General features: G+C 41.7%; 57 protein-coding genes and 1 pseudogene (1 of these 58 running past the window's edge). 14 read left to right on the top strand and 44 right to left on the bottom strand.

All coding sequences use genetic code 11. The features are described from left to right. Positions 1-279, top strand: partial view of a C69 family dipeptidase gene (locus GVJ38_RS07605; RefSeq protein ID WP_159722593.1) — the 3' end only. 1,131 nt of this gene lie to the left of the window's left edge; 279 of the gene's 1,410 nt are visible here — the last part of the coding sequence; the start codon falls outside the window, past its left edge; the stop codon is at positions 277-279. 83 nt (positions 280-362) lie between these two features. Here GVJ38_RS07605 and GVJ38_RS07600 read toward each other — a convergent pair whose 3' ends face one another. The 6 genes from GVJ38_RS07600 to dhaK form a co-directional block, all read right to left on the bottom strand. Next, positions 363-1,094, bottom strand: a complete 732-nt coding sequence (locus GVJ38_RS07600; protein WP_159722579.1) for a hypothetical protein — start codon at positions 1,092-1,094, stop codon at positions 363-365. A 1-nt stretch (position 1,095) separates the two neighbouring features. Beyond that, positions 1,096-1,956, bottom strand: coding sequence for an ATP-binding cassette domain-containing protein (locus GVJ38_RS07595; RefSeq protein ID WP_159722578.1), 861 nt, complete (start codon positions 1,954-1,956; stop codon positions 1,096-1,098). Then, complete coding sequence (locus GVJ38_RS07590; RefSeq protein WP_159722577.1) at positions 1,953-2,321, bottom strand: GntR family transcriptional regulator; 369 nt, start codon at positions 2,319-2,321, stop codon at positions 1,953-1,955. Before GVJ38_RS07590 ends, GVJ38_RS07595 begins: the two co-directional genes overlap by 4 nt. Positions 2,322-2,472: 151 nt before the next feature. Continuing rightward, entirely contained in the window at positions 2,473-2,841 is a 369-nt protein-coding gene (gene dhaM, locus GVJ38_RS07585; RefSeq protein ID WP_159722576.1) for a dihydroxyacetone kinase phosphoryl donor subunit DhaM, read from the bottom strand. Then, a complete protein-coding gene (dhaL, locus tag GVJ38_RS07580) occupies positions 2,834-3,412 on the bottom strand; it encodes a dihydroxyacetone kinase subunit DhaL (RefSeq protein WP_159722575.1) in 579 nt (192 codons plus the stop codon). Before dhaL ends, dhaM begins: the two co-directional genes overlap by 8 nt. A gap of 14 nt (positions 3,413-3,426) precedes the next feature. Next, complete coding sequence (gene dhaK / locus GVJ38_RS07575; protein ID WP_159722574.1) at positions 3,427-4,410, bottom strand: dihydroxyacetone kinase subunit DhaK; 984 nt, start codon at positions 4,408-4,410, stop codon at positions 3,427-3,429. Positions 4,411-4,634: 224 nt separating this feature from the next. On the opposite strand from dhaK, the gene GVJ38_RS07570 reads away from it, so the two are divergent. From GVJ38_RS07570 to GVJ38_RS07560, 3 genes are read left to right on the top strand one after another with little or no spacing between them, the layout of a single operon-like run. Then, a complete protein-coding gene (locus GVJ38_RS07570) occupies positions 4,635-5,543 on the top strand; it encodes an ABC transporter ATP-binding protein (RefSeq protein WP_159722573.1) in 909 nt (302 codons plus the stop codon). Then, positions 5,533-7,140, top strand: a complete 1,608-nt coding sequence (locus GVJ38_RS07565; protein WP_159722572.1) for an ABC transporter permease — start codon at positions 5,533-5,535, stop codon at positions 7,138-7,140. Before GVJ38_RS07570 ends, GVJ38_RS07565 begins: the two co-directional genes overlap by 11 nt. 4 nt (positions 7,141-7,144) lie before the next feature. Beyond that, positions 7,145-7,777 (top strand): TetR/AcrR family transcriptional regulator, encoded by a 633-nt coding sequence (locus GVJ38_RS07560; RefSeq protein ID WP_159722571.1) that lies wholly within the window; start codon positions 7,145-7,147, stop codon positions 7,775-7,777. A gap of 56 nt (positions 7,778-7,833) precedes the next feature. On the opposite strand, the gene GVJ38_RS07555 is transcribed toward GVJ38_RS07560, so the two are convergent. The 16 genes from GVJ38_RS07555 to GVJ38_RS07480 all read right to left on the bottom strand — a co-directional run bounded on the left by GVJ38_RS07555 (position 7,834) and on the right by GVJ38_RS07480 (position 21,308). Further along, positions 7,834-8,505 carry a TVP38/TMEM64 family protein gene (locus GVJ38_RS07555; RefSeq protein WP_159722570.1) on the bottom strand — a complete coding sequence of 224 codons (672 nt, stop codon included), beginning with the start codon at positions 8,503-8,505 and terminating at the stop codon, positions 7,834-7,836. Then, positions 8,502-9,386, bottom strand: coding sequence for a nucleoside hydrolase (locus GVJ38_RS07550; RefSeq protein ID WP_159722569.1), 885 nt, complete (start codon positions 9,384-9,386; stop codon positions 8,502-8,504). The genes GVJ38_RS07555 and GVJ38_RS07550 overlap by 4 nt, the downstream gene beginning before the upstream one ends. Next, positions 9,367-10,047: a TIGR04282 family arsenosugar biosynthesis glycosyltransferase gene (locus GVJ38_RS07545; RefSeq protein ID WP_159722568.1), complete on the bottom strand. Its 681-nt coding sequence runs from the start codon at positions 10,045-10,047 to the stop codon at positions 9,367-9,369. The genes GVJ38_RS07550 and GVJ38_RS07545 overlap by 20 nt, the downstream gene beginning before the upstream one ends. After that, on the bottom strand, positions 10,040-11,041 hold the full coding sequence (locus GVJ38_RS07540) for a phosphotransferase family protein (protein ID WP_159722567.1): 1,002 nt from the start codon (positions 11,039-11,041) through the stop codon (positions 10,040-10,042). Before GVJ38_RS07540 ends, GVJ38_RS07545 begins: the two co-directional genes overlap by 8 nt. Next, complete coding sequence (locus GVJ38_RS07535) at positions 11,038-11,733, bottom strand: TIGR04283 family arsenosugar biosynthesis glycosyltransferase (protein WP_159722566.1); 696 nt, start codon at positions 11,731-11,733, stop codon at positions 11,038-11,040. The genes GVJ38_RS07540 and GVJ38_RS07535 overlap by 4 nt, the downstream gene beginning before the upstream one ends. After that, complete coding sequence (locus tag GVJ38_RS07530; RefSeq protein ID WP_159722565.1) at positions 11,730-12,722, bottom strand: ABC transporter ATP-binding protein; 993 nt, start codon at positions 12,720-12,722, stop codon at positions 11,730-11,732. The genes GVJ38_RS07535 and GVJ38_RS07530 overlap by 4 nt, the downstream gene beginning before the upstream one ends. Beyond that, positions 12,703-13,485 carry an ABC transporter permease gene (locus GVJ38_RS07525; RefSeq protein WP_159722564.1) on the bottom strand — a complete coding sequence of 261 codons (783 nt, stop codon included), beginning with the start codon at positions 13,483-13,485 and terminating at the stop codon, positions 12,703-12,705. The genes GVJ38_RS07530 and GVJ38_RS07525 overlap by 20 nt, the downstream gene beginning before the upstream one ends. Next, positions 13,482-14,336: an ABC transporter permease gene (locus tag GVJ38_RS07520; protein WP_159722563.1), complete on the bottom strand. Its 855-nt coding sequence runs from the start codon at positions 14,334-14,336 to the stop codon at positions 13,482-13,484. The genes GVJ38_RS07525 and GVJ38_RS07520 overlap by 4 nt, the downstream gene beginning before the upstream one ends. Continuing rightward, the gene (locus GVJ38_RS07515; protein ID WP_159722562.1) at positions 14,329-15,579 is read right to left on the bottom strand and encodes an ABC transporter substrate-binding protein; all 1,251 of its coding nucleotides are present in this window, start codon (positions 15,577-15,579) and stop codon (positions 14,329-14,331) included. The genes GVJ38_RS07520 and GVJ38_RS07515 overlap by 8 nt, the downstream gene beginning before the upstream one ends. Positions 15,580-15,588: 9 nt before the next feature. After that, entirely contained in the window at positions 15,589-16,344 is a 756-nt protein-coding gene (locus GVJ38_RS07510) for a (Fe-S)-binding protein (protein ID WP_159722561.1), read from the bottom strand. After that, on the bottom strand, positions 16,341-16,706 hold the full coding sequence (locus tag GVJ38_RS07505) for a 4Fe-4S dicluster domain-containing protein (RefSeq protein ID WP_159722560.1): 366 nt from the start codon (positions 16,704-16,706) through the stop codon (positions 16,341-16,343). Before GVJ38_RS07505 ends, GVJ38_RS07510 begins: the two co-directional genes overlap by 4 nt. Beyond that, positions 16,703-17,092, bottom strand: a complete 390-nt coding sequence (locus GVJ38_RS07500) for a hypothetical protein (RefSeq protein ID WP_159722559.1) — start codon at positions 17,090-17,092, stop codon at positions 16,703-16,705. The genes GVJ38_RS07505 and GVJ38_RS07500 overlap by 4 nt, the downstream gene beginning before the upstream one ends. Further along, positions 17,092-18,108: a sulfurtransferase gene (locus tag GVJ38_RS07495; RefSeq protein WP_159722558.1), complete on the bottom strand. Its 1,017-nt coding sequence runs from the start codon at positions 18,106-18,108 to the stop codon at positions 17,092-17,094. The genes GVJ38_RS07500 and GVJ38_RS07495 overlap by 1 nt, the downstream gene beginning before the upstream one ends. Positions 18,109-18,710: 602 nt before the next feature. Beyond that, positions 18,711-19,187, bottom strand: a complete 477-nt coding sequence (locus GVJ38_RS07490; protein ID WP_159722557.1) for a rhodanese-like domain-containing protein — start codon at positions 19,185-19,187, stop codon at positions 18,711-18,713. Between the two features lie 262 nt (positions 19,188-19,449). After that, entirely contained in the window at positions 19,450-20,553 is a 1,104-nt protein-coding gene (locus GVJ38_RS07485) for an NADH-dependent flavin oxidoreductase (protein ID WP_159722556.1), read from the bottom strand. 20 nt (positions 20,554-20,573) lie between these two features. Continuing rightward, complete coding sequence (locus GVJ38_RS07480) at positions 20,574-21,308, bottom strand: acyl-ACP thioesterase domain-containing protein (RefSeq protein ID WP_159722555.1); 735 nt, start codon at positions 21,306-21,308, stop codon at positions 20,574-20,576. 192 nt (positions 21,309-21,500) lie between these two features. Here GVJ38_RS07480 and GVJ38_RS07475 point away from each other — a divergent pair, with 192 nt between their 5' ends. Both GVJ38_RS07475 and GVJ38_RS07470 read left to right on the top strand, forming a co-directional pair. Beyond that, on the top strand, positions 21,501-21,776 hold the full coding sequence (locus tag GVJ38_RS07475) for a hypothetical protein (RefSeq protein ID WP_159722554.1): 276 nt from the start codon (positions 21,501-21,503) through the stop codon (positions 21,774-21,776). A 10-nt stretch (positions 21,777-21,786) separates the two neighbouring features. Further along, positions 21,787-22,704 (top strand): annotated as a pseudogene (locus tag GVJ38_RS07470) (LacI family DNA-binding transcriptional regulator). A 171-nt stretch (positions 22,705-22,875) separates the two neighbouring features. Here GVJ38_RS07470 and GVJ38_RS07465 read toward each other — a convergent pair. From GVJ38_RS07465 to GVJ38_RS07420, 10 genes are all read right to left on the bottom strand, one after another. Continuing rightward, positions 22,876-23,922 (bottom strand): galactitol-1-phosphate 5-dehydrogenase, encoded by a 1,047-nt coding sequence (locus GVJ38_RS07465; RefSeq protein ID WP_159722552.1) that lies wholly within the window; start codon positions 23,920-23,922, stop codon positions 22,876-22,878. A gap of 58 nt (positions 23,923-23,980) precedes the next feature. After that, the gene (locus tag GVJ38_RS07460) at positions 23,981-25,252 is read right to left on the bottom strand and encodes a PTS galactitol transporter subunit IIC (protein WP_159722551.1); all 1,272 of its coding nucleotides are present in this window, start codon (positions 25,250-25,252) and stop codon (positions 23,981-23,983) included. A 21-nt stretch (positions 25,253-25,273) separates the two neighbouring features. Next, positions 25,274-25,573, bottom strand: coding sequence for a PTS sugar transporter subunit IIB (locus GVJ38_RS07455; RefSeq protein ID WP_159722550.1), 300 nt, complete (start codon positions 25,571-25,573; stop codon positions 25,274-25,276). Positions 25,574-25,600: 27 nt separating this feature from the next. Continuing rightward, entirely contained in the window at positions 25,601-26,095 is a 495-nt protein-coding gene (locus tag GVJ38_RS07450; RefSeq protein WP_235032847.1) for a PTS sugar transporter subunit IIA, read from the bottom strand. Positions 26,096-26,688: 593 nt separating this feature from the next. Beyond that, positions 26,689-29,166: a hypothetical protein gene (locus GVJ38_RS07445; RefSeq protein WP_159722549.1), complete on the bottom strand. Its 2,478-nt coding sequence runs from the start codon at positions 29,164-29,166 to the stop codon at positions 26,689-26,691. Beyond that, positions 29,150-29,608 (bottom strand): LPXTG cell wall anchor domain-containing protein, encoded by a 459-nt coding sequence (locus tag GVJ38_RS07440; RefSeq protein ID WP_159722548.1) that lies wholly within the window; start codon positions 29,606-29,608, stop codon positions 29,150-29,152. The genes GVJ38_RS07445 and GVJ38_RS07440 overlap by 17 nt, the downstream gene beginning before the upstream one ends. A gap of 3 nt (positions 29,609-29,611) precedes the next feature. Further along, positions 29,612-30,649, bottom strand: a complete 1,038-nt coding sequence (locus GVJ38_RS07435) for a DUF916 and DUF3324 domain-containing protein (RefSeq protein WP_159722547.1) — start codon at positions 30,647-30,649, stop codon at positions 29,612-29,614. Between the two features lie 66 nt (positions 30,650-30,715). After that, positions 30,716-31,438 (bottom strand): WxL domain-containing protein, encoded by a 723-nt coding sequence (locus tag GVJ38_RS07430; RefSeq protein ID WP_159722546.1) that lies wholly within the window; start codon positions 31,436-31,438, stop codon positions 30,716-30,718. A gap of 164 nt (positions 31,439-31,602) precedes the next feature. Continuing rightward, entirely contained in the window at positions 31,603-32,943 is a 1,341-nt protein-coding gene (locus GVJ38_RS07425) for an FAD-dependent oxidoreductase (protein ID WP_159722545.1), read from the bottom strand. Between the two features lies 1 nt (position 32,944). Further along, on the bottom strand, positions 32,945-34,453 hold the full coding sequence (locus GVJ38_RS07420) for a helix-turn-helix domain-containing protein (protein WP_159722544.1): 1,509 nt from the start codon (positions 34,451-34,453) through the stop codon (positions 32,945-32,947). 177 nt (positions 34,454-34,630) lie between these two features. Here GVJ38_RS07420 and GVJ38_RS07415 point away from each other — a divergent pair, with 177 nt between their 5' ends. Next, positions 34,631-36,451, top strand: a complete 1,821-nt coding sequence (locus tag GVJ38_RS07415) for a cation:proton antiporter family protein (RefSeq protein ID WP_159722543.1) — start codon at positions 34,631-34,633, stop codon at positions 36,449-36,451. A gap of 59 nt (positions 36,452-36,510) precedes the next feature. Here GVJ38_RS07415 and GVJ38_RS07410 read toward each other — a convergent pair whose 3' ends face one another. The 5 genes from GVJ38_RS07410 to GVJ38_RS07390 all read right to left on the bottom strand — a co-directional run bounded on the left by GVJ38_RS07410 (position 36,511) and on the right by GVJ38_RS07390 (position 41,105). Next, complete coding sequence (locus tag GVJ38_RS07410) at positions 36,511-37,824, bottom strand: NCS2 family permease (protein ID WP_159722542.1); 1,314 nt, start codon at positions 37,822-37,824, stop codon at positions 36,511-36,513. Between the two features lie 213 nt (positions 37,825-38,037). After that, positions 38,038-38,421, bottom strand: a complete 384-nt coding sequence (locus GVJ38_RS07405) for a hypothetical protein (RefSeq protein WP_159722541.1) — start codon at positions 38,419-38,421, stop codon at positions 38,038-38,040. Between the two features lie 12 nt (positions 38,422-38,433). Next, a complete protein-coding gene (locus GVJ38_RS07400; protein WP_235032846.1) occupies positions 38,434-39,084 on the bottom strand; it encodes a YdjY domain-containing protein in 651 nt (216 codons plus the stop codon). Between the two features lie 39 nt (positions 39,085-39,123). After that, entirely contained in the window at positions 39,124-39,819 is a 696-nt protein-coding gene (locus GVJ38_RS07395; protein ID WP_159722540.1) for a TVP38/TMEM64 family protein, read from the bottom strand. A gap of 320 nt (positions 39,820-40,139) precedes the next feature. Continuing rightward, a complete protein-coding gene (locus tag GVJ38_RS07390; RefSeq protein WP_159722539.1) occupies positions 40,140-41,105 on the bottom strand; it encodes a DUF4767 domain-containing protein in 966 nt (321 codons plus the stop codon). Between the two features lie 198 nt (positions 41,106-41,303). Here GVJ38_RS07390 and GVJ38_RS07385 point away from each other — a divergent pair, with 198 nt between their 5' ends. Further along, complete coding sequence (locus GVJ38_RS07385; protein WP_159722538.1) at positions 41,304-41,795, top strand: hypothetical protein; 492 nt, start codon at positions 41,304-41,306, stop codon at positions 41,793-41,795. A 105-nt stretch (positions 41,796-41,900) separates the two neighbouring features. On the opposite strand, the gene GVJ38_RS07380 is transcribed toward GVJ38_RS07385, so the two are convergent. The 4 genes from GVJ38_RS07380 to GVJ38_RS07365 form a co-directional block, all read right to left on the bottom strand. Then, a complete protein-coding gene (locus GVJ38_RS07380; protein ID WP_159722537.1) occupies positions 41,901-43,202 on the bottom strand; it encodes an NADPH-dependent oxidoreductase in 1,302 nt (433 codons plus the stop codon). Between the two features lie 33 nt (positions 43,203-43,235). Further along, positions 43,236-43,844: an NADPH-dependent FMN reductase gene (locus tag GVJ38_RS07375; protein WP_159722536.1), complete on the bottom strand. Its 609-nt coding sequence runs from the start codon at positions 43,842-43,844 to the stop codon at positions 43,236-43,238. Positions 43,845-44,179: 335 nt separating this feature from the next. Beyond that, positions 44,180-45,115: an FAD:protein FMN transferase gene (locus GVJ38_RS07370; protein WP_159722535.1), complete on the bottom strand. Its 936-nt coding sequence runs from the start codon at positions 45,113-45,115 to the stop codon at positions 44,180-44,182. A gap of 91 nt (positions 45,116-45,206) precedes the next feature. Beyond that, positions 45,207-45,419: a TOBE domain-containing protein gene (locus GVJ38_RS07365; RefSeq protein WP_159722534.1), complete on the bottom strand. Its 213-nt coding sequence runs from the start codon at positions 45,417-45,419 to the stop codon at positions 45,207-45,209. A gap of 186 nt (positions 45,420-45,605) precedes the next feature. On the opposite strand from GVJ38_RS07365, the gene uvrC reads away from it, so the two are divergent. From uvrC to scrK, 5 genes are all read left to right on the top strand, one after another. Continuing rightward, complete coding sequence (uvrC, locus tag GVJ38_RS07360) at positions 45,606-47,390, top strand: excinuclease ABC subunit UvrC (protein WP_159722533.1); 1,785 nt, start codon at positions 45,606-45,608, stop codon at positions 47,388-47,390. 106 nt (positions 47,391-47,496) lie between these two features. Continuing rightward, positions 47,497-47,907 carry a YopX family protein gene (locus GVJ38_RS07355; protein ID WP_159722532.1) on the top strand — a complete coding sequence of 137 codons (411 nt, stop codon included), beginning with the start codon at positions 47,497-47,499 and terminating at the stop codon, positions 47,905-47,907. A 90-nt stretch (positions 47,908-47,997) separates the two neighbouring features. Continuing rightward, positions 47,998-48,774, top strand: coding sequence for an ElyC/SanA/YdcF family protein (locus GVJ38_RS07350; protein WP_159722531.1), 777 nt, complete (start codon positions 47,998-48,000; stop codon positions 48,772-48,774). Positions 48,775-48,989: 215 nt separating this feature from the next. Then, complete coding sequence (locus GVJ38_RS07345) at positions 48,990-51,119, top strand: ATP-dependent helicase (RefSeq protein ID WP_159722530.1); 2,130 nt, start codon at positions 48,990-48,992, stop codon at positions 51,117-51,119. 60 nt (positions 51,120-51,179) lie between these two features. Beyond that, the gene (gene scrK / locus GVJ38_RS07340) at positions 51,180-52,052 is read left to right on the top strand and encodes a fructokinase ScrK (RefSeq protein WP_159722529.1); all 873 of its coding nucleotides are present in this window, start codon (positions 51,180-51,182) and stop codon (positions 52,050-52,052) included. A 344-nt stretch (positions 52,053-52,396) separates the two neighbouring features. Here the strand turns inward: scrK and adhE are convergent, their stop codons facing one another. Further along, positions 52,397-55,093: a bifunctional acetaldehyde-CoA/alcohol dehydrogenase gene (gene adhE, locus GVJ38_RS07335; protein WP_159722528.1), complete on the bottom strand. Its 2,697-nt coding sequence runs from the start codon at positions 55,091-55,093 to the stop codon at positions 52,397-52,399. 298 nt (positions 55,094-55,391) lie between these two features. Here adhE and GVJ38_RS07330 point away from each other — a divergent pair, with 298 nt between their 5' ends. Continuing rightward, a complete protein-coding gene (locus GVJ38_RS07330) occupies positions 55,392-56,021 on the top strand; it encodes an SDR family oxidoreductase (protein ID WP_159722527.1) in 630 nt (209 codons plus the stop codon). 384 nt (positions 56,022-56,405) lie between these two features. Here the strand turns inward: GVJ38_RS07330 and GVJ38_RS07325 are convergent, their stop codons facing one another. Together GVJ38_RS07325 and GVJ38_RS07320 are read right to left on the bottom strand one after the other, a co-directional pair. After that, positions 56,406-57,395 (bottom strand): CdaR family transcriptional regulator, encoded by a 990-nt coding sequence (locus GVJ38_RS07325; protein WP_235032845.1) that lies wholly within the window; start codon positions 57,393-57,395, stop codon positions 56,406-56,408. 119 nt (positions 57,396-57,514) lie between these two features. Continuing rightward, positions 57,515-57,671 (bottom strand): transposase (locus GVJ38_RS07320; protein WP_200849435.1); only part of this gene is annotated, 157 nt, incomplete at its 5' end.

Here is a 57,671-nt window from a genome sequence, read left to right as displayed (position 1 = left end):
TACTGGTTGAGTTGTACCGTGGCACTTCTAGGCGATACGGATTATGATTTCTACGCTGATTTCCGTAATACGTATGAACTTCAAGCAGTGGCAGCTTACCGCCATATTCAAATCGAAACCGATGAAAATTTAGCCGGCCAATCTGATGTAGAAAGTTATTTAACCGCAGCTAACCAAAAATTAGCTGACGAATCACTGACCCGTACGACGAAATTATTAGGAGACATGGTGACTTCTGGTTCTGAACACATGAAATTGCGTTATAATTTGAATGACTAATCACTAAAAAACAGTAGCAACTAGCATTAGTGCTGATACGAAATAAGGGAGTAAGACTTGATTTAAGTCTCACTCCCTTATTTTTATGCATTGATTCGTTTGATCTCACGGTGACGATTCATCAAGTACACGAGCACTAGTAAAATAAGCGTGATCGTTAGAACAGTTAAAACCAGCGGCAATAATTGCAATCCTTGACTAGTCACCCCGACTAATTTTCCTAAACGCGTGATGATCTGAGCTTTTTGACTAACACTTAATAGTTGGACTAAAATCACCAACAATAGCGGGATCGCAAAAGCACCAAGTCCGATCAACACTCGAATCGCACCATCGAAACGTTGGAGTACCATCCCAGCCACAAACCCTAGACCATTGGCTAAAAATAAAATCACCGTCAATAGTAACCACGTCGCCCAAAACTTTCCGTCGGTATACGCGCTGACTCCAACAAACCCCAATTTAAAGTTACTGATACTCAGCAGGTGAAATAATTTTTCTAATCCAATCAAGACTAAGCTAAAACCTAAAATGGATAAAAAGTTAGCGAAGACACTGGCAAGAAAAATATTTTTACGGGAAAGTCCGCATTGGATAAAAAGTTTAAAATCTAGTCCGATCCCGATCGTCGCGGCAATGATCATAAAGATAACACTCGGAAGTAGTAGTTCTGATTGGACCGTGACTTTCGTGTGGCTAATGAAGACCCCCATTAATGGAAAAGCCGTGCCAAACAATAAAAAGAAAGCGAGAAAAATCAGATCCGAACGTAAGTTGAAGCGCAATTTATAAAGTAATGCGGCTTTTAATTTCATCTTAAGCCACCTCCTGATTCGTCAATTGAACAAAATAAGTTTGCAGATCTAACGGCCCAACATGGATCGTTGCAGGAACCTCGCCGTTAACATCCCCTTTGACATAGACATTCAGCAAACCACCTAGCTCATCTTTTCCCAACACAGTCAACTGGTTTTGCGCGATGAAGGCTTCTACTTCAGCTTTAGGCCCCGTGATCACTTTTCCTTCTTGTTGGATCTCTTCGGTCGTTGCTTGACGAATCAATCTCCCATTGCGAATAATCACGACTTCTTCTAATAGATTAGCAACTTCTTCGATCAAATGCGTCGAGATGACAAATGTTCGCGGCCGCGTTTCATAAGTTTCTAAAATAAATTGATAAAATAATTCTCGGTGATTGGCATCTAACCCTAAGACTGGTTCATCTAAAAAGATATAATCGCACGGCACACACAATGCCATGATCAATTTTGCGATCGTCCGATAACCCGTCGACAACTTTCGCAAATCTTGTTTAGTATCTAATCCAAAAGCTGCTACCATCTTTTTTGCTAGTGCCTCATCAAAATCCCCGTAAAAAGCTTCCGTTAGTTGAAAACAACTTTTTACTTTCAGTGACCCTGGATATAAATTATCTTCTGACATCATGTACAACCGATTTAAACTTTGCTCATTGTCATGGACCGGCTGACCATCTAACAACAATGTTCCCGCCGTTTGAAAACTTCGATTGTTGATGATATTGAGCAACGTACTTTTACCTGCGCCGTTCCGACCTAACAAACCATAGATCTTACCGGCTTCGATTTGCCAATCGATCGTTTGTAAAACTGGTTTGTTGTGATATGCTTTACTGATGTGTTTTAATTCTAAACTCATTGTTCATACCTTCTTTCGATCAATTCCGTCAATTGATGCGCCGTGATCCCCAATTTTTTTGCTTCACTGACGATTTGTTGGACTTCAGTATTTAAAAATTCTGTTTTCCGTGCTTCTTTGACTTTTTGCTGTGCTCCGGCTAAAACGAACATCCCGATTCCTCTTTTCTTTTCAATCAAGCCCCGTTCGACTAACAGGTTCATGCCTTTTAAAACGGTAGCCGGATTGATACGATACCCTTTGGAAATTTCTGTGGTCGATGGAATTTGTCCCGCTTCTTTAAACGAACCATTCAAGATCCCTTCCTCGATTTGATCCGCGACTTGTTGAAAAAGCGGCGTCGTTCCGGAATCATCAAAATGCATTTCCTCACCTCAACTTATTTAGTTAATCACTCGTGTAACTAACTATAAAACCATTTTGCTTACTTGTCAATTAGAAAAGTAGTCGAACAAGCACAAAAAAAACGATCTCTGGAATCTGGCTTCCAAAGATCGTCGGATCGGATAAACTTTTTTATTTGATCACTAGCGGCTTCAATTGCGCTTCGATCTCAGCTTCTTTAGCTTGGGCTTGTAGTAATGCCGCTGCTGTATAAGCACCTTCCACCAAAGCCGTGTCGAACAATTTGACTTTTTTGTCAGTCATTTCGATTGCCATCTCTAAATTCATCTTAGCACTGCCAAGATCATAAAAAGCTAGCAATTCGTCGGCAGGATTCTCTTTGAACGCTTGTAAAATTCTTTCCATCGAAGTGCCGATTCCACCATCAGCTAATCCACCGGCTGTCGTAACCGGAACATCTTTTGCTACTTGTGCGATCAAATTTTTTAATCCTAGGGGAATTTCTTTTGTATGGGAAACTAAAACAACGCCTCTACTCATGAAAGACACCTGCCTCTAACAACGCTTCAAAAAAATAAGCGGAGGATTGAGCGCCAGGATCGATATGCCCAACGGAACGTTCGCCGACATAAGATGCGCGGCCCTTTGTTGCCTTTATGTCTTTTGTTTGATCGGCTAGTGCTTGGATGCTTTCTGCCGTCAGCTTACCGGCTTTTAATTCGTCAACTGCTGGAATCCATAAATCCAACATCGTCTTTTCGCCGACAACCGCTCCACCGCGTTTTTTGATACCTTCGATCGCAGCGGTCAATAATGCCACTGGATCATTCGAGTCTTTGGCGGCCTTCATCATCTCCATCATTGCCGTTCCATATAATGGACCTGCTGCTCCGCCGACTTTTGAGATCAGCGCCATAGCGGTCATTTGAAAAATTTTTGCTAGATCACCGTCTGGCTTTTCCGCCATGACCGCTTCCATCCCTCGCGCCATATTATTTCCATGATCACCATCACCGATGGGAGTATCTAACTCACTTAAATAATCTTTTTTTACTTGGATCTTATCGTTAAACAATTTCAATGCCTGCTTTAAATTTTCAGGTGTAAACATTACCTTCACTCCTTTTACCAGCCAATTGTGTGGACTGATGCTTTTAATAACCGCTCCCGGGTCTCATCTAGTTTGATCATCGTAACGGAAGCACCCGCCATGTCTAACGAGGTCATAAAATTGCCAACTTTAGAAAAATTGATTTTTACCCCGTCTGCTTCCAACAATTTTTTAACATCGTGGAAGTAAATGAGTAGCTCCATCAACGGTGTCGCGCCCATCCCATTGACTAACACACCGTAAGAATCGCCCGCTTGCCATTTGAATTCCGCTTTTAATTTACCGACGATCTCTTGGGCGATCTCAGCAGATGGTCTGATTTTTTCCCGTCGATAGCCAGGTTCCCCGTGAATCCCCACGCCATATTCCATCTCATCATCAGCTAAAACAAATCCAGGTTTTCCAACTTCTGGGACCGTAGCACCCGACAACGCGATCCCGATCGTTTTGATTTCTTTGATCAAGTTCGTACCATATGTTGCGAGTTCTGAAAGTGGCTTACCTTCTTTTGCTAGCCCGCCTAAAATCTTATGCACAAAAATCGTCCCGGCCACACCGCGGCGCCCTTGCGTATACGTACTATTTTCAACAGCGATATCATCATCTACTACGATCGATTCAACTTTGATATCATCCATGGCCGCCATATCTTTTGCCATATCAAAGTTCATTCGGTCACCGGAATAATTTTTGATGATCAATAAAGTGCCTTGTCCGCGATCAGTTTCTTTGATCGCCGCATAGATCTGATCAGGAGTAGGCGAAGTGAAAACTTGACCACAAACAGCGGCTGAAAGCATCCCATCGCCGACAAAACCCGCATGAGTCGGTTCGTGTCCACTCCCACCACCAGAAACTAGTGCGACTTGATCGTAATCATCCACTCGAGCCACGGCTAAAGTCTCAGGAATTTGTTTGACGTAATCCGGATAAGCTTCCACTAGACCGGCGACCATTTCTGGTACGACATCTTCCGGTTTGTTGATAATTTTTTTCAACTGCAATTCCTCCCTGCTAAATTCTTTCTTTTTCAAGTGTAGCACAGCTCGTTTTTTGATAAAAATAAAAGCCCTTCTTTTTTCCGCAACGGCTGGGAGAAATCTTTTTATTTTTGACACAAAATGAATTGGTCAAACTTTTTTCTTGATTGACTGCTTAGTCATTGACTGGATAGTCAAAAAGGATTATTCTCACGGTGTAGATTTGAAAAGGAGTGGATTTTATGACTGCGATTCTTGAACTGACCAAAGTCCAAAAAAATTTTGGGAAATTCCAAGCACTAAAAGATGTGACGTTTCAGTTGGAACAAGGTGAAGTGTTAGGCTTCATCGGACCTAATGGCGCTGGAAAATCGACAACGATCCGGATCTTATTAGGAATGTTGAAAAAAAGTGACGGTCAGGCGACGATCTTTGGGCAAGATGTCTGGAAAGAAGACACTGCGATCCATCAACACTTAGCCTATGTGCCTGGTGATGTGTACTTGTGGCCGAACTTGACCGGTGGTGAGATCATTGATTTGTTGTTACGCTTAAATGGCCAAACACGCACGCAAAAAACGGAAGAACTGATCACCGCTTTTCAATTAGATCCGAAGAAAAAAGCGCGAACTTATTCAAAAGGGAATCGTCAAAAAGTCGCATTGATCGCAGCACTTTCTCAAACAGCCGAACTTTACATTTTTGACGAACCAACTTCGGGACTTGACCCATTAAACGAGAAAACATTTCAAGCAGAAGTCTTGAAATTAAAACAAGCAGGCAAAAGTATTTTATTATCCAGTCACATTTTGTCAGAGGTCGAAAAAATGTGTGACCAAATCGCCATCATTCGTGAAGGTGTCATCATTGAACGCGGAAAGCTAGCTGAGTTACGACATTTGACTCGACTTGAGATTGAGGTCACTACACAAGAAACGTTGGTTGATTTGCAAACAGTAGCCGGAGTGCATCAGTTGAACTTTCAAGATCCAGCTCAGCACCAAGCCCAACTTTTTGTTGATCGGGAGCAGCTTGGACCGGTGATGAAATTATTGGCTGCTAAGCAGATCCAATCTATTACCACGAAGGCTCCGACTCTGGAAGATTTATTTTTGCGCTATTATGAAGGAGCTGATCCCCATGCAAAATAATCGGCATTTCCTTTTCTTATTAAAAGCCAATCTCAAACAAAATAGTTGGCGGCACCTCAGTTGGCTTTTGATTTTAGGCGGCTTGTTTGCTAGTGCGGCAGCGAAGTTCAATGTCTTGTTTGGCGCGACAAAAGATATCGCAGCGATCACCAAAACGTTGAAAACTCCGGCGATGGTAGCTTTATTTGGTGAATTTCCGACTGAAAAACCCTATACGACTGCCAACGTTTTTGCCGCCGAGATGCTCGTCTTCATGGCGATGTTCATGGCTTTTATGAACATCTCGCTTGCGATCCGGAACACTAGAGTGCAAGAAGAAACGGGCGTCTTAGAGATGGTCCGCTCACGGTCAGTCGGTCGAAGCGCGGCCTTGTCTGCTACACTCAGCGAAATCATCGGGCTTAATTTAGTGATGGGCGTTTTTTATGTCGGCAGTTTGATATTCGCTGATTTAAATGGCGCGACTTTACTCGGCGATATTTTATTTGGCATGAGTCTAGCGTTGGCGGGAATCTTTTTTGGCTGCAGTAGCTTATTGATCGCGCAACTAGTCAGCAGTAGTCGGAGTGCTTATTTTATCAGCTATAGCTTTTTTGGTGTCTGTTACATTTTACGGATGGTAACAGATGTCAGCAAGCCAGCTTGGACTTGGTTCTCTCCTTTAGGCTGGGTACAAAAAACTTACATTTATACGCAAAATGATTTTTGGCCCTTGGTGCTCTTAACGGGCAGTAGTCTTTTGTTAGTGGGGCTCGCTTTTCATTTGGCCAGCACTCGCGATATCAATAGCGGTCTTTTAGCTGATCGCCCGGGTAAAGCCCAAGCTGGAAAGTTTTTGCGTTCACCGCTAGCTTTAGTGATGCGAACAGAAAAAAATAGTTTGATTGGTTGGCTATTCGGTGCTGTGATTTTAGGCGTGTGTTATGGTTCGATTTTCAATACGATCGGTGATATTATCGGAACGAACCCGACGTATAAAAAAATGTTAGGCGTCACTCAGATCGATACTGCCAGTCGTCAATTGATTTTAAATTTTTTGAACATGCTCGTCTTGTTTTTCATCGCTCTAGCGGTAGTCGAAGGCCTATTAGTTTGCTTTCGGTTAAAATCTGACGAACAAAAAGGCTACTTAGAACTGCTGCATGCTAAAGCGATCACCAAAACAAAACTTGCTGTCAGTTATTTTAGCGTCGGCTGGTTTAGCAGCTTGCTCGTGTATACCGGGGCACTTGCTGGAACTTTTTTCACGGGAAATGCTTTATTGAACCAACCGATCCCGCTCAAATTTTTTTGGCGGATGTTACTGACTGGTTTTCCTGCCGTTTTATTTTTCTTAGGCTGCGGCATCTTCCTGATCGGTTGGCTACCAAAGTTTACGAATGTGCTTTGGCTGTATTTAGCTGGCGGCTTACTGGTAAAATTTTTCGGCCCACTGTTGAACCTTTCCGAAAAAAGCGGGAACTTCTCTCCTTTTGGTTGGGTGGGAAAGATTCCGTTAACAAAAATCGACACCGGCTGGTTCATTATTTTAGTAGCAGGCTTTGTACTCTTGAGTCTCGGTGGAGTGATCGGCTATACAAAACGTGATTTGAGGTGATCAGATGAAAAAAATAGTTAAAGATCCCAGCAAAGAAAAACGGATTTTACAAGCCAGCGTTACTTTATTTTCTGAAGCTGGCTACCAAGCGACCAGCACTGATACGATTGCTCAAACTGCCCAAGTTTCGAAAGGATTGCTCTTCCATTATTTTGAGAATAAAGCCGGTTTATATTTAGCCACTTATCATTACGCCGTTGCTTTTTTCTATCAATTGCTGGAACCTACGATCTGGACAGAAGCCAATGATTTGATCGATATGGTCGTCCGAGCTACCAAATACAAACTCAGTCTGCAATTAAAATATCCGCAAGAATTTCGTTTTTTAACTCAAGTTTACGGGGAACTGGAACATTTACCTACACAACTAAAAGCGACTTTGGCTAATGACTTAGACCAACAATTCAAACGTAATTTGACACTAGTGACACCCGTGATCGACCGTTTGCCATTAAAAGCCGGTGTTACAAAAAGCGAGGTCAATGAACTTCTGCTAGATGTCTTGAATGCCGAAAGTGCGCGCATCCAAAAAGAATTAATGACGCACCCTGAGTGGCAAACGATCGAAGAGATGAATCCTTTGATCGAAAAAATGATCCGTAAATTACAATTGTTAGAACATGGCTTTATGGCCTAAAAAATGCGATGATCCTTCGTCTTAAAATCGACGAGGAACATCGCATTTTTAGTTTTTTATTTTCCATTTTCTTTCGCGAGGCGTTGGAGCTTTTTGCTGATTTTCTTAGGTAGAAATGACAATAAGGCCAGCAAGAGTCCTGCCAGCGAAAGTTCCACCAGCAAGGTCCACGAGACACCGCGCCGAACGATCTCCGAAGCCATAAAAGCATAGATAAAACTCGCCGGTAACATCGTCAAAAAGGAGATCACACTAAATTTTCGCACCGTCATTGGGGTCAACGCATAAGCATAACTTTGGATCGCGTAAGGAAAAATCGGAACTAACCGCGTAAAAATCAAAAAGGAAACACCATTTTCCGCAACACCATGCTCGATTTTTTTGAAGACCTCATTGTGTTGAAATTTTTTCACGACATAATCCCGCGCGACGTATTTTCCGATAATAAATGAGATGGTCGCACCCACTGACGCACCGATGATCGTCAACGCGCCACCGACTACCCCACCATAAATGATACCTCCCACGATCGCCAGCAGCTGACCGGGCAACATAAAAACCGCCACCACAATTGAAAGCAAAATAAATACTCCATACCCCCACCAACCAAAACTTTCTAGATAGTGCCGCAGTTGTTGAAAGTTCGTCAACAAGTCAGTCAAGCCAAAATAAGAGGCTAAACTAAAGCCGACTAATAAAATCACAGCGAAGATTAGAATTTTTTTCATTGCGGATCATCCTTTCGAAAGCCAGCTACGATTCCAGCGATCATCAACTGATTGAACGTTGCAACATCCAATAACCGTTGCGGCATGACAAGCGGCAGATCAGATCGTTCGACTAGAGTCAATTGCCCAGTCGCTAATCTTAGTTGCGTGTCCGCTAAAAAATACCGTTCATTGGAAAAAAGTTCCGGGTATTCCAAATAGATCGCGGTAGCCAGATCCCAATTACAAAAGCCACTAAAGTGAAAAACTTTTTCGTTCCAAGCGATCCAGTCAGTTAATGTATGGGTCAAAAATTCTTCTGCAGACCAACTGAGTCGCCTGTGTAATTTTTGGATTAAGGTTGCTTGTTCCGCTTTGGAAAAAAAAGCTTGGGCGGTCAGCGAACCATTCATGATTGCTAGTTTGGCACCACTGGTCAATACACTGGCAGCCGCTTGCGGATCACTGGCAAAATTTAATTCAGATACCGGGACTTCATTGACAACTAGTGGCTGTGTCGTCCCCCCCATCAAAATCAGTTGTTTGAGCTTTGTAAAAAAAGCGGGATCTTGACGAGCTGCTTGGGCAAGATTTGTTAAAGCACCTGTTGCGATCACGGTAAGTTCACCGGGATAAGCGGCGGCTTGTGCGACTAAAAAATCACTAGCGGCACTTGATCCGGTCTCACTTCCTAGATAAAAGTCAAAGGTTTTCTCAAAAAATTTTTTAAACTTGGTCGTGGCAGCGGCAACTTCAGTCAGTGTGCCGTTACCATGGGTCAAGGTGACACCAACTAATTCGATCGTCGGCCGTCCCGTTAAATAAAGCAACGTTAATCCGTCATCGACATCTCGGCCTGACAACCCGAATGTATTATCACAATCAATGATCACTTTTTTCATCATAACGCCTCCGATTTTTTTCCAGCCATCGTTTAAAGCCGGGGCTTTCCGTTTGGATTTCTGAAACGATTCGTTGCAAGTCCTGCGGCTCATCGATATCTAACAACGGAGGGAGTAATGTCACTTTCGTTTTTGAACCCAACAAGGCCAACGTCTGCTGCAAGACATCGGCTCCCCCCCATTTGATGTCCGTTAAAAAAAGCGGCGCTAAGTTGATTTGCTTGGTAGCACCGATCAAATAATAACCGCCATCTACAGAAGGTCCCAGCACGACTTCAGTCATTTTTTCAAACGCGCTTTCGATCACATTAGCAGTCAACTGCGGAATGTCACTCCCAGTCAAAATCACTTTTTGATATCCTAAAGTAAAGACGTGTTGGATCGCTTGGTCCATGCGTTCCCCTAATGTCGTTCCAACTTGGGGAAAAGCTTGAAATTGATCGGGTAGTTGAGCTAAAAATTCAGTAGGCGACTTTTCATCTGAATAAGCGACAAATACCGCGATGCCCTTTTGAGGTAAAGCCGTTAATTTTTGAAATAGATCTCGTAGCAAAATTGCTTGGACGTGGCTCGCTTCTTGTGGCGTCAATGTTTTTGTCAGCCGCGTTTTCGTTTTATAGGGTACCGGGATGCGCGTAAATAAAATATAAGCCTTAGTCATCTGGCAAAACCTGCTCGCGTAACGCTTGTTTTAAAAAATCCGGCTCCAAATAGGTGCTGACTTTTTGAAAGATCGCTTCATTTTGTAATGCCTTATCCCCCGTCGTATAACTATCAAACGCCATCGCCGACCAAGCCAATGCCCGCAACATCAAATACGGATGGTAAAGTTTCAACGCATAGAAGAACTCCGCAGACTCAAATCCGGTCATCGCGAGATAGGTTTGTAAAAACTGCTGCTTTTCAGCTGTACTCAAAGTGAGATCGGCTCGCCACAAAGTCGTCGTAGTCGCTAAAAATTGTGAGATGTCTTGGACGGGATGGCTGATGACTGGTTTTTCCCAATCGATCAAATAATTTTTTGCCCCAATAATAAAATTATGGGAATTGACTTCTGTATTGTTGACCCGCCACAAGCCTAAGTTGGTAAAAAATTTTTCTTGCCCGCAAGCTGCATCACACCGTTGCCAAGCTTGTTGTAAAAGTCGTTTCACTTCAGAAGAGATAACCGCACTTTGAAAGACTGGCTCCAACAAACGCGCACATTCCCTCACTCGAGCACTCAAGAGATCGGTTTTTTCTGCTACAAACTGTTGATTGGCAGCGGCATCGATTTCTAAGCCATGAATCTGACCAAAGATCTCAGCGGCTGCTAACAGATCGGTCCGATAATCTAATGGCTCACCCGCTAAAAATTCCATGATCAACAATCCTTGAGCAAAAAAAGTCTGACTGTCATCCAGATAGTAGACTTTCGGCGTGCAATGGGAGCGCTCAAGCCATTTCAAAGCACCGTATTCATAAGCAATTTGATTTGCTACTTGTAACTGACTGCCGTAGTTCAACCGTAAGACGAATTTTTTTATGCCATCACTGATGACAAAACTTTGATTGTACTCGCCTTGAGCTAAAAACGTAACAGTCACCGGCTCTTGCAACCCTAAGTAAGGCCCCAACTGTTTGATTTGGAGGTAACGTTTGATTTTTTCGATCATTTTTTTCGCTCCTTGTTATAACGCTGCACTAATTCTTCAGGTGATCTTCCAAGTAAAAATAAAAGTTTGATCGTGTGCATCTTCAAATGAGTGCGCAACTTGCCGGCTGCAAAACGGCGACTGGATGTATAAAGGGGGATCTTCAAGTAATAAAATCGCCCCAATTTTTTCAGTTGTCGACTAAGCACCCAATCTTCCATCAATGGAACAGCTGGAAAACCGCCAGCTTGTTGGTAAAACGTTCGTTTAACAAACAATCCTTGATCACCAAAGATCAAACCTAAATAACGCCCGCGCCACGTGGAAGTCACCGCTAAATAACGGAAAAACCAATCTGATTGATCGAAGACAAGGCGATAAAAACCAGCACTGACTCCTGGAATCATTAAACGAGCCGCCATCGCCGCAAATAGATCTGTATCATCAACTAGCTGGCTATCCGCATGTAAAAACCATAAATACTCACCGGAACTTTTTTCCGCGCCTAATTTTAATTGCGCGCCACGGCTTTTGACAGGTGAAGTAAAAACTTTAGCGTACGGTTCAGCTACCGCTACCGTTTGGTCATGACTTCCACCATCTACTACAATGATCTCAAAGCTAGAAGTAGTCGGGATCTGTTGGAGTTGCGTTAACAACCGCGCTAGATTTTTTTCTTCATTTAATGTTGGGATCACGATTGAAAATTTCATCTTAGGATCACCTGCAATGTCTCAGGTAATTTCAAGTGAACCATACTCCCCACGTTTAATTCAGCCGTGATCGGTTCTAAACAAAACGACTGGCCGTAACTAACAAATTCCACTTGATCACCGCCTGGCCGCCACGTGATTTTCGTGACTCGCGCAGGTAATGTCCCATCAAACGTCACTCGCGTGCCAAAAGGAACTAACAATTGGACAGATCCCGTCAGCTGCTGCGGATTTTGAACGGTTAACTGACTGTCTCCGATTTGAAATGTCGTTCCCGTCACCGTACCAGACAAATAATTCATCGCTCCGATAAATTCAGCGACTTTTTGGTTAGCTGGTCGATAATAAATCTCTTGCGGTGGAGCGATCTGTTGGACTTTTCCGTCTAACAATACGACGAGTCGATCAGATAAATAAAACGCTTCGTCTTGGTCATGGGTGACTAAGATGATTCCAAAGCCAAATTCTGCCTTTAGATCCAATAAGTACTGTCGCATCGCGTGGCGTAAATTACTGTCTAAGCTAGAGAATGGTTCGTCTAATAATAATAATTTAGGCTGTAAAACAAGTGCACGAGCTAACGCGACTCGTTGTTTTTGCCCACCAGATAATTGATCCGGATACTGTTGTTCTAACCCAATCAATTCAAACCGTTTTATGATCTGAGTCACTTTTGTTTGGATCAGCGCTTTGGTTTGTCTGCGGACTTTTAAGCCAAATGCGATATTTTCAAAAACAGTTAAATGCGGAAACAGCCAAAAATCTTGAAAGACCAGCACCGTATCAGCGGCCGAAAAATTTTCGGTAAAAGAGATCGTTCCAGCACTGGGCTTTTGTAGGCCAGCGATGATTTTTAATAAACTGGTCTTGCCCACTCCTGAAGGTCCAAACAAAGTCACTAGTTCACCTGCACCAACTTCAAAAGAAAGCGGAGCTAAGATTTGTTTTTTGCCATAACGTAAGCTGACATTATTTACGATTACACTCATAACGATTCCTTCCTATCAATAACTTCCAACCCCAGACGCCTAACATGCAAGCTAATAAAAAGACGAGGCTATCCACTGCAGCGATCCCAAATCGACCATTGTTGGCATACGGTAATAAAATCAGCGGCAATGTGATGATCTTGCCGCCGCCAATGAAAAAAGTCGGTAAGTATTGACTAAATGAAACGATAAACGCTAGCCCGGCTGCTGTTGCAATTCCCGGACGTAAGAGCGGGAAAGTCACTTGAAAAAAAGTTTGGCCACCACCTGCTCCTAATGCGCGAGCGGTCTGCTCATACCCAGTACCCATTTTTAAATAACTTTCCACTAAGATCTGCAACGCATACGGCAACATAAAATACGTGTGCAGTAATAAGATACCGGTGAACGTCCCAGTCAAATGCAACTGGATCATGACGGTTTGCGTCGAAGTGATCAGCGCAATGGCAGGTAAAATAAACGGCACATAAATGATCAGCTCCACTATTTTGCTAGACAGATACGTTTGAAATGCGAAAAATTTTGCCGCGGGAAGTGCGATAACTAAAGTCAAAAGTGTCGCACCGCTCGCTAAGAACAAGCTATTGAGCACAGCTGGCCAGAAATTAGGCTCTTGACTAGCTGAGACGACCTTCTGCAAGCTGTATTCACTGGGAAAAATCGCGGGGTACATCCATTTACCATTGACGGCCCACAAGCCTAAGACGATTAACGGCAATGCGATCAAGCCGCAACTAAGCAAATTGAAACTCACTTTTTTCATCGGCCTCTCCTTCCTCCCGGCAATAAATAGCTGATCCATAGCGTACTAGCCGAAACGATGACACAAATCAAAGTCATGACAACATTTAACGCGAAAGCTTGGGGGCGCGTCGTAAGGTCAGCTTGCGTAAATAGATCATAGGCGGTCACCGCGATCATTTCGTTTTTCGGACTGCCCAATAAAAATGGAACTTCAAATGAGGCAAAGGTAAAACAAAATAAAATAATAAACAATGTCGCAAGTGTTGGTTGCAACAGTGGCAATGTGACTTTAAAAAAAGTTTGCCGCTTACTAGCCCCAAGATTATACGCGACTGCTTGATACCCACCTTGCAACTGTTTTACGATCGCTAAAACACTCACCGCTACGTAAGGGATCTCTTTATATAAAAAAACAAGCAAGATCCCGATGCCCAAATCATCATGGATCAAAAGCGGAAACTCTCCGATCTGTTGGATCAAGCCGAAGTGATAGGCTAGCCGAGAAAAAAGTCCCGTTTGACTGAACAACTGCATGATCATCAACGCCACGATCAAATGAGGGAACGTAATGGGCAATTGGTAGAATCCGTGTACTAAGCAATTGTCATTTTTAGCTAACGCTAAAGCGGCGGCTAACCCGATCACTAGTGCCAATAGTGTAGCGACTATGGCGAGCCAAAAGCTATTGATGACCGAAGTAAAAAATAATTTATTGGTCACCAGTTCTTGATAATACGCAAAGGTCATTTTATGTAAGCCGATCAAAGGATAAATACCTAATGAAAGCCGCACCATTTTAAACAGCGCGACCACTAAGATCACACTGTTCAAAAGTAGAAACGGCAAAACTAAGAAAAATTTTTTATTCATGCAAGACATGTTCTTTCCACAAAGCTTCGATGAGCGGGATTTTCTTCGCTTGCACTTCTGGGATCTGTTTTGCATCTAATTCTTGCAGCGTTGGGACCCCTTGATTTTTATAAAGAGCAGCTAATTGTTCGTTTGCTGCTGGAGATAATTTTTGCGGATCAAACGGTGGGATACTATAGCCGTACTTGGCTTCCGCTTTTTTCAATTGCGCACTTTCACTTGTCATCTCATTGATCAAAGCTAGGGCGGCGCCTTTTTCTTTTGATGTGTTGGCGATCGCTAAATAATTTTGGTTGGCGATCGTTCCCTTATCAAACAAGAAAGATTCCGTCGTGTCTTTAAATTCTTGATCGCTGCGTTTTTCAGCTATGTGCATTTGAGAATAACTATACGTCATGTCTACTTGGCCCGCTGCAAACATTTGATCCAGTTCTGCCGGTGTCTTGGGATAGGTTTTCCCAGCTTGCCACAAATAAGGTTTGATCGTATTCAAATAATCTAAGCCTGGTTTGATGACTTTGTATAAACCCGCTTTCGTAGCAGGTGCTGCTTCCACTTTTTCATAGCCGACGATGTCACAAATCACATTTCGGACAAACGCACTGCCGGTAAATTCTGGTGGTGCCGTGTAAGTGATCTTACCGGGATTTGCTTTCGCGTAGTCTAATAATTTTTCGGTACTCGTTGGAAAGCCCGCCGTAAATTTTTCTTTATCACCGCCAAAGACGATTTGGGCGGTACCATAAGGAACTTCATAACCTTCTGTTTTCACGCCAAAATCATATTTTGCAGCGTGACCTTTTGTATCCATCAATTTTTCAAAAGAGTCCACTTTGTTGGTGATCGGTCCGTATAAAAGTCCAGCTTGTTTCGCTGTGTAAAAATTTTCGCCATTGATCCAAATGACATCGATATCACCTGTTTTACTGCCGGCTTCTTTTTCAGTCGACAACTTATTTAAAATCTCATTGATATCCATCGGAACACGTTTGACGGTCACATCATATTTCGTTTTCATCGCTGGGGTCACCACTTCGTCTACCCATTGATTGGCTTTCTCGTCACCACCATAACCGTAAAAAGTCACGGTCTTGCCGCGTGCTTTTTTTTCGGCTTGTTTGAAATTCGTGATCGAATCTGCCGTTTGGTTTTGTTTACTCGACTCACTATTGCCTGACTTGCAGCCAGCCAAAAGAGCCACCGCACTAACAGTCACGAACGTTCCTAAGACCCATTTCTTCATAAAAAACTCTTACCCCTTTTCAATGATTCGTTTTGTTTGATACCGATTAGCCCATGCTTTAAGCGGCTTTCTCAACGGATGAGGCGCACAAGTAGTAGTCGAATCAACGACTGGACCATAGATCAGATCTAATAAATGCCACGCTTGACCGCCACCTAACTGCATCGCAGACGTACAACTGGCACAATAAGTGACGATGTGATCGGTTTTAAAATCATGGACCCGTTTTTGCGCGATCTCTTTTGCTAGCGGCGGGTTTGAGACGCCACACATCCCGCCCATCCCACAGCACATCGTATTTTTTCCAGTCAACCGACTTTTTTTAACTTCATAGCCTAATTCCTTCAACAAGTAACGCACCGCTTCATGGATCTCAGGCATATCTTTGGTGGGACAAGAATCTTGGATCGAAAAAATGACATCACTGGCTTGCGCTTTACCTACAAATTCTTTTGGCAAACCCATTTCCGCCAGTTTCACCCACAAGGAGCTCGTCTTGAATTGATTTTCTTCTCGCATCACTTTGATACAACCTTGACAAGCTACGATCAGCTCATCGATCTCAGCTGCTTCGACTTTGTCCGTTAATTGTCCAAAGCGACGTTTGAATGCAGCTTGCTCACCGATCATTTTCGTCGGCTTACCACAACACGCTTGAATCACAGCTAGCTCTGGATAAATTTTTTTCAAATCCGCGATGACTTGCCCGACGCGTTCCGGGGAAGTGGAACTTAACGAGCAGCCCGCCATAAATCCGTATCTCATTTGTCCGCCTTCTTTCCTAGATTCCAACCACAAAACAAGCGGCTAGTAGAAAGCCACTGATGTACGCGGACACTTTTCAATTGTTTCAGCGGCAGTTTTTCTTTTGCTAAATCTTGCCGCATCGCTAAAAAGGCTTCGTCTAATTTTAGTTGCAACGGACACACCACCGTACAGCGACCACACAACAAGCAAGAATACGGCACGATTGGATCGAGATCTTCCGTTAAAAATCGGTCAAATAATTCTTGCGGATCATCACAATATTTTTGTAAAAACAGACAGTCTTTCATACAACGTTTGCATGACGTACAATTTTCAGCGATCAACTGACTGAGGTCGCGAGTTTTTTGCGAATATTTCATCGATGGTGTTCCTTTCTACTGGCCAAAGCCAACCAAAATTGCAACAAGCAAACAACGAACAAACAAGAACTGATCAAATAATAAATCGGTTGCGTTTCTAAATTGAAAAAAATTTGCCAACTGCTGAAAACTAATGTCATGATGATGAATAGCCCCGCTTCAAATTTTTTGTGGTGAACAAAGAACCAAACTGCCACCGCTACAAAAATTAAACTAAGCGGCAACAAAAATTTCGCGCCAAGACTTTGCATAAACTCTTCCTGATAAAAAGACACATTGCGCATAAAGCCTAGATGATTTGCATAAAGATCTGAAAGGAGATAAATCGCGCCGAGACAGCCCAACTGCAACCCGTGCACTAAGCCAAATAAAAATTTTTTCAGCATTAATTCAAGATCTTCACGTTATCTTTGTCCCGCGGATCTCCGACTTGGACAGGATACTTACTAGGGTCTTTTTGATGAGCTTTATCCCAGTCATACCACCCACCATCGAACAGTTTAACGTTTTGCCAGCCCGCTTGCTTGGTGATGAAAAAAGCAGTCGCAGCTCGCCAACCTGTCCCGCAGTAAAAAGCAACTTCTTTATCGGGGGTGATGCCCCACTTTTGCCAGTCCGCAAAAATATTCGTCGGATCTTTGACTGTCATGTCTTTGTTCACTAAATAGGCAACATCGGCACTTGTCTTGCTGGACTTCGCATAAACTGCGCCAGCTGGTTCACCCGCGTTTTTAATATAATCATAGCCACTCGTCTTACCGGTAAATTCTTTCCAGCTCCGCGTGCTAGCTAAGACTAAATCGGGATTTTGTTCTTTTGCTTTTAGCAGATCAGCTGAAGTTGAGATCAACGCTTCGGGACGACCTGGGACCGTGGCACCAAAATCAGTTGCGACTTTTGCTTTGACGTCACCTTTTTCCGTTTGATAATCCGCTTTTTCCCAAGCCTTCAAGCCACCATCTAAGATCTTGACTTGATCTACACCAAGCCAGTACGCGACAAAGGCAACACGGGAAGCCGCATTGACATCATCGGAATAAATCAAGACGGGCGTATTTTTAGTCACACCTTTTTTTAAAAAAGCCTTCGCACTTGTTTTAGCGGGTAAGATATTCCAATTATTTTTTTCTGTTTCGATTGCCATCGTATCAAGATGAACTGCATTTGGCAGATGCGCTTTGTGGTAATTTTTTCCTTCACCGTAAGACGCTTCGATCACCACCGTTTGTGGCTTTTCTTTTAATTGGGCTTTAGCTTGCTTAGCATTGATGAAAAAATCCGTCGCGGTGACTTCACCGCTTTTGACTAAATGTGACGTAGCCGCCTGACTTTCAGTACTATGAAACGTGACAACGATTGCAGTCAAAAAAAGACAACTTACAATTGCAGCGATTTTTTTCATGGGAATTCTCCTTTTTCGTTTTTAAGAAACAAATTTTTAGTTAAAAATTTCTACTGTTTCTCAAGCCGTATACCATTCCACTAAATAATTAAAGCGCTAAGTGGAACTGGCATCCTTTTTCGTTTTTAAGAAACAAATTTTTTAGTTAAAAATCAGCTCTCATAAACCTCGTTTGTTTTTTGGCGCTAGTCAGCTACCAAAAATTTTTACACACAAAAAAGAAACATGCGTAAATGAGCATGCTTTTCCCATCAAATAATCAACTGCAATCACACGTTGTCTTCAATCATTTTGAACACACTGATCCTATCGCATCGGGTAGGCTGTCCAGCAGCAGGAAAATCTGAAGGAAAAGATTTGTAAGTCGACTAGCTTAGAAACTCTAAGTGTATGGACTACTCAAAGTCATTGCTTGAACCATTTCATCATTTCCTTCACCTCCTGTTATCATGTGAATGTTTTCTCCATCGAGTATAACCAATCCTACCGACAGTCGCAATGTTTTCCCAAAATATTTTTATTTCTTTCTGCATTTCTACCGTTTCACTTCAAGACCGCTTTACAATAAAAAAGCAGGAACCTTAGCTCCTGCTCAAACTTTGTTAATCTGCGACCCAAACTGTTGAGTCATCTTTATACGGCCATTTTTTCGCGCCATTTTCCACGATGTACAAACGTGATTTAGCGATTCCTTCGTCAATCAAAAGTGAAATCGAACGTTTGGCACCACCGCCACCACCAGGACAAACGACATAGATCGGATTTTTTCCGTCTTTGAATTTAGGTGCCGCATCCACGACTAATTTTTCTAACTCTTTCGTGTCGACTGGATAAGCGGGCACGCTGATGGAACCTGGGATGTGTCCTTTGGCGAAATCTTTTTTCGGCTGGATGTCTAAGATTTGATAATTGGATGTGTCTTCTGTTTGGACCACTTTTTTCATATCAGCTGGACTGATAAATTGCCATTTGATATCATCATTTGCTCGATCTTCCGCGTTACTCTTTGAACAGCCACCTAGAACCACTAAAAAAGCGGCAAAAAAGACCAACATAACGCCCTTAAATACTTTTTTCATTTAAAAACACTCCTTCTGCTTAAAATGTTTGATGCGCTTTCTTACGCGCCCTCAGTATACCAAAACTTTTTTGCTACTAATAGCAGAAAAAGATTTTTTTCACAAGCTTTTCATTTTTGAGTAGTTTTTTATTTTTTCTAATTGGTAGCAAAAGCAAAAATAACTGATCCTAGCAAAAAAGACTTGTTCGCAACTAAGCAAAACAAGTCTTTCTGATCATTCATTTTCTAATTCATTTATGATTTCAAACATGAAAGTTTGATTAAATAATTCGTTCCGGCATCATCTGTTCTAAAAAACTCATAACTCCATTGCCAATTTTCAATTCGTCTAAGTCATAGCGATTCAATTTCCGACGAATCAGTTCTTCCTGATCGTTGAAGATTTTTGCTACAAAATGCGGATCGATCAACAATGACTGCCCCACCGCTGCTAAATCAGCAATCTGCAATAATGTTGTGATGTCTGCTTTAGTTTGCACATTTCCAACAGCGATCAATGGTACGCGTCCAGCGATTTTAGCTTGTAAATAAGCAATCATAGGTCGTTCATGGTAATCGGGGCTTTGTGCGATCCGATCGAACTGACTTAACGAAACATGTAAATAATCTAATGCTAGTTCGCTCAATTGATCAACTAAATACAACGTATCTTCAAACCGAATTCCTGGTGTTTCGATTTCTTCAGGGGAGAAACGATAGCCGACGATAAAGTTTTCAGCGCCGCTTTCTGCTACTTCCTGCGTCACGACTTGCACGACTTTTTCGATCAGGCGGAAACGTTTCTGCCGATCACCGCCCCATTGATCCGTTCGGCGATTTGAATGAGGAGAAAAAAATTGTTGCAACAAATACGTATTGGCACCATGAAGCTCTACCCCGTCAAAGCCCGCTTTAATCGCTCGTAACGTTGCTTGTTTGAAATTTTCGATTACTTGTTGGATCTCTATCTCACTTAATTCTCGTGGTGTCTCGGCGCCGGCGCGTTGCGCTGCCACTGCACTAGCTGAGACTGGCAGCTCGCCCCGTAAGACAGATCGATCGGTCATGCGACCGGCATGGAAAATTTGTAAAATGGCTTTCGTCCCATTTTTTTTGATAGCGGCAGCTAGTTTGGCTAAATTGGGGATTTGATAATCCGCTTCGACTCCTAATTCACCTTCCCAGCCTTTGCCATTTGCTTGAATGTTAGCCGCTCCCGTGATCACCATCCCGACTTCACCAGAATGAAGCGCATAATAATCGATTTCATCTTGTGTGACGACGCCATCATAAAAACTCATCTTCGTTGTCATCGGTGCCATCACGAGCCGATTTTTTACCGTCAACCCACGTTTAAAGGTTAAAGTTGTTTGCATCTCTGCCATATTATTCCTGCTTTCTTTTCCTAATTTACTTCATCCAGTTGCCAATTAATCGTCGCGACAGCTTTGAGATTTTTGCCTTTAACCGCATGCACAGAAGTCTCATTGATCTGCTTCAAAAAAATCCCAACTGTTTCTTGTGCACGGATCTCTTCTTCAAAACGCACCGTGATCGTGTGAGGGATATGCGTTTGCAAAAAATCTAACGGCAAACTATCTTGCCACCAATCATAATAATGACCATTAAAAACATGTCCATTGTAATCCAGCACACTAAACCGTGGCGTCACTTCAAAGTTGGGTTCAGTCGACAGCCCCTCAAGCTCCGTTTTGGCAAAACGTTTGATATGATCGCTTTTTTCTGCTTCAAACGCTGCACCCAATTCCGTGGGGATCATAACTAATTTGCGTGTTTTAAGATCCAGCAGTGACATAGCCAATTGGATCGTTCCTAATAGTTGCTGTTCGTCATTTAAAATTTCAAACTGCCAGTAAACAAAAAATCGATTATAACTTTCGACACTACCTCGAACTAAGATTCGATCGTGATAACGAGGATAAGCAGTGAATTCAGCTGCTGCTTCATCCACGATCCAATTGCCGCCGACACGTTGCAAATAAGCTTCATCGATTCCGACTTGCTCACCGAATCCATAATACACCGTCGTACACCATTCGATCAATTGACTCAACTTCACTCGCTTAAAAGCATCAACTTCAGGATACCCGACTTGAAATGCTCGTTCAAAAAATTTCATCGATTCACTTCTTTCTCTACTTTAACTTACTTCTATTCTACCTGTTATTGAAAAATTTCTCTGCTTTGAAAACTTTCTCCTTGCACTGGAACGCGTTCCACACTTTATACTAAGTTCGTAAACAAGAAGAGCGCCGTTCCAAACTGGACAGCAGCTTACTTGAAGCAGTAAAAATTTAAGGAGGAACTTACTATGAATACTTACGTAAACATCTTAACTGCCACCCATTCTGATTATTATTTTGCTCAATTGCAATTTGACGCTGACACTTTAGTGCTAAAAATCGATCAAGGTTTCAAACGTGCCTTGAAAAAAAAGATCCCGCTCGAATTCGTGGAAAACTTACAAGCAGATTTTTATCTTGGCGCAAAAACAGTCCGCTTTACCGTCAATGAAACGCAATATACTTTTTTTGAATTTGGTGAGAGTGTGATAGACTATTTACAAGAAAAACTGATGCTAAACTAGGTGGGATACTGTGACGACGATTCGCGACATTGCTAAAAAAACGGGATACTCGGTGTCAACGGTCTCACGGGTGTTGAACAATCATCCTTATGTGAGTGACCAAAAACGCCGCGAAATCTTAAAGGTGATCAAAGAACTGGATTATGTGCCCAATCACATGGCGCGCAATTTAAGCTACGGCCAAACAAAAAATATCGGGGTCGTCGTGCCTTACACCGATCATCCTTATTTTGATCAATTGTTGAGTGGGATCATCGAAGCCGCTTTTGCCCGTGGATTTAAAGTCACCTTACTGCCAACTAATTATGAGCCGCAGACCGAAAAAAATTATTTACAAGAGTTTGCGGCCAAAGGTTTTGACGGACTTGTCATCACTTCACGCGCCAATGAACTTGAGCTGATCAAACCTTATCAACATTATGGCAAGATCGTATTTTGCGAACAAGTTGCTGATTTTTCTTGTGCCTACATCAACCGCAAAGATTCTTTAACTGAAGCTCTCCACTATTTAAAAAATCAAGGCGTCAAAAAAATCGGGGTCACGCTTGGTCGTGATCAAAATATCAGTTACAACTCGCAGATCACCTTAGAACTCACCCGTAAATTCTTCCCTGACTTTACGATTGAGCAAGTCGCTTGGAATTGTTTCAACGAAGCAGCTGGTGTGACGGCGGGAAAACTTTTAGCCACCCAACACTGCGATGGGATCTTAACCAATAGCGATCTCGTTGCGGCTGGGATTTTGAAAAGTTATCCGGCGATCACAAAAAGTAAACTTATCGGTCGCGACAATTTGATCATCAGTGATTTTTTACACTTTCCCACGATCGAACACCATTAAAAAAAATGCGGCCAAACAGCGGTCGATTTATTATTTACCGAAGCGACTACCCGAGTCCCAGTTGGTTATGAGTTTATTATTCGTTAACAAAAGCTGAATAAATTCATTTGATTCACAAGATTTATAACTCTATATCTACAATGCAAAAAACGTGGTCACCGTTTATTAGTTAGTGACCACGTTTTAACTTTAAAATTTATCAAGGGTTAATTCCAACATAACTTTGATTTTACCATTACTTGTTAAATACGCCTCCAGTTAGCTTTCCGGCAATATCATGACTTTGTTATACGACTCCTCTTGATTCACAGTTAAGTTAAACGCACTCTGAATATCTTGCAATTTAAATCGATGGGAAATTAAACTTTTAAGCTCTATCTTGCCTTGCTCAATGAACTCAACTGAATGTACCCACTCTTTACCCGGAAATGGCGCAGAATAGGAATTCCAAAATCCTTTAATCTCATACTCTCGGCGGAAAATATTTTCAAACGCTCGTTGATGCAAAAGTACATCAGAATACGCAATCCCTTGATAGCCGATTTTCCCACCTTTTCGGGTTATCAATAAACATTGTTCCTCAGTAATTTTTGATCCCGCACACTCTAACGCAATATCCACACCCATATTGTTCGTCAGTTCAAATATTCTTTCTTCTAAAGGTTCTTCTAAGGAGTTGATTGTATCCGTGACCCCATATTCTTTTGCTTCTTCTAGTTTAAAAGGATCAATATCAATCCCGATAATTTTTTTAACACCCGCTAAACGCAACCATTGAGTGGTTAGAATCCCAATTGTTCCTAGACCGAATACGGCAACTGTATCTCCAATGTGAGGCTCAATCCCCATGACGCCATGCGCCGCCACAGCTAAGGGTTCAATCATCGCTGCTTCTTCAAAACTAATCTTGTCTCCAATGTTTATGACATTCGTATCTGGTACAACTGCGTATTCTTCGAAACCACCATAGCGGTGTGATCCGATCATTTGATAGTTCTCGCATAATTGGAACTTGCCTGCTTTACAATAGGGACACTCATAACAAGGGATAAAAGGTACCACAGTAACTCGATCATTTACACTTACATTTGTTACGTTTGATCCAACTTCCTCCACTACACCTGAAAATTCATGCCCTGTTACCATAGGCAATGCATATTTCCATTCCGTCCGCATTTTATGAATATCCGATCCACAAATACCTGCCGCCTTTACCTTTACAAGCACTTCATTTTCTTTGGGTTTAGGTTTTTCAATGTCCGTTACCTCAAATTTATTTAACCCTTCTAAAAGTGCTGCTTTCATAAAACAACATCCCCTTATCAAAATATAAATCCTTATTTTTAGAATTTCACCTACTTAATTAAAGAACCCCGGCAAATAATTGTGAAAACTTCAAAATAACCCAATTCAAGAAATTCCCCCCCATGTCTAGAGTCGATACCATCGTAGCACCCTTCGGAAACTTGTATACCCCTCTCATCATCTCCGTATGAACAGGAGCGAAGTTCGTCGCCATCCACAATGCGAAAGCGATTACAACAGTACCTGTAATAACAGATTGAACAATATTTGCTTTACGATGCGCAACAATCAAAGAAACGTAGAAAGGAATAGTGGCTAAATCACCAAAAGGCAAAACTTTATTACCTGGCAACACAACTGCTAAAAACAAGGTGATTGGAACTAACAATAATCCCGTTGCTAAGTTAGCAGGATGCCCCGTCGTAATGGCCGCATCCATCCCTAAGTAAATCTCGCGATCTCCCCAGCGTTTTTGTAAAAAGTCACGTGCTGATTCGGAAATAGGAATTAACCCCTCCATCAAAATCTTAACCATTCGTGGCATCAAGAACATGACGGCACCCATATTGATACCCATCTTCATGATTCCGCCGATATCATATCCACCTAAAGCAGCAATCGCAGCGCCAATAATGATTCCCATCATCATCGGCTCACCAAAAATACCAAATCTTTTTTGAATCGATTCCGGGTCAGCGTGTAATTTATTAAGTCCCGGAATTTTACTAATAAGTATGCCAATAGGAATACCTACTAACCCGAAGGCATCAGTAGAGCCAGTAGGCAGACTTACGCCTTCAAGCCCGTAAAACTTCGCTACTAATGGAGCCGTCTTATCCGCAATAATCAAACATGCGATTTCATAAATCACCGCACAAATAATTGAAAAAATCCAATTACCATTCGTCACAATATAACCCGTTGCTCCTGCTGCAATAAAATGCCAATAATTCCATAAATCAATATCTAATGTTTTCGTTACTTTCGACAGTAAAAGTGCTACATTCACAAACAAACAAATAGGGATCAAAACAGCAGAAACAGGAGCTGCCCACGCCGCTGAAGCCGCTGAAGGCCAACCAGTATCGATAACCGTTAAATGAAATCCAAATCTCTTTACCATCGCTTGGGCAGCGGGGCCTAAGTTGTCTGATAAGACACCAATAACTAAGTTAATTCCTACAAAACCAATACCAATCGTTAATCCTGATCTCAAAGCTTTACTAAAAGGCACTCTAAAAATTAAGGCAATAATCAAAATCATGATCGGAAGCATTACAGAAGGCCCTAAGTTTAAAACATACTGTACTACATCGTTGATCGCTTTCATCACTTCTCCTCCTCTCCATGTCTATCTCTCTGAAGCTGCCTTTCTAGCTATGTCTAAGACCTTTTGATCTAATTTATCCATCCCAACACCACTGATATAACCCAAAGCAGTAACAGCTGGAATTCTATATTCCGTTGGCAAAATAGTTGTTGAAATCAACATATCAGCGTCATCTTGTTTTGATGCAGCTTCCGCAATTTTAATTTGTTGTACATCCGCATCTACACCGTTTTCACTTAACAAATTTTCCACTTTTTGCATCACCACTGTCGAGGTTGCGATCCCGGCACCACAGGCAACTAAAACTTTGATCTTTTTCATGCTAAGTCTCTCCTTTAATAATTATTCTTATAAGTCATTTCTTTGAAAAATCTCGATTACTTCTTGCGGTGTTGAAGCCAATAATAATTCTGATAAAAGGCTCTCGTTTTGTAAAACACCCATCAACGATTGGAGCATGGCCAATTGTGCATGCGGCTGATTCAATCCTAAGACAAATTCGACATCCGACTCAACGATTTGATTACTGTCATCCATCCGTTTGAAAGGGATCTTATTGCCATTTGTAATGACTGCCACAAATTCATTCAACACACATTCTGCATCTGTATGTGGGATCGCAGCGCCGAGATTCACTAATTGGAGCCCGGTTGGAAAGTTTGCTTCCCGCACTTTGATCCGCTCTAGAAAATCATCGGTTACCCAGCCGAGTGATTTTGCTTCGTGATACAATTGTTCAAATAATTCCTCACTCGTTTTAAAGTCAGCTTGCACAAAAATAAGTGGCTCTTTGATATAGTCACTCAGCTTTTTTTCTTCTAGTTCATCTTTCATTTTCTTCATCACCCCTTTTTCACCTTCAAAAGCTCGGTCAAAACCCAGCAAAGCATTACTCATTTTTTTCAATACTTTGAGCAATTTCTAAAGTGACCAAATTTTCTTAGTTAATCAATCTCACATCCCCTTTCACAAGCACAGCTTATTACTAAAGCGCTTACATTTCTACTTATTTTGCTCCCAATTTATTTACTGTTATTTATGTAATATGGTACTCTAGATCCATCAGAGAATAGAAATAACAAAAATTGTGAATTAAAATCCTACACTTTATCGAAAAAATCAGACATTTTCCGCAGATAAACAGAACTTATCATATAGAAGATAATTTTTCTTGGATTTACTTCCAATCAAAGCAGATCGTTATTTTTATTTTTCTAAATTATTATCATCCGTAAAAAAGCAAATATCTCTTTTCTTATTTCACAAATTAACCGAACAAAAGAGTTCCTACGATATTTAGTGTTGTTACTCAAATAAGTACGGACACTAAATATCATAGAAACATTAAAATCCCAAGTTTCCTTCCCTCATCTCAAAAAAAAAATACTGCGGACAACTTTAGGGAGAAGTCGTCGCAGTATTTTTTTTGAGTTGGGCTACTCACCTGGTCCATTAGTCAATTGCCAATTGATCTCACCAGTATAAGGCGTATCTGTTTGAATGTTCGGATCAGGTGGAACTTGCAAGCTCAATTTATCTTGATCAGAAAAGGTGACGGGGATTTCACCTTTCTGTTGGCCATCGTAGGTATAGATCGGACTCGCGCTATCTTTTCCAATCTCAACTTTTTTACCAGCTTGATTGAAAAATAATTTTGCACCCAGCAAGACAGAACCATCTGTCGTTTGGAATTCCTTACTTAACGCAGCCGTGATCTGCCAATGATCTGAATTTGTTCCGACCCGAGTATTCACTACATCAAATGAAAAATCAGAACTTTGCATCGGTAACTCAACTGGTATATAAGGTTTCGTAATGTTCTTCCCAAAGGTAAAATTCGCGGGCACTTTCGAAAACTTGAACTCCTCGCCTGGTACATGGAAAGTGAAATTATTCAAGATAACCGGAGCTAAAGTCATCTGCGACTGACCATTTCCAGAATCAACGGTCACATTTGCCGCAAACTGTGGATGTAACGTCTGGATGTCGACTTTTTGGACTTGATCAACTGTGTATTGATAATTTACCGTGAGCTTGGCACCGGCTTTTAATTCTTCATTGACCAGAATAGTCATAGTCGAACCATCTGTCGTTGGTGTCACATCGACTTTTTTTCCGTTAACTTCAAACGTCAAACTATCTTTGACGTAAGTAGTATGATTCGGAATCCCAACTAAGATTTTTTGATTCGACAATTTTCCATTGGACATGTCATCAACAGTATAATTAACAGTCTCTTGCATTTTATTGCCCGCATAGGCTGTCAATTGATCGCCTGATTTTTTCGTATCAAGATCAGTCAATGTATTGGTACCTGAAATTTTTGGTACATCGGTCACGGTGATCATCGGTGTGTAAGGCATTTTTTCAGGAATCTGCCAGTTCCATAAGCTAGCGTCAGGATCGTAATCATCGACTAATTTAAAGTCGAAGAAGTACTGTCCTTTCGGTAGCGGCGGCAACATCATGGAAGCCGAATGTGTCGCCGTATTATCGGATGTATTTTTAACGTCCGCAAAGACTTTATCTTCATAACCTGCGATCGGTTTATTATTAGTGGCATCAATTAAGCGATAGTGGATCTGACCTGTTTTCAAATAAGGTGCTGTCCAACTAGCTTCGACCGGATAAGGCTGTCCAGCTTGGATCGCTGTGCCCGAAAAGATACCATGATCATCCACATTATTTTTCAAATTATCGATCGTCATCTCACCATTGTTTTCGTGTGCATCATTGACAGTCAAAGCAACTGGTGAAAGTGGCGTGCCTTGTGCATCATTCCCCGAATAAGTAATCGCAGTCGGCGTATTCAAGCCACTAGTTTTATTCGGCGTATGAGAAACATTTGCGCCAGCCGTTTCATTTTCTTTCGTATAATAATTTACGACGCGATCAAATCGATGGGAATCGGCTTGATCTAAATCTGCAAAGTCCCCTTCAGAAAGTTTTGGCGTCAATGTTCGTGCACCAAAGGAACCTGGCAAATTCAAATTACTGCCTGAGACGACTTCACTGTCATCTTTATTCGTATTAAATTCATTTTTATTGTCGACCGGAGAGAGATAACTATTCCATGTATCCACTGAAGCCGAGACGCGATTGCTAGGGATGATGTTGCCTTGACTGTCGAGTTTGGCGTAAACACGTCCAGACGGTGCCTGACCTAAAATTCCTACAGCCCCTTCATGAATCTGATCAGCGCCATAAAAATCAACGCTCATCGTAAACTTCTTATCTTGAGCGGGAGGAAACTTTCCTTTTGTCAACATTTTATTGGGAGAAGTATCATCCGTTGCACCCATTTCTGTCATTTTTGCAACATCAACGTTTACATTAAAATTGACTGGTAAACTTTTTTTCAAGCCGCCACTTACGATCAAATTCCAAATTCCACCCAATAAGTTTTTAGCGTTCCACGGGCGCAAAGTTAAGCGCAACGTGTGATCACCAATTTTTTCAAAATTATCTGATGTCAATTGGAAATCCGTATTTGCGATCTTTAAATAGGCTGTTTGATAATCGATGCTATTCAACACATCATCAGCTGTCACGTTTGGTGATAAGTTAACGTGGGCTACAAAAGAAAAACCATAAAGTGGTGCTGAAGCATAATTGCCGATTCCATCTGCAATATCTACTTGGTCAGACCAATTAACGTTAAATGTACCGCCTTTCCACGGATCACTTTGATTAGGCTCAGGCGTATATTTAGTTGTAAGAGACGGTTGAACACTTTTTGATTGTGAAATTGCCGTACCAGATAAATGTAAACCTAAAAAATTAAATTCAGTGCTTGGACTTAATGGTGCCGTGGGCCAAACCTTGGGCGCATCCGCTGCAAGTCCTCTCACCCCCACCAGCAAAGTCACAGAAAAAACGACTAAAGTCAGCAAGAGTTTAACTGTTTTTTTCATTCGTTTTCTCCTCCTTTGCTCGTTTGGTGATCACTAATAGCAAAATCAATAGCAATTCAATGCCTGCGACGATGTAAAGCCAATTGTCCTCGATACTCCCAGTTTTTGGATACGCATGAGCTAAACGATCGAGCAAGCTGTTCCCCGTTGAATCTGTTCCTTTAGTGATGGGATAGACCGCATTTTGATTCGGCGTATTTTGTGCCAGACCATTGTTTGACGTCGTGACAGCCGCATGCGAGCCCGGCTGATTTTGATTATTGCTTGACTGAGGATCTTCTTGCCCATGATCAATCGTCTGATCATTGTGGGGTACGGGGCTGGGATCAATAAATCGGATACCGGCAGTTGTCTCGATGGTTTCAGCAAAAGAAGTCAAGGGGGCAAACAGACCGGCAACCATTAAGCTAACAACGATTTTTCTGACTGTTTTCCCTTTCATCTTTTAATCCTCCTCTTTTTTCTTCCGTTTCAACAATAAGAAGATGATTACACCTAACGCTATGACCACAAGGATCAGCAAACCAATGATCAACCAATTATTATTTTGTTGTGGTTTGACGACAGAATCTTTGTTGACTGCCTCAGCTTTTTGTTTTTTCACCGTAAAGTCTTGATCGAATGTCCATTCATGACCCGCTTTATCTTTCGCTGTGACTTTCGCCGTATAATCACCGGCTTGCGCGGCTTGTTTATCCAATCCTAGATTCAAATGAAAATTTGAATTTGGAGCGACTAAGTAAGGATTCGACGTGTTTTTGATAAAGAGTTTATCTTTGTAGTAAATCTTCGTTGAAAACACGAGATCGCTGATGATCGTCGCCGTTGGATTTTGAAAGTGCAGCTGGATATTTGGAAAAGCATTAACCGAAGCCACTTTTGCACTTAACAATTTTAAATCAGGCGTGACCGGGTCTTTTGATTGTTGTAAAACGATCGCTAAATTGTAGCCGATTTTATTTTTGATACTGACACTATTGCCGCTACTAGAAGTTTTCGTCGTCTCCGCCTCTTTCGGACTGACATTTACACCGGCTAACACGCGGCCTTTGAAAGTTTTATTTGGCACTTTGATCGTGACGGGTACTTTTGCTTCAGCATTCGCACCGACTGTCACTTCATTATTTTCTAACGTCACTGCTTTACGCACATCAAAAGGCACTGTCTTATCTAACTTGGCATCTTTTTGCCCGTAATCGATGGTTCCACCATCACTGGTCACAGCTGGATTGACATTTACTTCGAATGTCCGCTCTTGAGCTGCGCCGTTATGTACAACTACATTGATTGTTTGTTCTTGTCCTGGCGTTACCAGCAAATCAAAATAACTAATATTTTTATCGATTTGATTATCTGGCAGCTCGGCTTTCACCCCGAAATCTCCAGGTGATTCTTCGACTGCATGGACGAATTGTGGCGCAGCTAAGGTCGTGCCAAAAAGCGCTAATAAAAGTATTAGGACTTTTTTACTTTGATTTACCATAAACGCATTTCCTTTCTAAAAGAGATAGTAACGGAAACAGTGATGCTCCCGTTACAGTAATTTATTTTATTGAACTGGTGAAGCGTTGATTGTCCAGCTAAGCGTTGAAGTAAAGTTACCAGCAGCTGCTTGAGGGACTGTCAACTTGATGTTATTAGGATCGTAAACAGATACCCAAGTACCGGCACCTTGACCTTTATCAGCTTTTAAAAGTGGTGTAGCACCAGATGCACTACTTAAACTAGCTACATCTAATGAAGTTGGAGCAGTGCCTTGAGTTGTCGTAGCACCTTTGACGCTAGCACTAGCAAAAGCTAATGAAGCTCCTGGTAAAGTTTGGCTACTTGCATTAGTAAAGTCACTCATTGCAACTGTTACGTTCCAACCTTGTGCTTGCCCATCTGTTCCAAGACCACGACGGTCAGAAGCTTGGACGAAAGGTGTTTTTGGTGTAACAGCATTATATGTTTGAGAACCAGATGCGATATCATGGGTACCAAAACTCAATTTAGGCGCCGCATCAAGAGTCAATGGACCGGTTTGACCAGTACCTGGGTTATCTGGATCAGTACCTGGTTTTGATGGATCTGTTGGGTCAACGGGTTTTACGTTGTCGTCTGGTTTATTGAATGTCACATCACCAGTTGTTTTTGATGGTGTTGGAGTTGCTGGTGTTGCTGGTGTTGGGTTTGTGGCTGCTGAATCATCTGCCGCAAAAACAGAAAGCGGAGCTAACAAACTTGTCGAAAACAATCCGACGGCTAATAACGCAAAGTATTTTTTCTTCATAACTACTTCACTCCTTTATCTTTATGCCTTCATTTTAATTTCTTTTCTGATGTGTGCCTGTCATAAAATTACAACTGTTTGAAATATCGTGACAATTTTTATTTTTTTTTATAGCAAAAGACCAAAAACAAATAAAAATTTGCTTTTGGCCTCTTGTTCAGCAGTTAAAATTTTGTTAAAGCAAGCAGTGCTAAATCTCGTAAATAATGACTCTTGCGAGCTAAGAGCGGGCTAAAATAATATTCGGCTTCCAAAATATCTTGCACCGTTGATTTTTGTTCAATCAACATCGAAATCAAATTGATCAGACTCGTTTCTTCAAATTCACTGAGCAGTTGTCCGCCAATCAACCGTTGTGAATTTTTTTCGAAGACTAATTTCAACCAAAGTTTTTTCCCGGTTCGTTCGTTGAAACCATGATCGGTAAATTCTTTTTCTACTGCGATCGTTGTTAAATTATAATAAGGCGCTTGGTCTTCTGTAAAGCCCGTGCTTCCAATGTAAAGTCCCCACACTACTGACATCGTAGTCCGTTGCATCGGTTTGAAAATCCGACGATTGCCAAACACGATATTTTCCGCGGCCAGTGTTCCCGTGATGATCGCGCCGGATACTAACGGAACATATCGGCGTTCATCGCCAGCTACCGGCACACTGATCAAGTCCCCGATCGCATAAATCTTTTCATCACTCGTTTGCAAATAGTCATTAACTTTGACCGTACCATCTGCATCCAAGTCTAATTGATCTTTAACGAGCTGACTGTTGGGCCGAGCATTGACGGCGTAGATTACTAGATCCGTTTTGAAACTTTCTAGCGGGGTCACGACCGTTAATTTTTTAGCGGTACTGTTGATATCCAAAACTGGTGTATCCAATTTCAATTGAACATTTTTTGGCATTCGTTGGCTGATCTGGCGTGCGGGTTCTTTATCATAGTAACGAAATAATAGCGTATCCATCCGTTCTAAAATCCGAATTTTTTTAGCTTGGGTACTCAAGGCTTCCGCTAACTCCACCCCGATATAACCTGACCCGATGATCGTGATATCTTGCGCGTCAGAAATTTTCTGTAAGACCTGTTGTGATTCAGCTAAATTTTTATAGGTCAGAACTTGCTCCGCGATTTTTTTCGAATGAAATGGGAGCGTGAACTGACTGGAACCTAAAGCTAAAATCAAATAGTCATAACTCAAAGTCTGCAATTCAACTTTAGCCGGTGTGTGTTCTTTATAAGTGACTGTTTGCTTAGCTGGATCAATTTTTGTAGCTGTTGCGTTTAAGACCAAGTGGATTTCTAACGCTCGGATCTCTTCTGGCGTATCCACAGAGCCTGCTGCTAAATCTGCCAGTTCACCTTTTAAATAGAGGTTGATGCTGCTGGCTACAAAACTTACAGTCGAAGTTTTTTCTAGTACGACGACGTCCATTTCCGGCGCAATTTTTTTTAACGTTTTAGCGGCTGTGATCCCAGCATGGGAGCCTCCGACAATGATCGTTCGCACTTCACTCACTCCCTTTCGTCTTCACGAATTTTTCTTGGATCAGTTGTTTGATTTGAGAAATCTCCTTGTCTGAAGCAATATCCGTCAGCACAAAAAGTTCATCGGCCGCAATCGTTGGGGTCACGATGTCTGAATTAGTCAGCAATAAATCATAGACTTTACCGCTTTTGGCTTCTTCAACGTAAATGCCTTCACTTTGCAACGTATCTTGTAAATACAATAGCAATGTCTCGCGCATCAGCTCGTCACTGTGATGGTCAACTCCAATATAGACCTTCTGACGGTATTTACGCAAAAAATAAGTCAGCAACACACTAAGCCGCATAAATAAAGTTGCTTCCTTACTGCCATGACGATCAAACGGCTTGTCTAATAACTCATAACATGCCGCTACAAGTGCAATACTTTCACGTTTGATATTTTGGCCGGGGACCAAACTCTCCAACTCAAACATACTGGTCCGATCAAAATATACATAGGCCCCTTCAAAATATAAAAGATATAAATTCAGCTGCAAGATCGAATATTTTTTGATTTGCTGATCATGCTCGCTGAAATTTTTAGAAACTAAGAAACGATCAAAAAAAGCTAATGTCATTTGATTCAGTTGATTGATCGGCGCTTTTGGATCAGCTAATAAGCGTTGCTGTTCAAAAGATTCATAGGTCGCCGCAAAAAAATCTGAATTATACGGAATGATCGCAAAGCTATGGACAAATAAATACAGCAACACGATCTCCGTCTCATCCCAAGCAAAGCTGTATCGGCTGACATAGCGAAAAAAGATCTCGCGAATCGCCTGGTAGCTTTTTTCTTTGATCAGTGCTGGTACCAATGCTTGCAGGTTTTGGGTCGCACCACGTTGACCACTAGCTAGACGACGTTTCGTCACGCGCAAGATCAAGAAAAAACGCTGATATTCAAACGGCTTGAAACGCGTCTTTAAACGAGTCTGAATGATTTGAAGCAGATTTTTGATATCTGGATCGATATTTTCAGCGACTAATTGTTTAAAAGGCGTCGCCCCAAAAAACAATTGAATGAAAAAATAGCGGATCTGAGATTCATTTCCCTGTAAGCGACCACGTTTGATTTTCAAATTAAATTCCGCTAACACTTGGTTCAATTCTTTGATGCGCCGATAATAAGACGACTCGCTTAAATAAAACTGAGTCATCACAGTCGGCGGATCTAGCTGATCTTTTTGATAAAGCTCTAGTAGCAATTGATAATTCAAAGAGCCTGCTAAAAATTCAAAATAAAAATCCGTTACATTAAAAGCCGGATCGATCTCCAATACTTCCCCTAACGCTTGCTTTGTCCAAACTAATTCTGGGTGGCGGGCCGTTTTATACTTCAAGGCTTCTAGCTGGCTAGTCAGATATTGTTTTGACCCCTCAACTTGTTTCAACAGATCTTGAATGTTCAGTGGGACATGCTGTAAAGCAAATTGTTGAAAAATTTGATATTGCGTTTTTTCGTTGCGATCTAATAGTGAATCGACTTCCACCACGCTCACCTCCACTTGCTTTGATTATACCAGTTAGCCAATATTTTGGATGAAATCCCTGTGTCTTTCCGCTAAAAATCTGGTAACGTTTTTTTACTTTCCAGCTCAAACACTTAATTGGCAGCATCAGCTAAAATTTGTTATAGTAGCCCAATCAAATTTTTTTGAGGTGAAAGTATGTCTTTATTGATCGTTTTATTTGCGGCCTTGATGATTCCTCTTATCATGGCACGCTTTCGAGTCACAACCGTTCCCACGGCGATTGCTGAGATCATTGTCGGGATCATTTTAGGTCAGACAGGATTCAATCTCGTTCAAACCGAGGCGGATAATTTAAATTATTTAGCTAGCTTAGGAGTCATCTTACTGATTTTTCTTTCTGGTATGGAAATCGACTTTGATCTGTTCCAATCAAAAAAAACGACGCCGGCTGAAACCGTCAATCCGTTGAAGATCGCGATCGGCGCGTTTTTCAGTATTTTCGTCAGCTCGCTAGTCCTAGCCGAATTGTTAAACGTCACCGGATTATTTACCGATCGCTGGCTAGCGACGATTTTATTTTCGACGATCGCACTGGGCGTTGTGATCGCGGCACTCAAAGAAAAAGAGTTGCTCAGTAAGCCATATGGACAAGCGATCTTATTGACCGCCGTTTTAGGTGAAGTCATCCCGTTACTCGCCCTTTCAGTGTATGCCAGTTTAAATGGCGGCCATGCAGGGAAAATCTGGTTGATCTCCTTGATTTTTTTAGCGGCGATCATTTTATTGAAACGGTTCCGCGGGATCTATCGTTTTTTCAATGATATCGACAAAACGACGACTCAGCTAGATATTCGGCTAGCCTTTTTCCTCGTTTTTACTTTAGTAACGATCGCTGAAACAGTGGGTGCTGAAAATATTTTAGGCGCTTTTCTAGCGGGGATCGTCATGAAATTATTACGTCCTCGTGAAGCGACACAAGAAAAATTGACTTCGATCGGTTACGGTTTTTTCATTCCGATCTTTTTCATTACGACGGGCGCAAAATTAAACTTGCGAACACTTTTGAGCGATCCTCATACGATGCTTTTGATCCCGCTGCTCTTTCTCTTTTTTATGCTAGCTAAAGCCGCGCTTGTTTTCGTTTTTCGAAAACATTTTTCCAGTGCTAACGCCCTAGCTGGTAGCTTTTTATCGGCCACGACGATCACGCTTGTTTTACCAACTTTAAAAGTCGCGCACAATCTACAAGTGATCACAGAACAACAATCCGGTGCTTTTACTTTAGCCGCCGTTTTGTGCTGTATCGTCTCACCGATTTTGTTCAATCAATTTTTCAAACCGCAAGATGAAGCCAGTGTTAAAACCCGAGTCACGTTTATCGGGACCAATATCTTGACGGTCCCTGTCGCGCAACAATTAGCGAAAGGCTGGTACGAGATCGACATGTACACCGACTTGCCGGAAAATTACCGCACTTATAACAGTGAAGTTCCCGTCCACCTGTTGGATCAACTTGATGAGCAAACACTGCGTACAAGCGGTGCTTTTGAAACAGATATTTTAGTTTTGGGTTATTTGGATCATGATTTGAATTACCAACTCGCTCAACTAGCAGTCAAACAAGCAATTCCTCGGGTGATCGCTCGCTTTGAATCCCACAATGTCCAAGATGAAAAATACGATATCTTAAAACAGCAAGGGGTCGAACTGTTTAATACCTTCGAAGTCAATCTCAGCTTGCTACGGGAAATGATCGAGTCACCGACAACTTTGAAAATGTTAAAAGATACCGAATCCGGTCTATTCGAGATCGCCGTCTTCAATCGACGCTTTACCGGCATCCCATTACAACAGCTGCCACTGATTGATGAGATCACCATCAGTCGCATTTATCGCCACGGAGAATTTATTGCGCCTCGTGGTGATACGATCATTGAATACCAAGACCATTTGATTTTTACCGGCAATAAAAAAGCTATCAGTGAACTCCGGCAAAAATTGACGGTCGCCAATTAATTGCTTGAAATAGCAAAAGTGCTTCGACTGCGGAATCATCATTGCAGTCGAAGCACTTTTTATTTAGTATTCAAGATCCCCATAAAGAGGATGAAAACGAAAAATAAACCATACATGATCGGCGAAACTTCTTTGCCTCGTTTAGCTGCCAGCATCGTGATCGGATAAAAAATAAAGCCTAGTGCGATCCCATCTGAAATGCTGTAAGTCAATGGCATCCCTAATAAAATCAAAAATGAGGGAATGGCGATCTCCATTTGATCCCATTTGATCTCACGTAATGATTGTGCCATCAAGACCCCGACGATGATCAAAGCTGGTGCAGTAACTTGCGAGGTCACGACTGAAAGCAGCGGTGAAAAGAACAAACCAAAAATAAAGAAGATTCCTGTCGTTACAGCCGTCAACCCGGAACGACCGCCAACTGCGATCCCGGCTGAAGATTCAACGTAAGCGCCAACGGGTGAGGTTCCTAAAAGCGAACCGGCTAACATCGCAGTCGAATCAGAAGCTAAGGCTTTCCCGACCCGCGGCATTTTATTATCTTTCATGAAGCCTGCTTGGTTAGCTAATCCAACTAAAGTCCCCGCGGTATCAAAAAAGGTGACTAGTAAAAAGGTTAGCACGACGACCCACAATTGTACTGTATTGATCTTTGGCACATCTTTTAAGGCCACTAAAAAAGTTGGCGCTAAACTAGGGGCACCAGAAACGAATTTCGTCGGCAGCGGGATAACGCCCGTAACTAAACCTAATAACGTCGAAGCGACCATCCCGATGAAAATACCGCCCGGAACTTTTCGCACCATTAAAATCGCCGTCACCACTAAACCAAAAATCGTGACCCACGTACTCCCGACTTGAAATGAACCTAAGCCAACTAACGTTGATTTGTTGGCGACGATGATCCCACCTTCGCTTAATCCTAAAAAGGCGATGAACAATCCAATTCCGCCTGAGATGGCAAATTTTAAATCGGCTGGGATCGCGTCAATGATCAGCTCGCGTAATTTGAAGATCGTGATCAAAATAAAAATCAACGAGGCAACAAAAACACCCGCTAAAGCTGTTGACCAGGGAATATTCATCCCGATACAGACTGAATAAGCAAAAAAGGCATTGATCCCTAAAGCTGGAGCGGTCGCGATTGGATATTTTGCTAAGATCCCCATCAATAGACAGCCTAACGCACTTGCTAACGCTGTCGCCGTGAAGACCGCACCTTTGTCCATTCCAGAAGCACCTAAGACTGACGGATTGACGAATAAGATATACGCCATCGAAATAAACGTCGTAAAACCAGCCAAAATCTCGCGCCTGACTGTCGTCCCTAGTTTCTCGATTTCAAAGTAAGAAAGAATCGATTCTTTCATGTTTTACTTCCTCCTATTTAAGCAGATCGTTCGTAAAATCCACTTCAAATTCTCAAACAACGAGGACAATCTTATACTAAATCCTGCTGCAAGTAAACAACAAATTTCATTTCCTCCACTAAACCCGAACGATATTTTATTTTTTAGTTATTTAACTTAACGTACCGTATTTCCCCGCAAAAAAACTGCCCGCCAAAGCCGACAGTTTTCATCTCAAACATTTCGCTGAATCAATGAAAGTCCTAGTCCACCTAATAGCCAGCTGATCAGTCCAACATTGATGAGGCGAAAAGACAAAGTGGTTTGTTGCAAGCCTTCGCGGATCAACGCCGCTGGTACGACAGGTAAACTATTTCTGCCTAGCACAAGCCAGCTGATCGCTAGACAAAGGAAAAAATTGCCTAGCGTGACACTCCGACTCAATCGAATTTTTCCTTGTTGCACGAGCCAGCCAACTAAAAAGCTTCCTAAAAACCAGCTGCCAAAAAAGACCCACCCGGTATTGATCCGCATCTGCAACCACTCAAAATTAAAACACAGCAGTGCTACGACTAAACTAACTAATGAACAATTGTACACTACCCGAAACATTCGCATCGACTCAACCCTTTATTGTGCCAGCCGGATGATGACACTGACTTTTGTTCCATCTTTAGGTAACACTTTTTGATTGCCATAAAATTGATTGATTTTTTGTTGCGTCGTTCCTACCGGCCAAGCTGCATCACTAATGATCCCAGTCGCGCAACTATCCAAACAAATCTCACAACCCGTATTATTTTTCTTGGCACTGGCTAAGTTACCTCCAAAACGAAAATCTGGAGTGTAGTCTTTATCTGATTTGATCACGTCTTTAGCTGGGACTTCCGCATGATCTTTCCACTTCAAAAAAATATCCACTTTAGCGCCCGCGACTTTTTTACCATCTTTATAATCCGCTTTCATATCAGCAGCTGTTAAATTATTTCCTGGTTTAGCCCCTAGATCTTTCAACGCTTGGTATAATTTTTTCTCACTCGTCAAGCCACGCAAAATTGCTTTTTCTCCATTTGAGCCTTCTTTAAAGACGACTAGATGACGCGTTGGCTCAGTAAAATACGTTCCGTTGACCGTGGCAGCCAATGTGATTTCTTTTTTTTCTTTATTTACCTTTAACACAGGTTGATCCGATTGAGACGTCGCTGCTTTTTTGCTACTACAACCACTCAATCCGACTAAAGTCACGGCTGTCAAAGCGATCAAGATCATTATTTTTTTCACGTGTTATCTTCCTTTCATCTTATCAAACTGATTCCTTATCTACACGAGCTTTTTTTTGGCGCGCTCCTTATACAACTGGCGGATCAAAACGATCAATGCTGAAAGTGCAAATAAAATCAGCAAGGCAGTCACAAGCATTTGTGCCCCACCAGTCAGCATGCCCCCAACATAGGAATAAATGAGTGTTGCCGGCAATTGTCCTACACCCGTGGCTACTAAAAAACCACCAAACGACATTGAGGTCAAACCCGCTGCATAACTAACGATATCAAACGACATAAACGGCAACAGCCGCGCGATTAAAATACTCAACCGACCATGTTTTTCAAAGAACGCATCGATTTGCTTCAAGCCGGCCTGACTGGTCAACTTTTCCACCGCGTCACGACCTAAAATCCGCGCGATCCAAAAACACAAGGCCGCGCCAGCCATCGCACTGACCCACGATAAAAGCGCGCCTTGCCACCAGCCGAAAAGATTGGCATTAGCAAACGTGATCAAAAATGCTGGTAGTGGTGCGGCCACAGATTGAAAGATCATCAACAAAAAAGAAACGACTACCGCATATGCCCCATAGGACGCTACAAATCGGCGAACAACTTCAAAATCACCACTGGCAAACATCTTGACGATTTGATTGACACTGTGATGAATACTTGGCACTAAAAAATAAAGTCCGATCCCGATCAAAATCAACCCAACTAATCCAACTTTTCGCAACGTACTTTTTCTCATTCTATTCTTTCCCCATCTTCTTTCTATTTTTCAACTAACTAGTTGACTGCCCTGCTCATCCTTTCACTAGAGATTTTAAGCACACTAAAAAAAAAGCATCTTTAACAGCATGCTTCAGTCAATTTGAATCGTTTACCTATTACGTGAAGGCATGCGTTTAGTTTTTAGCGACTTAGAAACTCTAAGACTCGGGATTAGCAAAAATCACCGCTTAGCTATTCGTCTACGCATCCCTTCACCTCCTCAGCTTATCATTGTCCTTAGTATAGTGAAGAAATGTACGAAATACAATTGCTGATTAAAATTTTTCGAAATTCACCTTATCTTTCCACGGTGACATCAGTTGGCCCGTGGGAACTTTGATCAGGAAACAAAGTAAATTTTCCACCTTCCCCCGAACCATATTGGACATGGATGTGGACGGTACCATCATCATTAGGTGTCAGCGTAAAAATATCTTGGCCTTTAGCTCCTGATGTGATCGTTAAAACATAACTACCATCTGTTTGTGCTTTTGAACTGACTACGTACGGTGGTTGATCATGGTAATCGGGGATGTTCCCTTTTCGAATCAAACGATCGGCTTCTGCTTCAGTCGTAATGGGTTCATTATTTGTTGTAGTTTGTTTTGAAGTTTGTGGTTGGCTTGTGTCTCCGCCAACAATTTGCGCAAACCCATTGCGTAAATCTTGATTCTCTGTCTCTTTAAATTCAATCGAATTATCTTCATTGCCTTGGTTTTGCATCGTGACCAATGTCTGAGGCTGACCACTGACTAACGCAAATAAATAAAAATGCTTCCCACCATAATTTGCAGTGGCACTATCGGAATAAGCAGCAACTACTTGATAATCAGACCCATTGCCATCCTTTGACCAATGAAGCTTGACTACTTGACCACTAACTTTGACATTGCGGCTTCCATTTAATAAATCGTTGGGAAATTTGATCCCATAAAAATCACTGTTATTACTCGGACTATAAGCTTGATACGTTTGCCCCATTTCAGCTCCCCAGCTAGACATAAAAACAGCTAATTCTTTTTCTTTGGTCGTATTCCAATCGTTCGTTTCTGTCGTTTGTTTGATTTCAGCTGATTTATTTTCTTGACTATCAGAGGCTTCTGAATTTTGTGCTTCAGTCCCTTGGTGAATCGTCTGAGAACTTTCGTAAGTTTCCGAAACATTGACCTTGGCTGGTGACACAGCTTTTTTAGTGTTTTTCTGGCTACAACCAGTTAAGCTCAGTGCTAATAAAGCCAGTAATAGTGGATAACTTTTTTTCATCTAATTCCTTCCTCACATTCTTTTCTATTCATAAATAGGAGAACAGTCCCTTTTTATGCTTGAAACCTGACAAAAAAATTCTTTTCAACTATCATTTAGCTAGTAAGTGTTTCGTGATCTAGCACTTCAACTGCTTAAACAGTGCTAGATCTTTTAGCAAAAAAAGATGACTTTATAATCAGAAAAGAGAGGGTTCCCATGGATCAAGTCATGGCTTGTTTTAATTTTTTAGGGGATTGGCTCCTCTATACGTTTCCACTTTATCAAGGGATGATGGAAGTCAGTGAGCAAGAAGCACAGTTAGAAAAATTTGCGGCTAACGCGCGACAAACCAAATCAGTTCCCGATCTTTATTGGTTCATTCCGCCTTTAAAAATATATTTAGAACGTAAACGAACCAAAAAAATTCTTTTTGAAAGTACAGTGGATGATGCTGATCTCAAAAAATTATTTACGATTTTAAATAAAGCGACTGCTTGGCTGTATGTTTCATTTGCCGGTTTATTAAATGGGATTGCCTCCACTCACGAATTAGCGGAAAGTTTTCATTTTCATTGGTCACTTCCGATTTTTCTCTTAGTGATCATTGGCCTGTTGATCCTCAGCAACAGCCATGTCTTGTATCGTGTCAGTGCTCAACGTGAAAAAAAGATGATGAAAAAACTACACGCAAGCAAAAAAGAATTTTAATCGCTTCACTACCTTTACCAAAAATGAGCCAACGTAAAACAGCCGACCATTCTAGAAGGAATGGTCGGCTGTTTGCTTAGCGCGATTAATACTTTAAACGATTAGTTAACTTAAGCCATTTTCAGAAGCTCCGGAAACGGCGTCAGGTTTGACTGCGGTTGGTTTTGAAACTGGTGGCGTTGCTGGTGCTGCAGTAGGAGCAGCTGCTTTTTCTGAAGCGCCAGATACCGCATCAGCCGCGGGGGCAGCAGGACCGGCTGCTTTTTCTGAAGCACCAGATACCGCATCGGCTTGTGGCGCACCAGCTAGTTGTTGACCCGTTTGTTTCAAATACCAGTCCACAATCGGTTTGAAATCTAAGATGTATTCATTGATTCCCATGTAATTGCCGTCGTCATCATGGATGGCTTGGTAATTGTGAACAACGAATTTATCAGGTCCATGAGTTGGAACATGCACACGCACCACGTCTTGTTTACCTGAACGCAATTGTTGAATCACCCACTCAACATTTTTATAAGCTTGTGGTGGATGGCAATTAGCTAACGGATTGCCGACTTGGCCTAGTTGACGTTTCGCAAACATTTCATCAGCTTCTGCGTTGTGATTGTAATATAAAAACTGGTTGTTGCTATCGGCATAGGTTAATTCCATCGGCATCGATTTCAAAAAGGCGTCGATTTGATCAACGGTCAGTACACCACGATCTAATTCAACGTAAGTGTCACCTTTAACTGCGTCAACTTTGGCAGAAGCTTGTTCCACCCAATCATCAGCCGCCATGTCCACGTCTTCGATAGTTGTAGCGATTTTGCCTTTCGCATGTAGATCTTCTGGCATATCTTTTGGTTGGGCGCCGTCTAATTTTGAAATGACTTCGATGAACTGCACGAATTTTTGCAATGTGCTGCCTAAAAAGTTTCGTGTGCCTTCATCTTTCAAATTACCATTATCATCAAACGCATCTTTGACATTTCCTAGTAAAAACTCATTGCCGGGCATTACGATCGCGTTGACACCAGGTGAGTCCAAGATTTGGCGCAAATGCAATTGCGCGCGTGACGTTCCTTGATCATAATATGAACTCCCCACGATCATAACGGGTTTGTTTTCTAATGGATGGATCTTAAAAGACAACCACTCAATGACACTTTTCAAACCAGCGGGCACCGTGTGATTATGTTCAGGTGTAGCAATGATCACACCATCAGCTTGCATGATTTTGCGCGCCATGTTTTGGATTGGGACACTTTGTGTTTGATCCCGGCTTTGATTGAACAATGGAATGTCTTTGATCTCTAAAATTTCTAAATCAAACAACGTGCTGAATTCTTTAGCGATATATTGTAACAGTAAACGGTTATGGGAAAAATCGGCGTTCGATCCCACGATCCCGACTAATTTCATAATGATCTCTCCTTTTTCACTACAGTTCGTTTGTTAAAGTGTCGCCCAATCAAAATTTTCAGCAGCTTTTTTATTTGCTGCATGGTTGTGATTCAAATGACTTGTGATCTCGACAAAATTCAAAAAGTCTTCAAATAAGCCATTTAACTTTTCGACTTGCTCGGCATTCATCAAGTTACCTTCTGGATCAAAAGCTTGTAAAGAGTGCCCTAATAAATATTCTGAACTTGGCATGATCCGCGCTTTTAATTCTGGCGCATCCAAGACTTGTCGCAATTGTGCTTGGGCTCTAGAAGAACCTAACGTTCCAAAAGAAGCACCTGTGATCATGACTGGTTTGTCAACAAACGGATAAATGCCATAGGACAACCAGTTCAATGCATTGATCAATGCAGCCGGAGCAGAGTGATCATATTCAGGGGTGCTGATGATCACGCCATCGGATTTTTCAATCTTGTCAGCAATTTCTTTTACAATTTCTGGCACTTTGCGATCAGCTGGTTTATTGAACAGCGGGATGTCTTTAATCTCGACTAATTCAATCTCCGCTTTGTCAGCAAAATGTTTTTTTATATATTGCAATAATTTACGGTTGGTTGACTCATCTGAATTCGTTCCGACTAAGCCGATAAATTTTTTCATGAGGAAACGTCCTTTCTCTTGTGCAACGAATAAAATTGTGTGTCGCTTCACATTTATTTGCACACTGATAATAGCCCTTTCAAACTTCCCTGTCAAACAATATATATAAAAAATTATATAGAAAAACAACGTAGTCACTTCATCACTCGTGAAATAATTGCTTAATACTTCCAAGCTGTAGAAAAAATAAGTGTAAACATCATGTTTTATTGTTCCTCTTCTCATTTCTCCTTCACAATATAAAAAAATATATAACAAAAAACGAGTTTCTTCCGCTAAACCAGACAGAAAAAACTCGTTCAAATTATCAATTTTTTTTATGGGCATTTGAAAAATCATTGATTAAATGTCAACTGCGGTCCTAGCGCTTCCGAGTAGACGATCTCACCGTCGTTTGTGATCACGATGCCGAAAAGATCATAGGCATTCAGTGTCGCAATGATTTCTTCAGGGGATTTACCAAACAAACGCGTCGTCCAAATCTCACCATCTAAAGATTTCGGCGAGATCACCGTCAAACTGGTCACCGCCGTTTCTAACGGGTAGCCGGTCTGGCTATCAAAAATATGATGATAAGTCTTGCCGTTAAATTCAGCGGCTCGTTCGTAAACACCTGAAGTCACAAGAGACTGATCTTTGACTTTGACAACTAGCGCATAATCACCGCGCTTTGAAAAAGGATTTTGAATCCCGATCCGCCAATAGTGATCTGCGTGTTTAGGTGCCGGACCGTACGTCAAAATATTACCGCCGAGGTCGATCAAGGCTGCGCTAACGTCGACACTTTTGAAATAAGCTAACAATTCATCGGCAAAATAGCCTTTCGCTAGTGAACCCAGATCAAGTGCCATGCCCTTTTCCGTTAGAAAAACGGTTTGTTCAGCTTCATTTAATTCGATTTTTTGCGGGTCGATGATCTTTAACAATGCCTTGATCTCCGTTTCAGTTGGTTGCTTAGCATCGTTAAACCCGATCCGCCATGTCTGAATCAGTGGCCCGATCGCAACATTCAGCAAACTATCTTTTGCTAGTGAATGCTTTTTACCTACTGCGATCAAATAAAATAATTCGGGATCGACTTTGACTGGTTTGATCCCGGCATTGTGTTTGATTTGATTCAATTCAGAGCTCTCATCATTAGCCGAAAAACGTTTTTCGTAATCGATCAATCGTCGCTCAGCTTCCAGCAAAATTTCCGCTGGCTGGGCGTGTTCGATCCACAAACGGATTACGGTGCCCATCAAATGAACTGTCTTTTCTCCTTGTGTCATCTTCTGACTCCTTTGTCCTTTATATCTGTATATCGTTTACACTAACTTTGCAAACTAAAATAGCCGCCCTTTTTTTGGACCGCTGTTTCTTTTATTCGTCGACTCCCACCATCACCGAAGTCGCTTTGATCACAGCGTAGGCGGTTTGTCCGACAGCTAAGTCTAATTCAGCGATCGCATTCAACGTGATATCAGCAGAAACTTTTTGCCCATCTGGTAACTCGATCACAACGATCCCATTCACGGCACCTTTTTTGATCTCAACGATCGTTCCTTTTAATTGATTCCGTGCACTAAGTTTCATACGGTACCTCCTTCAATTCTCTGCTTCAAGGATAGCTCCTCTAGCTTCTAAGCGTCAAGTCAGAGCTAGTTTTTAATTTTCTATTTAAGAAACGAGCAAGCCAGCCACAATCAACTGACGAAACTTGACTTTCATGCTATAATGAGAACGTTTCTCAGCTGATAATTTCTATTGATTATAAATGGGGTGAGTCTTACGAACGAGCGCATCAAAAATAAATTAGCATTGTTACCTGATCAGCCGGGCTGTTATTTGATGAAAGATAAAAACGGCACCATCATCTATGTCGGGAAAGCGAAGATTTTAAAAAATCGCGTCCGCTCTTATTTTACAGGCAGCCACAATACAAAAACCGAACACTTAGTCAGTGAGATCGACGACTTTGAATACATCGTCACCGAATCAAACATCGAAGCGTTGCTACTTGAGATCAATTTGATCAAGAAAAATGATCCGAAGTACAACATCATGCTAAAAGATGATAAAACGTATCCGTTCATCAAGATCACCAATGAAAAGTATCCACGCTTGTTGATTACGCGGAAAGTATTGAAAGACGGCGGCACTTATTTTGGACCTTATCCAGATGTCGGCGCCGCAAACGAAACTAAAAAAATCTTAGACCGCTTATTCCCGTTACGAAAGTGCGGCCCCAGTCAAAAAACACCTTGTCTGTATTACCACCTAGGCCAATGTTTATGCCCATACGCGTTTAAGGTCGACCCTGCCGTTTATCAAAAAATGGTGGAAGAGATCAAACAATTTTTCAATGGTGGTCATGTCGCCTTTGAAAAAAAATTAAAAGCTCAGATGGAAGACGCAACCGAAAAATTGGAATTTGAAAAAGCCGCTGAATATCGCGATCAGATCAAAGCGATTGAAACCGTGATGACCCGCCAAAAAATGACGAAGACCGACTTTTTAGACCGTGATGTTTTTGGTTATGCGATCGATAAAGGTTGGATGTGTGTCCAAGTTTTCTTTGTACGCCAAGGAAAAGTCATTGAACGAGAGATCTCACTATTCCCATTTTATAAAGAAGCAACTGATGACTTATTGACCTATATCGGACAATTTTATCAAGAAGCGGAGCATTTAGTCCCGAAAGAAATTTTGATCCCCAAAGAGATCGATCCGCTAGCTGTCGAAGCTGTCGTCGGGACGAAAGTTTTGCAACCTCAGCGGGGTGAAAAGAAAAAATTAGTCGAACTAGCCAATAAAAATGCAAAGATCGGCTTACAACAAAAATTTGATTTGATCGAGCGGAAAGAAGAACGGACAGCCGGTGCAGTCGAACGGCTTGGTCAAGCACTAGGCATTTCGACTCCAGTCCGGATCGAAGCGTTTGACAACTCAAACACGATGGGAACAAATCCAGTGTCGGCGATGGTGGTTTTTGTCAATGGCAAACCAGAAAAAAAATCATACCGCAAATATAAAATCAAAACCGTGACCGGTCCGGATGACTACGCTTCGATGCGAGAAGTGATCTATCGTCGCTACTCTCGCGTGTTAAAAGACGATTTGAAACGCCCTGATCTCATCATGATCGATGGCGGCAAAGGCCAAGTTGACGCAGCCAAGGAAGTGCTAGAAAATCAATTAGGTTTAGATATCCCTGTTGCCGGCTTAGTCAAAGATGATCGGCATCGCACGAGTGAATTGATTTTTGGCCCGCAACTAGCAACCGTTTCGTTAGAACGCAACTCAACCGAATTTTTCTTACTCAATCGCATTCAAGATGAAGTCCATCGTTTTGCGATCACCTTTCACCGTCAGTTACGCAGTAAAAATAGTTTTTCTTCTAAGCTCGATGATGTCGACGGTTTGGGCCCTAAACGGAAACAAGCTTTATTGAAACATTTCAAATCATTGAAAAATATTCAACAAGCTTCAGTGACTGAGATCCAACAAATCGGGGTCCCGCAAAAAGTGGCTCAAGCTTTGAAAGAAAAATTAAGCGAGTCTTAACACTAACCCTCACCAGCAAGTAAAAGTCGTCCCAACAGGCGGCTTTTTTGCTGCGGATAACTTTTTCTCGTACAATAAAAGCAAAATGGGAAGTGAGGAAACACAGATGGGACAATTGCGCTTTCGAATGTGGGATGCTTTTTTGAAACGAATGGGACAAGTCAGCGAACTGGATCTGAAAAATCAAATGGTACTAGATGATCGCGGGATCAAAACATCTTTGGAGCAAGTTCGTTTAATGGAATTTTCTGGGCACAATGATGTTAACGGTGATCCCCTTTTTCAAGGTGATATCGTGTTGCAGCTCGATCAAAAAGTTTACGGCATCCTTGACAAAGGCAGCTTTTCCAATGGTACGGAACTGTTCAGCAACGTTTTTGTTTTTTTAGAACTAACCGCTTCTGGTCAAACTAAAGCTGGCGTCGCGCCTGATTTTTCACGCTTAAAAGTGACTGGTAATGTGTACCAGCAAGCCGATTTTTTAAAAGATCGTTTCAACTGTGTCTACCACGCGTAACTTTTTTACTGATCGCTCTTTTCTGACTGCGGCTTTAATTTGCGCAGTCTTTTTTGTTATACTGAATGCAAACGTTTCACATTAGGAGGTATGGTCATGGAACTCGTTTCAGCGATCAATTGTTTAGCGGCTTTTTGCGGGCCGCGCGCACTTCCAGAATTGACACCGACCGCTTTAGCTACAACTTTTGGGCTCGAGCAAGCCGATGCTATCGTATTGTTTGGCGGAAGTATTTTAGCTGGTGGTGACTTATTTGCCCACGCCTTGCAAGCAAAGCTGGCAAAAACCAGTGTGATCGTGGGCGGAGTTGGCCACACGACCGCAGCTTTACAAGCGACACTTGAATCTAGCTCGATATTTTCCCAATCAACTGAAGCGGAATTATTTGCGGCTTACCTTGAAAAAAACTATCAACTTCAGCCAGATTTTTTAGAAACAGCTTCCACTAATTGCGGTAACAATATCACCAACTTACTCAACTTGTTGCAGGCTGAACACCGGCCCGTAAGTTCTTTGATTTTGATCCAAGATGCCACGATGCAGCGCCGAATGAGTGCCACTTTAAAAAAATTCGCCCCTCACATCACAGCGATCGATTTTGCCAGTTATCACGTCACCGTCAGTAAACGTAACGGGCACCTTTATTTTCAAGATCCACCGCTTGGAATGTGGGACTTGGAACATTATCTCAGTTTGCTTTTAGGTGAGATTCCTCGTTTACGTGACGATGCAAATGGTTATGGACCACAGGGAAAAAATTATTTAGCCCATGTGACGATCCCGCCAGAAGTCGAAGCTGCTTTTACCATCGTCAAAAACCATTACCCTCAGCTCGTTCGTAAAGCAGAGCCTAAATACAAAAGTTGATCCACTCTCTGGCTCTTGCAACCTTTATCTATCAGAGTTTGATTACTAGACGTTAGAACAGCATGCTGCTCTAACGCTTTTTTAGTTCTAAAATAGTGCCAACAATTGCTAGTCTGCTCACTTTACTTTTTGACATTTCACAAACAAACAGATTCCGTTATAATGAACTGGACTGAGTTTTTACATAGCAGCTTGACATAGAAAGGATCCGATTTATGAGTCACGCACTTTCACTTGATCCAACCTCTGCAACAAAATCGTCGCGTTCAAAGCGGACATCACGGCTTGATTCGACTTTACGGCAACTAATCGCCAAAAATAATCAACAACCTTTTACTACAGAACAACTTGCTGCAATCACCTTTGACATGCACACCCACCTGCGGATTATTGCCGGAGCTGGAAGTGGTAAGACCCAAACGATCTGTGCCAAAGCAGCCTATTTGGTGTTAGAAAAAAAAGTGCCCCCTGAAAAAATTATGCTGTGTACTTTTTCGCGTAAAGCTAAACTGGAGATGGCCCAACGCGTGCAATTGTATTTACCGGAGAAAAAATTAGCTGTCAAAACGTTTCATGGTTGGTTCAATGCTGAATTTCATTATTTGAGCAAAAAATATCCAACACTGAAACATAGCAACTTGACTGGTATGATCGATGAAGACCATTACCAGCAAACGATCCAGCAGCTGATCAAAAAATACCGGCTCTATAACTTCGATAAATTCGAAGACCGCACGATCGTTACGCGGTTGAGTTATTGGCGCAACTTAGGCTATTCTGATCAACAGATCATTGCCCAAATCAAACAGTATTTTGATTCCGAACAGTTACTGCCACACCAAACATTGAGCACTGTTTTCGCAGATTTTTTAGCAGACTTACAAACAGAAAAACAACGACAACACTTTATCACGTTTGACGATATGCTGTTTAATTTAAAAATGATTTTGGAAAACAATCCGCAAGCATTAGCGGACTTACAACACAAGTATCAGTATCTCTTCATTGATGAATTTCAAGACATCAACCCGTTACAACAGCAAATCGTCCAACTGATCTGTCCGCCAGACAAACATGATTCAGCTAAATCCAATTGTAAATTGATCATTGTCGGCGATGACGATCAAAGTATTTATTATTTTCGGGGAGCCGAGCCCAAATACATCAAAGAATTTGGGGAGACGTATCAGCAGACCTCGATCCAACTGATGCAAAATTTCCGCTCGACACCAGCGATCGTAGCTTGCGGCAATCGTTTGATCGCATGTAACCAGGAGCGGATCGCAAAAACCATGATACCTATCAAGACACAAGACCATGACTGTTACGCAAAAAAATTCCCAGATGATGAAGCAGAAGCGGCTTGGATCGCTAAAAAAATCAACCAGCTCGCCCAGCAAGATGCGCTCACCGGTGAAAAAGCAAATTACCGCGAAACGTTAGTCTTGTACCCAACTAAAGTCCAACTACGTTCACTGCTTAAGCAATTGACTGCCGCCAATGTCCCGTTTGTGACTCAAGCAGGGGAAGATCTACTAGGTATTTTTGGGATCAAACTGTTCAAACAACTTTTTGATTTATTGCAGCAACTCACTGTTGGAACCGAGAAAATCACAGCACTGAAAAAAATCATTCAGCAATACGCGTTTTACCATTACATCAAATTAGAGACTAGCCACACATTCACTACGCAGCTCTTTGCTCAGCCGAAATTCAAAGTCAACGAAGTGCTCAACTTCTTAGTGAACGAAAAAAAATTAAACACTCAAGCACAAGACCAAGCAAAAAAATTTTTCAAACAGATCTATCGCTTGTTTCAAGGCCAAACATTAAATTTAGCTGAACTGGCTGAAACTCTGAGCGCTACACCAAAATTCAGTCGCGAATTAACTGCTGAAGAAATCACTTGGCTAAAAGAAGAATTGACTGAACTACAAACTTGGGAGGCACTCACAACAAGTTACCAAGCAGCTGTCACCCGCAACCAAAAAATGAAACAACGCTTAGCCGATTACGATCAAAATAAATTAAATGCAGTCTACTTGCTATCCATTCATGCCAGTAAAGGGCTGGGACAAAAAAATGTTTTTGTCAAAGGCGTTTACCAAGATAGTCTGCCCAATCAACACACCAGTCAAAAAACACCGGCTGAATTGCGTCAAGCTAGTCAAAAAGCGAATCCAGCTACGACACTAGAGGAACAGCGCCGCTTGATGTATGTTGCTATCACCCGCGCCAAAGAAAATTTATATGTCACCTTTCCTCAGACGGTGAACCAAAAACCTTGTCGCATTTCACCATTCATCCAAGAAGCTGGCCTCAATATAAAAATAGCCGAAAAGTAAAAACACTTTTGACTAACTGAGTGACTTTCGTTAAAGTAGAAAAATATTGGAGGTAAAATTATGTTAATTGGTAGTATTGAAGCAGGTGGCACTAAATTTGTTTGTGCTGTCGGCGATGAAGATTATCGGATCAAAGATCAAGCGGTGTTTCCCACCACGACCCCGGAAGAAACACTGGCGCAAACGATCGAATACTTCAAACAATTTGAATTAGACGCGCTTGGGATCGCATCTTTTGGTCCCATTGAGATTCGTAAAAATTCACCCAAGTACGGCTTTATCACTAACACCCCGAAAGCCGGCTGGAAAGATACCGATGTCATTGGCGCATTGAAGGCCCATTTTGATATTCCAATGGCTTGGACGACAGATGTCAACGGTTCGGCCTATGGTGAATATGTGATGTCCACTTTAGCAAATGAAAAAATCGATTCCCTCGTTTATTACACTGTGGGAACTGGTGTCGGCGGCGGTGCTGTGATCGATGGTGAATTTCTTGGCGGAGCCGGTCATCCGGAGATGGGACATACGTTTGTCAAACGCCACCCGGATGATCAAGACTTTGCTGGCATCTGTCCCTTTCACGGTGACTGCTTAGAAGGTTTAGTCGCTGGACCAACATTTGAAGCGCGCTTAGGTCAAAAAGGCGAAACAGTTTCAGCAGAAGAACCCGTTTGGGATATTTTAGCGTTTTATTTAGCCCAAGCCGTCATGCAAGCTACTTTGATCATTCGGCCAGATAAAATCGTCTTTGGTGGCAGTGTCGCTGGTGAGCAACTGCTAGTCAAAGTCCGACAACAATTTGCGGAAATGTTCAACGGCTATGTCGACTTACCGCCGTTAGAAAACTATATCACGCGCCCAGAAATCCAAAACAACGGCTCAGCAACCCTCGGCAATTTCGCTTTGGGGCTGAAAGCAGCGCAAGAATAATTTTTGAAATCAATTGAATCCTAAAAGTTCGGTTCGCTATAAATTCGTGGACCGAACTTTTTTGTCTGCTATCCTGTCGTATAATGCCATGTTTATAGATTGTGAACGGAAAAACGCTGGACTCTTCAGGATACATATCCGCAGTTTGATTTTACATCGCATGTACTAGTAGTATTTTAGGCTAGCAAAAAAAAATTAAAACTACTCAAAACATTTCTTTGTGAGCCATACAAGTGATTGACTTGCTTGTATGGCTATTTGGGATTTACCCGGCAGTAGTAGAGTACAAGTCAAAAAAGAACCGCTCAACAAAATGAACGGCTCTCTTTGGATTTAGCTTAATTTTAGAATTGATCGATCAGTATTTGTCGAATCTCAGCCAAGCTTGGTTGGCGTGGGTTAGCTGGTGTGCATTGATCGTTGTAGATCAAATCAACCAATTTATCCAGTGCGCCATCAAAGGCTTCTTTGGTTACCCCATTGGCAGAAAGTTTAGGATCAACACCTAATGCTTTCGTCAATTCAGTGATCTTATCGCATAACGCTTGAACTAACGCAGCATCGTCCTTGCCTTTCAAACCTAAGTTGCGGGCGATATCGGCATAATCACTTTCACCGCGGTAGACTTCATAACGTGGATAAGGTGTCCGTTTGACTTTACCAGATACACCATTGAATTTGATGACTTGTTGCATCGCAATCGTAATGGCTAACCCGTGTGGCAATCCAAACTCGCCGCCGGTCTTATGGGCAATCGAGTGGTTGATTCCTAAAAAGGCATTGGCAAACGCCATCCCGCCAAGTGTTGCGGCATAGTGCATATTGATTCGAGCAGTCTCCCCTTCTAAGGTTGGATTTTTGGGATCATAGTTGTAAGAAGCTTCTAAGTTTTCAAAGACTAACTTGATCGCTTGCATCGACCAAGGACGCGTAAACTCAGAAGCCATGACCGAGACATAGGATTCTAATGCATGAGATAAAGTATCTAACCCCGATAATGCGACTGTCCGCTTTGGTACCGTTAAGACGAATTCTGGATCAACGATTGCAATGTTTGGTGTTAATTCATAGTCAGTCAGCGGATATTTCACGTGAGTATTATCATCGGTGATAACTGCATAAGGCGTTACTTCAGATCCAGTACCCGATGTCGTTGGGATCGCAACCAGTTTTGTTTCGACTTGATGATGGAACCGCACAATCCGTTTCCGGATATCGATGAATTTTTGTTGTAATTGATAGAATAAATCACTGACTTTTTCGTATGACTCTAAGAAACCATCTGTTTGATCCAACGAATATTCATAAATGAAGCGAGCAATTTTAGCAGCATCCAATGCAGATCCGCCCCCGATAGCAATGATCATATCTGGTTTAAATTGTTTCATTTGTTTGGTGATCTCGATGGTTTGACCTAACGTTGGGTCTGGTCGAACCGTTCCATAAATCGCTGTTTTTACTGTGTTTTCGCGAACTTCTAATTGGCTATAGACCGTATCGACAAACCCGAATTGAACCATTCCTGGGTCAGCTACAATGAAGGCCCGTTCGATGTTTTCAACGTCATCTTGTAAATAAGAAATGGCATTTTTTTCGTAATAGATTTTTTCTGGTAGTCGAACCCATTGCGGCCGATTTCTTCTTTTGGCAACGGTCTTGATGTTCAATAGGTCAGCAGTAGATAAGTTATGAGACAATGAATTTTTCCCCCATGATCCTGTTCCTAAAGTTAGACTAGCTTTCAATGCATCGGTATAAATATCCCCGATCCCGCCGATAGAATCTGGTTGATTGACTAAAATTCTGGAAGCGTTGGTCTTATCGCTGAATTCGTTGATGAATGGGTCAACTTGTGAACCGATTTGAATCGCTGCATTATGCCCAGCACCTTGATAGTTCAAAAGTTTGCCAACGATGTCGATCCCAGCTTGCCGATCTTTCGCTTTATAAACCGATAATAGCGGTGATAATTTTTCTGAAGATAATTTTTCGCCGATATTTTTTGGCTCTAATTCAAACAACATCACGTCTTTACCTGCTGGCAATTCAACCCCAGCATTTTCAGCGATCCATTGAGCGGACATTCCAGCAACAGCACCATTAACCCCATGTTTGTCGTTAAAAACAAAATCAGCTATTTTTTGATAATCTTTTTCAGGTACGACATACGCACCTTTTGCTTGCATCTTTTGCAGCCATTCTTTATAGATCGGCGCTTCTACTACAACTGAATTTTCGGTCGCACAGATCATCCCATTATCAAAGCGTTTTGATAGTAATAAATCTTCGACAGCTCGGTCTAAGTAAGCGGTGTGATCAACAAAGACCGCTCCGTTACCAGCACCAACACCCATTGACGGGTTGCCAGATTTCAATGCGGCATTGACCATGCCTGGTCCGCCAGTGGCTAAAATCGAAGCGATATTTGGATTTTGGATCAACGCTGTCGTATTTTCAAGTGACGGTGTTTCTACCCATTGAATAATATCTTTTGGTGCGCCAGCTTTGACTGCTGCATCATATAAAATCTTAGCGGCATGAACAGAACAATTTTGAGCTTGCGGATGGAAAGCAAAAACGATCGCATTTCTAGTTTTCAACGCCATCAATGATTTGAACATGGCCGTTGACGTTGGATTCGTTGTCGGAACGATCCCGGCTAACACACCAAGTGGCGCTGCGATTTCGACTTGCCCAGCAATTTTATTTTCACCGATGATCCCAACGGTTTTTTCATGTTTGATCAAGTTGTAAATGTTCTCGGTTGCAAACCGATTTTTTGTATCTTTATCTTCTACGACACCACGTTTTGTTTCATCAACCGCTTCGTGAGCTAACATCAAAGCAGCTTCAGAACCTGCTAAAGCAGCGGCTTCTACGATTTGATCGACTTGTTCTTGGGTATAGCGTGAATAAACAGTTTCAGCTTGTAATGCTTTCTCCACTAATTTGTTTGTGTATTCACGAGCTTGACTTGCTGCAGATACTTTTTCATTTACTTTTTTTACATCCACCAGTTTACCATTTGAATTTTTCGCCATTATAGCGCCTCCTAAAAGACTTTTCTGAAAACTATCCATTGGTTATCTATCTTGCTTACGAGGATATAATACACCTCGTTATCTAAAAAAACAATGCTTTTCACTAACATTTGTTTTATTTTTCACATAATAATTTGGTATCATTATTGGCTCTAGAGTTTACTCCTTTAAAAAAATTTCTTCGCTCTTTTAGACAATCTAGCTCATTTGTCTAAATCAGCTTTTGGTCCAAGAAATATTTTTGGCAAATAATTAGAGAAAGTTTTATAACAGAATGGAAGAGAAAGGAAGAATTGAAATGAAAGTTTTAGTATTAGGAGCAAATGGTCAGATCGCACGGTTAGCAGAAAAAGAGTTGACTCAAGCAAAGATTTCCCAACGGCTATTTTTACGTAATCCTAGTCGCATCGAACCAAATGAATTGCAAGAAGTCGTTGCAGGTGACGCGACTAACCTAGCAGATTTGCAGGAGGCCTTAAATGGTATCGAGATCGTCTACGCTAATTTAGCAGGACAAACGATTGAACAACAAGCGCGAAATGTTGTTCAAGCAATGAAAGAGCAACGAGTCAAACGATTGATTTGGATTTCAACTCTAGGGATCTATGATGAAGTTCCTGGTAATTATGGAAAGTGGAACCACCAAATGCTAGATGGCGGTTATCTGGAAACTTACAGTGCCGCTGCTAAAGTGATTGAAGAATCTGACTTAGATTATACGATCATTCGACCAGCTTGGTTAAGTAACAAAGCAGAAGTTGATTATGAATTGACTCAAAAAGGCGAACCTTTCAGAGGGACCGAAGTTTCCAGACAGAGTATTGCCGCTTTAGTGACTAAGCTCATCTTAAATCCTGATGAACACTTACACGAATCTTTAGGAGTCAACAAACCAAATACAGATGGTGATAAACCAGCTTGGTACTAGCAGAACCGCTCAGCAAAAGACTTTCTCAAACAAAAGATTTTAATCATAACTTTTTAATTGACAACTTTTACTTTCCAGCGTATAGTTGCGGCCAAAACTTGCAATTGCAAGTTATTGCGACTGGGAGGAATTTATTATGGCAATTACACTAATTATCGGTGGAAATGCCGGTTTAGGTTATGAAACGGCTCGCCAGCTAAAATAAGTCGGACAACGGTCAGCAGCAGATCGACAAAACTGGACCTACAGCTACCTTTTTTAATCGAGCTGGCGTCACACCTTGGTAAATGCATAAAAAAGTAGTTCAACTAACAAAGCGACCTTCAATTGTCAGCCTAAAAAACTGACACTTAAAGGTCGCTATTTTTGATCTTATAAAAGCTTTTAGCCATGCGCTTCAAAACGCATTTTAAAACAATACGCAAAATGATAGATCAACTGGCAAAGCTCATACCAAACATGGGGATTACACCCTGTTAATTCCGTGATTTTTTGAATCCGATAACCTAACGTGTTGCGATGGATATGCAGCTGGCTTGAAGTTAAGTTGGCGTTGGTATTATTCTTGGCAAATAAAATCAACGTCGCATAATATTCATCGTAACAATTTTCTACACGCTTCAGTAATTCCGAATCTAGTTCCAAGGGAAAATCAAATAGCCCAGCAAAATAATAATCTTTCGTGTAAAAAACTTTCTGCTCGTACAACCCAAAAAAATTCAAAAATAAATAAGTATTCCCCACAGCTCGGATCGTTTGATCGATCGCGATTTTCGGTGAACTAACAATAAAGCTGCCCGGTTTTTGACGCAATCCCGCATTTAATTTTTCGACCAAAACGATAGCTTTACCTTGCCAATCAAATACTTCTTGTAGCGGATACGATTCACTCAAGTCCCGTTTACTTTCAGCCATGATACAAGAATTTTCCAGTTTTAAATTGAGTCGATAATCTTCCAGTGCTTCTTTTTGCAGTTCTTCAGAGTAGCGTCCATTTGCCAACAATACATTTCGCAAAAATTCATTCTTTCGATTGTTTTTTCTTTCTTTTTTGCTGAATTCATTTAATTCCTCGACTAACAGCAATGCAATCGATTTTATTAATTTCGTAAAAGGTCGGACTTCAGCTGGTTCACCGGAGATCCCGACGACTCCAATGATCTCATCGTTAAAAATAATCGGTTCATTTGTCCCCTTTTTTTCTAACGATGTATCATGGACAACTTCCACCATTCGTTTTTGTTGGATCGCTCGCTCCGCTGCTCGATGCCGTTCCCCTAAACGAGCTTTTTCACCGCTTGCAATGATGACACCAAATTCATTCATGATATTGATATTGTAAGGAATATCGGCCATCAACTTTTGAACGATCAAGCTCGCTTGATCTCAGACTGTAGACAAAAGATTCATAGAAGGTGTAGAAATCCAATTTCTACGCCTTTTTTGTACACTCTACTATATGTAAGTTCAAAAAAAGCCAAAAAAATAAAGGCCTACTGCCTTTTGTATAACCAGGTTGCTAATTTTTTTAAATTCATGGCAGCCGCAACAAGCATCGTATGCACGGTGACTTTTTCCAAGCCTCGATACTTTGTCCAGCGCATCCTATGCTTTTCTTTCATATCTGCGAACTCACGCTCAATCGTTTCT

The sequence above is a fragment of the Enterococcus sp. CSURQ0835 genome (assembly GCF_902706605.1).
GTDB lineage: Bacteria > Bacillota > Bacilli > Lactobacillales > Enterococcaceae > Enterococcus_A.
This window is presented reverse-complemented; position numbering and strand designations above follow the sequence as displayed.

What these genes read in the sequence shown, in the direction of transcription:
- GVJ38_RS07415 (WP_159722543.1), top strand. Translation starts at nt 34,631, where the DNA reads ATGTCTTTATTGATCGTTTTATTTGCGGCCTTGATGATTCCTCTTATC.
- adhE (WP_159722528.1), bottom strand. Translation starts at nt 55,093, where the DNA reads ATGGCGAAAAATTCAAATGGTAAACTGGTGGATGTAAAAAAAGTAAAT.
- GVJ38_RS07530 (WP_159722565.1), bottom strand. Translation starts at nt 12,722, where the DNA reads ATGAGTGTAATCGTAAATAATGTCAGCTTACGTTATGGCAAAAAACAA.
- GVJ38_RS07355 (WP_159722532.1), top strand. Translation starts at nt 47,497, where the DNA reads ATGGGACAATTGCGCTTTCGAATGTGGGATGCTTTTTTGAAACGAATG.
- GVJ38_RS07445 (WP_159722549.1), bottom strand. Translation starts at nt 29,166, where the DNA reads ATGAAAAAAACAGTTAAACTCTTGCTGACTTTAGTCGTTTTTTCTGTG.
- GVJ38_RS07455 (WP_159722550.1), bottom strand. Translation starts at nt 25,573, where the DNA reads ATGAAAAAGATCAAAGTTTTAGTTGCCTGTGGTGCCGGGATCGCAACC.
- GVJ38_RS07595 (WP_159722578.1), bottom strand. Translation starts at nt 1,956, where the DNA reads ATGAGTTTAGAATTAAAACACATCAGTAAAGCATATCACAACAAACCA.
- GVJ38_RS07410 (WP_159722542.1), bottom strand. Translation starts at nt 37,824, where the DNA reads ATGAAAGAATCGATTCTTTCTTACTTTGAAATCGAGAAACTAGGGACG.
- GVJ38_RS07375 (WP_159722536.1), bottom strand. Translation starts at nt 43,844, where the DNA reads ATGAAAAAATTTATCGGCTTAGTCGGAACGAATTCAGATGAGTCAACC.
- GVJ38_RS07555 (WP_159722570.1), bottom strand. Translation starts at nt 8,505, where the DNA reads ATGAAAAAAATTCTAATCTTCGCTGTGATTTTATTAGTCGGCTTTAGT.
- GVJ38_RS07485 (WP_159722556.1), bottom strand. Translation starts at nt 20,553, where the DNA reads ATGGCAGAGATGCAAACAACTTTAACCTTTAAACGTGGGTTGACGGTA.
- GVJ38_RS07570 (WP_159722573.1), top strand. Translation starts at nt 4,635, where the DNA reads ATGACTGCGATTCTTGAACTGACCAAAGTCCAAAAAAATTTTGGGAAA.
- GVJ38_RS07370 (WP_159722535.1), bottom strand. Translation starts at nt 45,115, where the DNA reads ATGACACAAGGAGAAAAGACAGTTCATTTGATGGGCACCGTAATCCGT.
- dhaM (WP_159722576.1), bottom strand. Translation starts at nt 2,841, where the DNA reads ATGAGTAGAGGCGTTGTTTTAGTTTCCCATACAAAAGAAATTCCCCTA.
- GVJ38_RS07600 (WP_159722579.1), bottom strand. Translation starts at nt 1,094, where the DNA reads ATGAAATTAAAAGCCGCATTACTTTATAAATTGCGCTTCAACTTACGT.
- GVJ38_RS07435 (WP_159722547.1), bottom strand. Translation starts at nt 30,649, where the DNA reads ATGGTAAATCAAAGTAAAAAAGTCCTAATACTTTTATTAGCGCTTTTT.
- GVJ38_RS07365 (WP_159722534.1), bottom strand. Translation starts at nt 45,419, where the DNA reads ATGAAACTTAGTGCACGGAATCAATTAAAAGGAACGATCGTTGAGATC.
- dhaL (WP_159722575.1), bottom strand. Translation starts at nt 3,412, where the DNA reads ATGTTTACACCTGAAAATTTAAAGCAGGCATTGAAATTGTTTAACGAT.
- GVJ38_RS07405 (WP_159722541.1), bottom strand. Translation starts at nt 38,421, where the DNA reads ATGCGAATGTTTCGGGTAGTGTACAATTGTTCATTAGTTAGTTTAGTC.
- GVJ38_RS07480 (WP_159722555.1), bottom strand. Translation starts at nt 21,308, where the DNA reads ATGAAATTTTTTGAACGAGCATTTCAAGTCGGGTATCCTGAAGTTGAT.
- GVJ38_RS07565 (WP_159722572.1), top strand. Translation starts at nt 5,533, where the DNA reads ATGCAAAATAATCGGCATTTCCTTTTCTTATTAAAAGCCAATCTCAAA.
- GVJ38_RS07460 (WP_159722551.1), bottom strand. Translation starts at nt 25,252, where the DNA reads ATGAAAGCGATCAACGATGTAGTACAGTATGTTTTAAACTTAGGGCCT.
- GVJ38_RS07345 (WP_159722530.1), top strand. Translation starts at nt 48,990, where the DNA reads ATGAGTCACGCACTTTCACTTGATCCAACCTCTGCAACAAAATCGTCG.
- scrK (WP_159722529.1), top strand. Translation starts at nt 51,180, where the DNA reads ATGTTAATTGGTAGTATTGAAGCAGGTGGCACTAAATTTGTTTGTGCT.
- GVJ38_RS07500 (WP_159722559.1), bottom strand. Translation starts at nt 17,092, where the DNA reads ATGCTGAAAAAATTTTTATTTGGCTTAGTGCACGGGTTGCAGTTGGGC.
- GVJ38_RS07515 (WP_159722562.1), bottom strand. Translation starts at nt 15,579, where the DNA reads ATGAAGAAATGGGTCTTAGGAACGTTCGTGACTGTTAGTGCGGTGGCT.
- GVJ38_RS07385 (WP_159722538.1), top strand. Translation starts at nt 41,304, where the DNA reads ATGGATCAAGTCATGGCTTGTTTTAATTTTTTAGGGGATTGGCTCCTC.
- GVJ38_RS07490 (WP_159722557.1), bottom strand. Translation starts at nt 19,187, where the DNA reads ATGAAAAAAGTATTTAAGGGCGTTATGTTGGTCTTTTTTGCCGCTTTT.
- GVJ38_RS07380 (WP_159722537.1), bottom strand. Translation starts at nt 43,202, where the DNA reads ATGAAATTAGTCGGGATCGTGGGATCGAACGCCGATTTTTCCCATAAC.
- GVJ38_RS07545 (WP_159722568.1), bottom strand. Translation starts at nt 10,047, where the DNA reads ATGACTAAGGCTTATATTTTATTTACGCGCATCCCGGTACCCTATAAA.
- GVJ38_RS07590 (WP_159722577.1), bottom strand. Translation starts at nt 2,321, where the DNA reads ATGCATTTTGATGATTCCGGAACGACGCCGCTTTTTCAACAAGTCGCG.
- GVJ38_RS07550 (WP_159722569.1), bottom strand. Translation starts at nt 9,386, where the DNA reads ATGAAAAAAGTGATCATTGATTGTGATAATACATTCGGGTTGTCAGGC.
- GVJ38_RS07330 (WP_159722527.1), top strand. Translation starts at nt 55,392, where the DNA reads ATGAAAGTTTTAGTATTAGGAGCAAATGGTCAGATCGCACGGTTAGCA.
- GVJ38_RS07440 (WP_159722548.1), bottom strand. Translation starts at nt 29,608, where the DNA reads ATGAAAGGGAAAACAGTCAGAAAAATCGTTGTTAGCTTAATGGTTGCC.
- GVJ38_RS07395 (WP_159722540.1), bottom strand. Translation starts at nt 39,819, where the DNA reads ATGAGAAAAAGTACGTTGCGAAAAGTTGGATTAGTTGGGTTGATTTTG.
- GVJ38_RS07535 (WP_159722566.1), bottom strand. Translation starts at nt 11,733, where the DNA reads ATGAAATTTTCAATCGTGATCCCAACATTAAATGAAGAAAAAAATCTA.
- GVJ38_RS07525 (WP_159722564.1), bottom strand. Translation starts at nt 13,485, where the DNA reads ATGAAAAAAGTGAGTTTCAATTTGCTTAGTTGCGGCTTGATCGCATTG.
- GVJ38_RS07475 (WP_159722554.1), top strand. Translation starts at nt 21,501, where the DNA reads ATGAATACTTACGTAAACATCTTAACTGCCACCCATTCTGATTATTAT.
- GVJ38_RS07505 (WP_159722560.1), bottom strand. Translation starts at nt 16,706, where the DNA reads ATGAAATATTCGCAAAAAACTCGCGACCTCAGTCAGTTGATCGCTGAA.
- GVJ38_RS07540 (WP_159722567.1), bottom strand. Translation starts at nt 11,041, where the DNA reads ATGATCGAAAAAATCAAACGTTACCTCCAAATCAAACAGTTGGGGCCT.
- GVJ38_RS07495 (WP_159722558.1), bottom strand. Translation starts at nt 18,108, where the DNA reads ATGAAAAAAATCGCTGCAATTGTAAGTTGTCTTTTTTTGACTGCAATC.
- GVJ38_RS07430 (WP_159722546.1), bottom strand. Translation starts at nt 31,438, where the DNA reads ATGAAGAAAAAATACTTTGCGTTATTAGCCGTCGGATTGTTTTCGACA.
- GVJ38_RS07560 (WP_159722571.1), top strand. Translation starts at nt 7,145, where the DNA reads ATGAAAAAAATAGTTAAAGATCCCAGCAAAGAAAAACGGATTTTACAA.
- GVJ38_RS07350 (WP_159722531.1), top strand. Translation starts at nt 47,998, where the DNA reads ATGGTCATGGAACTCGTTTCAGCGATCAATTGTTTAGCGGCTTTTTGC.
- GVJ38_RS07465 (WP_159722552.1), bottom strand. Translation starts at nt 23,922, where the DNA reads ATGAAAGCAGCACTTTTAGAAGGGTTAAATAAATTTGAGGTAACGGAC.
- GVJ38_RS07520 (WP_159722563.1), bottom strand. Translation starts at nt 14,336, where the DNA reads ATGAATAAAAAATTTTTCTTAGTTTTGCCGTTTCTACTTTTGAACAGT.
- GVJ38_RS07450 (WP_235032847.1), bottom strand. Translation starts at nt 26,095, where the DNA reads ATGAAGAAAATGAAAGATGAACTAGAAGAAAAAAAGCTGAGTGACTAT.
- GVJ38_RS07510 (WP_159722561.1), bottom strand. Translation starts at nt 16,344, where the DNA reads ATGAGATACGGATTTATGGCGGGCTGCTCGTTAAGTTCCACTTCCCCG.
- GVJ38_RS07390 (WP_159722539.1), bottom strand. Translation starts at nt 41,105, where the DNA reads ATGAAAAAAAGTTATCCACTATTACTGGCTTTATTAGCACTGAGCTTA.